The following is a 56577-nucleotide window of genomic DNA, read 5'->3' on the forward strand; positions in this document are numbered from 1 at the left end:
ACGCTGACAGGGCCGACCTCAACGGCATCAACACTGAGTGGGTGCAGGGGCGGAGCGCCGATGATGGGAAGGTTACTTTTCCCAAGGATGGGCTTGATGTTCGTCAGGGGAGTGGGGCGTGGGGGACTGTGCACGCTGACAAGGCCGACCTCAACGGCATCAACACTGAGTGGGTGCAGGGGCGGAGCGCCGACGACGGATGGATCAGCTTCCCCAAGGAAGGCCTGAACGTGCGCAAGGGGGCCGGACAAACCTGGGGAACCGTGTTCGCTGACAAAGCCGACGTGAACAGCGTGACCACCAGCCAAGTCAACGGAGCAGGCGAGGGCAGGGGATACATCCAGTTCTTGGAACAGGACAAGGGCGTGCGGATATTCGGTGGCGTGTCCGCCGGCTGGATACGGGGACTTAATGATGACGAGGCATGGATTCGCTTCAACAACAAGGGCATATGGGTGCTCAAGAACCAGAACGGCGAGCGCGCGAGCGCGAACGTGGATTGCGCCACGGTCAATGAGCGGCCTACATGATCACGGTGTGATCAGCACTGTCGACGGGTGACAGGCACTCGCCGACGTCGAAGACCACAGCGCGGATCATGATACGAGCCTATTGGAGTTCCAGGTGTGTCGGTCGGTTCACCATTGGTCACGACGGATCGACCGGCCGGTAAGGAGCCTGGACAATTGCCTGACATGATGGGGATTTCCGGCTTCGAGCCGACCTTTCTCGTCGGACTCGAAGCCGTCCGTGAGCGACACGGGCCAGGTCTGGCCGCGCTTGGTGGCCGACGTCTGACGGGATTCGCGCTCGTGCGTTTTGTCGAGGACGGGGACTGGTACGCCGATTGCCCGATCGTCCTGGACTTCGACGGTGTCCAGGTCGAGATCTGCCACTCGAAGTTCGATGAGCTGTCGATCGGCTGGAACACCATCGACACGACGGTCGCCATCAGTGGCTGGGAGTGGGACGAGCTCACCCCGGTGTGGTCCAGCGCCGACGAGCGGCTTGAGCCGTTCGTCGGCCTGGAACTGCGCGAAGTCGCTCTGCTCGAGTGGCGGCCGTCATCATGTCATGACCTGGCGGACGGCACCCTCGCTGTGGAGTTCGCCTTCGATGCCGGTCGTTTCCACATCGCCAACGCTCTTGATGAGAACAGCATCGATGTCGGCGATGCCCATCCAGAATTCGTGCGGCACCGATTGGTATCTGACGCGTAGCCCTCCCAAGAGAGGTGCCCGGACCAAGGGGTAGGACCCTGCAGGCTGCGTGGCGGGAATGATCACTCTTGAGAGTGAGGGCAGCGGGCGGACGGATCCGGATAATGGGCGGATGTTTGCGGCGGGCCGGACCGACAGGATGGTTGACGGGGCGCTCGCGGTGGGCGTGGTCCTGGCCACGGTGATGCCGCTTGTTCTGCCCGATCCCGATCCGTGGTGGATCATCGGGCTGGGGCTGCTGGCGTCGGTGCCGGTGGTGTGGCGCAGGCGGGCGCCGATGGTGGTGGCTGTGGTGGTCGGGGCGGCGATGTCGGTGTTGGTGACATGGGAGAAGCCGTTGCTGCCCTTCGGGCCGCTGCTGGCCGTCTACACGATCGCCGACCTGAGTCCCACGTGGAAGAGGCTGGCGGCGATTCCGGCGATCGTGGCGACGGTGGGGACCTCGTTGGTGCTGCCGGGGGAGAACGACGAGACCTTTCGGCTGGTGGGGACCGCCTTCGTGGCCGCCTACGCGCTGGGCACCAGTGTCAGGGCGAGCCGCTCGCGAGCCGCCGAGCTGACCGAGCGGGCGCGGCGGCTGGAGCAGGAGCACATCGCGGCGGCGGCCGAGGAACGCACTCGGATCGCGCGCGACATGCATGACATCATCACCCATTCCGTTGGGCTGATGGTGGTCCAGGCCGAAGCCGGGCCGGTGGTGGTGCGCGGCGACCCGGACAGGGCCGAAGCGGTTTTCGACGCGATCGCCGACATGGGAAGAGGTGCGCTGGCCGAGCTCCGGGGGGTGCTCACCACGCTGCGGACCCCTGGCGAAGGCGGCGGACCGGTGTGCGGCCATGACGGCGACGGCGGACCGGTGTGCGGCCATGCCGACGATGGCGGACCGGTGTGCGGCCATGCCGAAGAGCGCCTGAGCGAGTCACTGTTCCAGCCGCGTCTGGCCAACCTCCCCGCGCTGCTCGACCGCAGCGGTCTCGATGTGGTGAGTACGACCGCCGGTATCCCGCGCCCGGTCGCCGAAAGCGTTGAGGCGGCCGTCTACCGGATCGTTCAGGAGGCGCTCACCAACGTGCGCAAGCACGCCGGGACGCGTGCCGTACGCCTCGCTCTGACCTGGGGGGAGCGCCTGACGGTGGAGATCACCGACGACGGGCGAGGGCCGGGCGAGCGCGGCGGGTACGGGCTGGCCGGGATGCGAGAGCGGGCGGCGGCATGCGGCGGGACGCTCAGGGCCGAGGCTGGGCGGGACGGGGGGTTCACGGTGAGAGCCGAATTTCCGCTTGAATAGCCCGCATGTTGCGGGTGCTCATCGCCGACGACCAGGACCTCTTCCGTGCGGCGTTCGGGCTGATCCTGGGGGCGCAGCCGGACATGGAGGTGGTCGGCGAGGCCGCCGACGGCGAGGAGGCGATCGCCGCGGCCCGGCGGCTCCGGCCGGACGTGGTCCTGATGGACGTGCGCATGCCGGGCAGGAACGGCATCGAGGCGACCAGGGAGATTTGCGCCACCACCACTGCCAAGGTGCTCGTGTTGACCATGTTCGATCTCGACGAGTACGTCTACGACGCGGTCCGGGCGGGGGCGAGCGGTTTCCTGCTGAAGGACATCCGGCGCGACGAGCTGGCCCACGCCGTCCGTACCGTCGCCTCGGGTGAGGCCCTGCTGGCTCCGGCGGCGACCAGGAGGCTGCTTGAGGACCTGGTGCGCAGACCCGCCCACGGCGTCGCCCCCCGGCTGACGGCCAGGCTGGACGCGCTGACCGAACGCGAGCGCGAAACGCTGAGGCTGGTCGCGCACGGCCTGTCGAACGCGGAGATCGCCGCCGCGCTCGTGGTCACCGAGCACACGGTCAAGACACACGTCAGCCGCATGCTCACCAAGCTGGACCTGCGGGACCGGGTCCAGGCCGTGGTGCTCGCCTACGAGTCCGGGCTGGTGGTCGCCGGCAGGAGTGACAACGGAGATCACACCCGCGAGTGACGCGCCCGCGGGGTGGGGGAAAGCACGATCATCGGCATGGAACGCATCCTGCTCACCCTCGCCTCCGCCGTTCTGACGCACTTCGGCACCGGTCTCCACCCTGTCTGGTGGCTCACCTGGCTCGCGCCGCTCCCTGTCCTGTTCCTGGCGCGCCGGGCGGGCGGGGGTACGGCTTTCGTCGCGGGGACGCTGGTCTGGCTCGTCGGCCAGGCGCGGATGTGGCCGTACTTCACCGGACCCCTTGAAATGCCACCCGCTCTGGCCGCCGCCTTCATCGTCGGCCCCGCGCTCTGTTACGGCTTGGGCGTGCTGCTCTTCCGCACCCTGATCGTGCGCGGCAGACCGCTCCTGGCGGCGTCGGCCGTACCGGCCGTCTGGGTCACCGCCGAGTACGGCATGAGCCTCGCCGCGCCGCACGGGGCCTGGTGGAGCCTGGCGTACACGCAGGCCGACGTCCTGCCCGTGCTGCAGACCGCCTCGGTCACCGGGGTCTGGGGCATCACCTTCCTCCTGCTGTTCGTGCCCGCCTCCGTCGCGGTCCTGCGGCCACGCGCGGCGATGGTCTCGGGTGTGCTGGTCGCGCTCACGCTCGGCCACGGTCTCGTACGGCTCGCGACGCCCGCCGACACCGGGGGGCGGAAGGTCGCGCTGGTCGCGACGGACGACTCCGAGCAGCTCGTCCGCCGGTACGGCGAGGCCGTGGACGCCGCGGTGGCCCGCGGGGCGGAGATCGTGGTGCTGCCCGAGAAGGTTTTCAAGACCGTCGACCTGCCGTTCGCCCGTCCGGGCGTGGAGGTGGTCGCGGGGATCGCCATGGAGACCAACAGCGCGGTGAGCTATCCCTCCGGCGTGCGCTACGACAAGCACCACCTGATCCCCGGGGTGGAGCGCCGATTCCGGCCCGGCACCGGCCTGGCCTTCCTCGACGGCAATCGGCTCGGCCTCATCATCTGTAAGGATTTGGACTTCCCCGGCCTGGTCAGGGAGTACAGCAAGGCCGGTGCCGCCGCCCTGCTCGCGCCGGCCTGGGACTTCGGCGAGGACGCGTGGCTGCACAGCCGCATGGCGGTGGTGCGCGGCGTGGAGAACGGCCTGGCGGTGGCCCGCGCCGCACGCGGGGGATGGCTCACGGTCAGCGACGACCGCGGCCGGATCCTGACCGAGCGGCACACCGACATGACGGGCATGACCACGGTCATGGCCACCCTGCCTCAGGAGGGTTCGGCCACCCTCTACACCGTCCTGGGAGACTGGGCCGCATGGGCCTCGGCAGGATTGCTGCTGCTCGCGCTCGGTGCGTCGGCCCGGACGAATCCGTGAAGTCGGAACGCCCTCTTTCGTGCCTCCGTTCTAGTGATCGTCGCAACACGCCGGCTTGAAGGGGGTGCGATCTTGCTCTGGCAGGTAGGGGCTGAAATGGTCGGCGACGATCCCCGCGATCGTGGCGGCGTCGCGGGAACCGTCGACTTCGATCACGCGGATGCCGAGCCGGTGGGCGGTGCGGACGGCGTCCTCCGCGACGAGGCGGTCCCGGGTGAGGCGGTTGGCCTGTGCGCGGGCCGGATCGCTGACGCGGTGCCCGAGTGAGGCGGCGCGCGGTAGTTCCTGGGACTGGTGCCGGCGGAACTCCGGTGTGGGCACCATGACGACCATCCGGCGCGGTGAGTCGATGACGGGGGCGACGAGTTCGGGGCGGAGTCCCCAGCCTTCGGCGATGATCGGGTGGCCTGAGACGAGCGCGCGCAGGTCGTCCAGGGCCCATTCGAACCGGTCGGGGAAACCGGCCAGGGTCGTGGCGGCCATCTCCTCCGGGGTGGTGTGGACCCACATCTTGTCCGGGTCGGGCTCGGTGGCGGGCTCGCCGAGGGCGACGCGACGGGCGATCCGGCGATCGTTGTGACCGCGGGCGTCGTGGTGGTCGTAGTGGTAGACGGTGATGCGATATCGGACGGCCAGGAGCCGGGCCACGGTCGACTTTCCGGCCCATTGGCCACCGCCGATCCACAGTGCGCGGCGCAACGTGCCGAAGGGATCCCGGACTTCGCTGTCCGCAGGGGAGTCATGGCTGGTCATCCGGTGTCCTCCTATGGTGAGGTCGGCGTCGACAACCTCATGTCACTCGCCCACGCGGACATGTTCCTGCCGATTGCCGGGTCGGGGAGGTCGTCGGGTATAGGTAAAGTCATGATCTACCTGAGACGTGCAGCGCACACCGCCGTACTCACCTTCGTGCTCGTTCCGATCACCGCCGTCCTCACCACCCCGCAGGCGGCGGCCGAACCGCGTAAACGATCACAGGCGGAGTCCGCGGCCCTCGCCCGGCGCATGCTGGCTCAGCTCAAGGTCGCCAGGCCGCTGTCCATCCGGGGCTACGGCCGCGAGCGGTTCCAGTCCCGATCGGCGCACCGCAAGAGCAGGTGCAACACGCGGGAGCTGGTCCTGGCCCGCGACGGGCGGAACGTGCGCCGCAACGCGGCCTGCCATCCGGTCAAGGGGCGCTGGTACAGCCCGTACGACGGCAAGTGGCTGAAGAGCGAGAAGTACGTGGACGTCGACCACCTGGTGCCGCTCGCCTACGCCTGGCGTTCGGGCGCCAAGCGATGGAGCCAGGCCAAGCGGCGCGCGTTCGCCAACGACCTGGTCCGCCCCGAACTGCTCACCGTCAGCCACTCCGCCAACATCGCCAAGGGCGGCAAAGGTCCGCAGAGCTGGCGCCCGCAACGTCGCGCCCACTGGTGTCAGTACGCGACCTCGTGGATCACGGTGAAGCGCCACTACCGGCTCTTCGTGACCCGCAAGGAGAAGGTGGCCCTGCTCAACATGCTCCGCACCTGCTGAGGTTGGCGTTCGCCGGGGCCACCTTCACGTCAAGACGATCGTCAGACGGCCGTGCGCGACCACTGCTGGTTGGTGCCGCTGTTGCACGGATACTGCTTGAGGATCACGCCGTCCGCGGTCGATGCGGCGGGCACGTCCACGCATTTGTTGCTGTGTCGTGCCCGGAGCTGGAAGTAGGTGCCGTTGCTGACCATCTGGAAGTGCTGGTTGTTGCCGAGGCCGCAGGTGTACTGGACGAGCTCGGCGCCGTCGGCGGTCGAGGCGCCCACCACGTCAAGACACTTTCCGCTGTGGCGGCTGACGATGCGCCAGTAGCCGCTGCCGACGTCCTGGAACTGCCACTGCTGCCACGCGTTGCCGTTGTAGGTGTACTGGCCGACGCGCGCACTGTCGTTGGTGCTCGCTCCTTGGACGTCCATGGCCTTGCCGCTGTGGCGCGCGTTGATCCTGTAGGTCACCGTCGGCGGAGGGGTGACGTCGCCGACGGCGTCGCCCCAGGCGTACCGGACCCGGTTGGCGCCGTGGCCGTTGCGGACGGTCACGCTGAGGTTGGTGCCGCTGCCGCCCATGACGTACATCGAGTACCAGTCGTAGCCGATGGTGCCCGGCTTGCCGCCGAGGGCGGGCCAGTAGGTGCCGCCCATCTGGTTGTCCCGCATGACCTGGGCCATGGCGCGGAGGTAGCGTACGAAGTTGTCGGTGCTGGTCGGGTCGGCGTAGTTGAGGCCGGTGGACATCGGCGCGCCGAACTCGGTCGCGACCGCGCGGTGGGCGCAGTTGCCCAGACGTGTCTGGATGTGGTTCCGGAACTCGTCGTAGGTCATCGGGCCGTAGAAGAAGGCGTAGTAGTGGAAGGACAGCAGCGTCGAGTTGAAGCGGCTGTCGTTGCAGATGTCCCGCAGGTCCTGGCTGAAGCCGGTGCCGCCGATGAGCACCCGGCCGGGCACCGCCGAGGTGTGATAGCCGAGCCAGTTCGCCGCGACGTTGCGCCACTCCGTCGACGAGTAGCCGTGCGGCTCGTTCATCGGCTCGAAGTAGACGTTGCTGTTCGAGCCGTACGTGTTGATCACGCTGGACCACATCGTGTTCCAGGCGGCGAGGTTCGTGATCCTGCCACCTGAGGCGGCGCCGTCCTCCCAGTAGGCGAGGATGACCTTGAATCCGCGTTCGGCGGCGGCGTCGATGGCGCCGCGGTAGGAGTTCCACCAGGTCGTGTTGGCCACGGTGTGAGTGTTGATGGGCAACCGGATGGTGTTGATGCCCATGATGTATTCCATGTGGTCGTAGAGCGAGTTGGCCTTCGCGCGAACCGTCGCGTTGCTGTCGGACTGGCTCAGTCCCTGCACGACGAGCGTGCCGGTGCTGAAGTTGTCACCCAGTACGGCCCAGTTCATGCCTCGGAACTGGCTGGTCTCGGCATTGGCCGACGGTGCGGAGACGACGAGGCTGGTCGCCGCGGTGAGCGCGGTCACCACGAGGGTGATCAGTAATCGGCGCAACGACCGAATGCGCCGCGAGGATCCTGACGAGTAACCATCAGACGCCATGATCAGTGCCATGAATGTCCAATCACTGGAGGGGGAGGGACGCCGCGGGTGTCCTTCCCGGGAATCAGTAAGGAGACGGAGAGGGGCGACATCACAGCTGCGCGCTCACGGCTGGGCTCAGAGGTAAGGGGGCGTATCGGCGGACGCACGGAGAATTGTTAGCGATAACATCTCTTCGTGCATCTCGTCCCTGTGGGCTTGGCGGTGGGGGGATTGGTCCTTGATGAAGGCCCGACGATCGGGTCGCATTCGTGTTTCTATTGTATTTCCGCAAAGTGTCAGGGTTCGCAAGGTGGGATGTCAATATCTCGTTATCAGAAATTCGTCCCCATGCGGTCGACATTCCGCGGCGGCGACGATGCCGGTCTCCGGGTCGGAGACGGCTGTATCGCCTGTTCAGCCCTCTTCGGTGCTTGGCGGCCGGAATCTCCGTGGCCACTCACGACGAGGGCGCCCTCGTCGTCCGGACGGCCACCACGCGACCGGCGAAGCTCGGGCACCACCGCCTGGGAACGCGCCGCGGAGTCCGGCGGGGCACCCGAGCGGCCGTTACGGCCTCAAGATCACCGGAGCCTGCCTGCGAGGTGGGACGGGCATACTGTCGGCCATGGCTTCTCTTGTGCACCACGTGAGCATCGACTGTGCGGACACCTACCGGCTCGGAACCTTCTGGGCCGAGGTGCTGAACACCAAGATCGGCGAAGACGACCACCCCGGTGACCCCGAGGCACTGGTCGAGACGGAGGGCGTCTCGCTCCTGTTCATCGCCGTCCCCGAGGGCAAGACGGTCAAGAACCGGATCCACTTCGACATCCAGCCCACAGACCGCACTCGCGACGAGGAGGTCGAGCGCCTGCTCTCCCTCGGTGCCACCCTGGTCGCCGACCGCCGCCGTCCCGACGGCACCGGCTGGGTCACCCTCGCCGACATCGAGGGCAACGAGTTCTGCGTCGAGCGCAGCGCCGCCGAGCGCGCCGCCACCGCGTCCTGACTCGGGGACAGCCCGTCACTCCCGGGTGGTGATCTCCTTCGCGGTGGCGAGGAGGCGTTTGGCGGTGTGTTCGACGTCCAGGTCGACCATCGACACGATGCCGAGGCTCGCCTCGAGTGAGCGTCCCTCGCCGTCGTAGAGCGGCACGGCGATGCCGACCGCGCCCGGTGTCAGGTTTCCGCGCGACACCGCGTATCCGCACTTCCGCGCCTCGACGACCGCGGCCGGGTCGTCGGCCCTGGGCGGCCGGGCGAGCATGATGGCGAGGCCGCTCGCCCCCTGGTCGAGCGGATGCCGGGCACCGCTGCGCTGGGACAGATGGAAGATCGCGTCGGACGGCTCGACGACCGCCAGCACCACGGCGTCGGCCCCCTCCGACATGACGCACTGCGTGGTGACGCCGAGCTCTTCGGCCAGCGTGCGCAGGTAGGGGATGACCGCGCGCTGGAGCTGCGGGTTGGCCTGCCGGGCGAGCTGGATCACGCCCAGCCCGAGCCGGTAGCGCCCCGAACTGCCCTCGGCGGCGAGGCGGTGACTGCGGAGCGTGGTGAGCAGCCGATAGACGGCCTGCCGGTGCATGCCCAGCGCCGTGGCCAGCTCCGCGACGGTCATGTCGCGGTCTTCCGCGGCGAGCAACTCCAAGAGCCTCAGGCCGCGATCCAAGGTCTGGGATCCGTTGCCCTGACCGGCGCCGTCTCCGGCGCGATCTCCAGCGCTCACGCCGAGCCACCTCCACCGCTGTCGGTTTTCCTAATGCGCACTGTATCTATATTGAACAAAGCCGATGTCACTTGTCGCATGAGAGTCAACTTATGACGGTCCGATCGGCTGCGGCATTACGTCCGGCTATCCGGCCGAACGCGAGACATTCGGCGATACTGCCGCCACCTGTCGGATAAAGCAGGCCATGTATTGATCCTAGCTCACCGGCGGAGTAGAGATTGTCTATCGAACCTCCGCGAATCGCGGCCACGCGTGCTTTCGTGTCGCGGCGCGGACCGCCGACCGTATGCGAGCCGCCCGGCCATAGCGGAACCGCGAAATAGCGGTCGCCGCCGAGCGGGGTCAGCGTGACGGGGTCGCGGCCGAAGTCGGCGTCGACGCCCGCCGCGCAGTGCTGGTTGTAGCGGGAGACCGTCTGCTCAAGCACGACCGGATCAAGTCCGCAGGATCGGGCCAGATCAGGGATTGACCTGGCCGAATGGATCCAGCCACGCCGCAGTTCCGCCTCGTTGTCCGCACTCCAGGCGTAGTCTCGCACCGGTCCGGCGGGGCCCGAGTAGGTCGGGACCAGCGTCGCCCGCTCGAAACGGGCTTGATCGAATATCCACCACGTCGGAATCCTCGGGTAAGTGAGCTGATCGGCATCCATCGCCAAAAGCGCCAGATGGGCGGCGTGCTGCTTTCCCGGTTCGCGGATGAATCGCCGGCCCGACCCGTCGACGAAGATCGAACCCGGTGCGGGCTCGCCCTCGGCCGGCCCGAACCGGCCTGATCCCCACAGATCGACGGCCGTTCCCCCGGTGTATCCGTCGCCGGGGAATCTCGCTACGAAATGCCCTGGCCAAACATTCATGTGCCACAGTTCGGCGCCGATTTCCGTCGCCATGACGATGCCGTCCCCGGTGTTGTGCTCGGTGCCGTAGAAATGCACCGGAGTGACCGGAAGGTAGTGCGTTTTGAGCCGTTCATCGGCCTCGTAGCCGCCGACCGCGAGCACGACGCCGCGGCGTACGCCGATCCGTCGGACCCCGTCGGCGCCGTCGGTCTCCACCCCGACGACCGCGCCTCGCGCGTCGGTGAGCAGCCACCTGGCCGCCGTCGCGTACCGGACCTCGATCCCACGCTCGGTGACCAGGCTCCGCAGGAAGCCGTGCATCGGGCAGCCGGTGTAGCCGTCGGGCCCGCTCGTGGGCTGCGCCTTGTAGACGCGGATCGACTCGTGGCCGGGCAGGGTGGGGTGCTCGCCGCGGATGTCCAGTTTGAGGTACTTGCCGCCGTGCCGGTCGAGCCAGGCCGGGGTGGCCGCCGTCTCCTCCGCCCAGGTGCGGATCAGGTCGGGGTCGATCGTGGCCAGCTCGCCGTTGACCGCGTACAGCGCGGACAGGTACTCGACCGCGCCGTCGACGTCCTCGGGCACGAGGAAGAAACCGGCGGCGTAGCGGCTGTTGGGCCGGTGGTCGTCGGCGGGTTGCTTCTCGATGACGAGCACTTCCGCGCCCTCGTCGTGAGCGGTCACCGCGGCGACCGCGCCGGCGTCGCCCAGACCGAGTACGACGACGTCGACGGTTCGATCAAAGGGACCGGTGTGGTGCATCGCGACCTCCTTGGCCGGGGGCTGTCGTCACGACTGTCCGGTGAGTCCGAACAGCTTGGCCGCGTTCTCCTTGAGGATCTTCGGGCGGATCTCGTCCCGGATGTCGATCTTGGCGAAGTCGGCCAGCCAGCGCTCCGGAGTGATCATCGGGAAGTCCGACCCGAAGAGCACCTTGTCCTTGAGCAGCGTGTTCGCGTACTGCACCAGCTGGGGCGGGAAGTATTTCGGCGACCACCCTGACAGGTCGATGTACACCTTCGGCTTGTGCATGGCGACCGAGAGCGCCTCGTCCTGCCAGGGGAACGACGGGTGCGCGAGGATGATCTGCAGGTCGGGGAAGTCGGCGGCCACGTCGTCGACGTGCATCGGGTTGGAGTACTTCAGCCGCAGCCCGCCGCCGCCCGGGGTGCCCGCACCGGCGCCGGTCTGGCCGGTGTGGAACAGCGCGGTGAGCCGGTGCTCGGCGATGACCTCGTAGAGCGGGTAGGCCATCCGGTCGTTCGGGAAGAAGCCCTGCGTGGTGGGATGGAACTTGAAGCCGCGGACGCCGTGCTCCTCGATCAGCCGCCTGGCGGCCCGCACGCCCGCCGCGCCCCGATGCGGATCGACGCTCGCGAACGGGATGAGCACGTCGCCGTGCAGTGCCGCCTGTTCCGCGATCTCCTCGTTGGTGGGCGTCTGCTCCCGGCCGCTGACGTGCATCGAGTCGACGCCGAAGACGATCGCCGCCATGTTCCGCTCGCGGTAGTACTCGGCGATCATGGGGACGGTGAACCTCTTGACCGCACCGGCCTTGAAGTAGTCGGCCATCGCCGCGAAGTTGTCGTTTCCCGGCTTCGGCGCCTCGTGGACGGAGAGCTGCACGTGGGTGTGCACGTCGATCGCGTCGAGCGCGGCGATGTCCATCATGTCGCCTCGCCTTCGTCGGAGCTGATCGCGATGGTGGTGCCTGACATGTCCGTCACGTCGCCTCGCCTTCATCGGAGCTGATCGCGGTGGCGGTGTCTGACATGTTCGTCACGTCGCCTCGCCCTCGTCGGTGACGATCGCGGTGGCGGTGCCGGACAGCACCTCCACGCCCGCCGCGTTCACCGCCGAGACGGTGAGCTCGGCGCGTCGTTGCCCGTCGACCGTGTCCACCGAGGTCACGGTCGCCGTCGCGGTGATCGTGTCGCCGGGCCAGACGGGCGCCTTGAACCGGGCCCGGTAGCGCCGGATGTTCTCGTGCCCGAACCAGTCGGTCAGCACGCGGCCGGCCAGGCCCATGGTGAGCATCCCGTGCGCCATGACGGTCGGGTTGCCGGCGATCTGGGTGGCGAACGGCTCGTCGGTGTGCAGCGGGTTGAAGTCGCCACCGGCACCGGCGTACATCACGATCTGCGTCCGCTTGAGGTCCGTCACGACGACCCGGCGCACTTCCTGGTCGGTGGTCACGGTCATCGGCCCGCCTCCGGGGTGTCGTCGCTCTTGGGGGTGACCGTAACGGAGACCGTGGTCGAACGGGCGACCAGCTCTTCCTCGGCGTCGAAGAAGTCGACGTGCCGTTCGGCGAAGTTGAGCACGCCCTTCCCACCGGTCTTCTGCCACGTCTTTCCCTCCCGCTTGCGGGCCGTCAGTGTCTCGCCGATCCGGAGCGGGCGGAAGTACTCGAACTCCTGCTCGGCGTGCAGGCCGCCGCCTCCGCCGGACGACACGCCGGGTCCGGACCCGGAGCCGTTCCAGGGCCGGTCGGGGCGCATCCGCAGCCCCCAGTCCGGGTCGAACTGGGCGAAGGCGATCGGGAAGGTCGGCGGGACCACGTCGGCGTCCTCGCCCAGGGCGCGGGCGAAGGCCCGCACATGGCCCTGTTCGATCGGGAACGGTATGCCGGTCACGAGGCTGTCTCCTCTGCTTGCAGGTGGCGGGTCGCCACGTCACGGGCCGACGCGCGGTTGATCTTTCCGGCCGGGCTCCGAGGGAGCGAGTCCACCCTGACGATCCGGCGCGGGCGCTTGTAACCGGCGAGCCGCTCGGCCACGTGCCTGCTCAGTGTCTCGTCCTCGATGTCGCCGAGCGCGCTCGCCGGGGCGACGACGGCGGTCACGATCTGGCCCCAGCGGGGGTCGGGAACGCCGACGACGACGGCGTCGGTGATCTTCGGGTGGGTGAGCAGCGCCTCTTCGACCTCCTCGGGGAAGACCTTCTCTCCCCCGGTGTTGATCACGCCGTCGCCCCGGCCGAGCAGGATCAGCCTGCCGTCGGCGTCCAGCGAGGCGAGGTCACCGGGCGCCGAGTAGCGGACGCCGTCGATGACCCGCCAGACCCGCGCCGTCCGGTCCGGGTCCTTGAGGTACCCGACCGGCTGGGGTCCGGCGCTGGCCAGGATGCCGATCTGCCCGGTGCCCGGGGTGATGTCCTCGTCGTTCTCGTCGAGCACCCGGGCGACGGGGGCGAGCGTGAACCGCCCGTCCACCAGGTCGGCCTCCGAGCGAGCCAGGGCCATCCCGAAGGGGCCGCCCTCCGAAGCCGAGATGTTGTCGATCAGGGTGAGGTCGCCGCCGTGCCGCAGCAGTTCCCGCTTGACGCCGACGCTCCACACGACGCCGGAGCTGGTCATCTTGCGCAGGCTGCCGATGTCGTACGGCTTGCCCGCGCTCTGGGCGGCGGCGAGGGAGTCCACCAGCGGGCGGCCGAACGCGTCGCCGACGATGACCATCTCGGTGACCGCGTTCTGCTGCACGGTCCGCCACACCTCGTCCGCGTCGAGGGATTTGGAGGTGCAGAAGCAGATCGTGCCGCCGCCGTACAGGGAGCGCAGCGTCTGCAGCAGGCCGGTGCCGTGGATGAGCGGCGACATCGGCAGCACGACGGGGGCGGTGAACCTCTCGTGCAGTTCGCGTACCCGCGCCCGCACGTCGTCCGGTGTCTTCGGCGCGTCCATACCGTGCTGGCGGAAGACCGACGCGATGATGCCCAGCAGCCCGTCACGGTCCCAGACGACACCCTTCGGCCGGCCGGTCGTGCCGCCGGTGAGCAGGATGATGCCGTGCGGAGAGTCGGTGTCCGTCTCCCGGTGGACCGGGCCGTGCTCGGCCGCCCACTCGAAGGACAGCGCCGGTGCGGGCGGCTCGCCTGCCGATCCGACCTCCATGAGCAGGTTCAGGCCGGGAAGGTCGTCCATCCGCCGAACCTGGTCGGCCAGGCCGGTGTCGTAGACGAAGGCGACCGCGTCGGTGTAGTCGAGCACGTAGTGCAGCTCTGGGGCGAGATAGCGATAGTTGATGTTGACCGGCTGCGCGCCCAGCTTGAACGCGGCGAGGATGGTCTCCAGGTACGCGAACGAGTTGTACAGGGAGATGGCGACGGTCGAGCCGACGCCGACCCCGTGTTCCGACAGCACCCCGGCCAGGCGGGCGGCGCGGGCCTCCAGCTCGGTGTAGCCGATAGACCGGTCGCCCTGGATCATCGCGGGCCGATCCCCCGCGGCCTCCGCCGCGGCGCGCAGGGCCGTGGCGATGCTCATCTTCCGCTCGGTGAAGGAGCCGGTGAGGGAGTCGGCGGGGGAGGAGGTGGGGATGGGATCAGGCAAGGTGGCCTCCGATTCGGGTGTGACCGCGTAGCAGATCGCGCGAGATGATGAGCCGCTGCACCTCGTCGGTGCCTTCGAAGATGCGCATCGCCCGGACGGCGCGATACCAGCCTTCGAGGGGAAGCTCCTTGGTGTAGCCCATTCCGCCGTGGATCTGCAGTGCCCGGTCCACGACGCGGCCGACCATCGCGGTGCAGAAGAGCTTCGCCATCGCCGACGCGTGTCTGGCGTCGGCCCCCCGGTCGACGTCCCAGGCGGCCCGGAGGGCGAGCCATCGGGCCGCTTCGAGCTCGGTCTCCGAGTCGGCGATCATCCACTGGATCGCCTGGTTCCTGCCGATCTTGCGGCCGAAGGTCTCGCGCAGGCCGGCGTAGTCCACCGCCATCGTCAGGCAGCGCTCGGCGATGCCGACGCAGTGCGCGGAGATCACGTAACGTCCCTTGCCGACCCAGCGCATGGCGAGCTGGAAGCCGCCGCCGACCTCGCCGAGGACCTTGCCGGCCGGCACCCGTACGTCGTCGAAGGAGAGCGAGGCGGGCTGGTGCCAGCTGCCCATCGTGCTGATGGGCGAGGAGGTCCATCCCGCCTCCCGGTCGACGAGGAACGCGGTCGCCCCGTGGTGGGCACCCTTGTCCCGGTCGGTGAGCGCGATGACGATCGCGTAGTCGGCGTCGTGGCCGTTGCTGATGAAGGTCTTCTCGCCGCTGATCAGCCAGTCGTCGCCGTCCCGCCGCGCGTACGTGCTGATCGCCCCGGCGTCCGATCCCGCGCCCGGCTCGGTCAGCGCGAAGCAGCCGAGGCGCTCGCCCTCGATCGTCGGCTTCAGGTACTCCTCCTGCTGGGCGGCGTCCGCGCCGTACAGGATGTTGTCGGCCTCCCCGCCGAAGCGGAAGGGCACGCAGGTCTTCGCGAGCTCGATGTGGATCAGCGACTGGGTGACCGCGGGGAGCGCCATCCCGCCGTACTCCTCGGGTGTGCTGAGTCCCCAGAAGCCGAACTCGCGTGCCTTGGCCCGCAGCCGGCGCTCCTCGTCCCTCGGCAGCCTGGCGCCGCCCTCGCGCACCAGCCTGAGGAAGTCCTCCTCAAGCGGGAGGAGTTCCTTGGCGACGAAGGCGCGCACGGTGTCGCGGATGTCCCGCTGTTCGTCACTCAGCTCGAAGTCCATCGGGTCTCCTTCGGTACGCCGGTCATCGGGCCCGAGGCGGCAGGTCGTGGGCGCGTACGTTGGAGATCATCGCGGCGTCCATCATCCAGGTGTGGGCCCGCAGCGGGTCCGCCACGATCTCCGACATCTGGAGCTGGAACCTGCGCCGCTCGGACTCGTCCTGCTCGGCCATCGCGGTGGTCGTGCGGTGGGTGATCTCCTGCACCGCCTCGACCGCGGCCTTGCGCCTGCGGTGCGCCCAGGCGTCCAGCACGTCCGGGGCGGCCTCGCCGCGGAGCACCGCGCTGAGCTGGACGGACAGGTCGAACGCGTCGTGGATGCCGCCGTTGAGCCCCATGCCGCCCATGGGGCTGTTGACGTGCGCCGCGTCGCCGAGCAGCAGCACCCGGCCCCGGCGGAAGGTGTCGGCGACCCGCTGGTGCACGGAGTAGACCTTCCGTTCGCGCAGCGGCAGCTCGGGGTGGTCGCCGAAGACGCCGCGCAGCCGGTCGGCGACGTACCGGTCGGAGACGGCCTCCTCGCCGGTGACGTGGGGCGGCACCGAGACGACGAGCCGCCAGACGTCCGGCACCCGGAGGATCAGCAGGTGCTCCACCGGGTCGGCGATGTAGTTGACGTCACAGATCCCCGGCAGCAGCGTCTCCACCGGATAGTCGATGCTCAGCACGAGATAGCGATGCTCGTAGGTGAGCCCCTCGAACGAGCTGCCGAGCGCCTTGCGGACGGTGCTGCGCGCACCGTCGGCGGCGAGCACCCAGCGGGCCGCGACCTGCTCCCCCGACGCGGTGGTCAGCAGCGCGTCGTCCTCGCCCTGACGCACGTCCGTCACGCCCGTGGCCAGCCGCAGGTCGACCGGGGCGGGACACTCGCTGATCGCGTCCTTGAGGATCTGGGTGTACTTGTACTGTTCGAGCTGCAGTCTGAAGGGATAGTCGGTCTCGTCGGCGAGTGTGCCGAAGTCGAACTCCGCGATCAGCCCGTCGCGGCGGTCGTGCACCTGGTACTTCCGCGCGACGATGCCGGCCTCCAGCATCGTCGTGACGACGCCGAGGTCGCGGGCGATCTCGATCGTCGGCGGGTGGAAGGTCGAGGCCCGCCACTCGGTGCTGAGCCGGTCGCTCTCCTCGAAGACGGTGACGGACGCGCCGCGCCTGGCCAGCGCGAGGGCCGCGGTGAGCCCGACCGGGCCGGCGCCGACCACGGCCACGTCGAGGGTGCCCATCAGTTGCTCCACTCGGCGATGTGGTCGCACATGACCCTGGCCAGGTCGGGACGGCCCTGGAAGTAGTGGTCCGCCTCCTTGATCTCGACCAGCTCGCGCCTGTCGTGCGCGACGGCCTCGTACATGGTGCGGGCGTGGCTGGGGAAGGCGGCGCAGTCGGCCGATCCGTACACGACCATGACGGGCGCCTGCACCTGGGGAAGGGCGACGTAGGCGTTGGCCCGGCTGTGGTCGTAGCTCCACTGGCTCAGCCAGGAGCGCAGGCTGGTGAGGTGACCCAGCGACGCCGGCTGGAAGTTGGCCGCCCAGGGGCTGCCCCACAGGGTGCCGGTCCGCCGGTCGGAGGGGTCGAGGGCGAGGTCGAGGAAGCGCGGGTCGGCCGCCGTGCCGTGCACGACGAAGGGCAGGTCGTCGGGTGCGACCTTCTCCCCGTCCGCCGACTCGCGGATGTGTCCGCGCAGCGCTTCGAGCTGTTCGGTGACCCAGCCGGAGATCCGGCGGTTGCGGTCGATCTGGGCGCGGCGGTAGCGCTCGACGAACTCCTCGCCGTAGGCCGGCCCGTTCGCGGGGTTGAACATGTCGAGCGAGTCGTCCCGGTCGAAGGGCCGCTGCTCGTCGGTGACGGCCGGGTCGAGTCCTTCGGTGTAGACGACCGCCCGGCCGGGGTGCGCCATGGCCATGACGACCTTGTCGGCCGGGATGAGCCCGGCGCCGGCGAGGTCGACGGGGTCGCCGGCCGGGGTGTGGGTGATGGTCGGGTTCTCCGCCTGCGCCTGGTAGAGCGCGGCGAGGCCGCCGCCGCCGGAGTTTCCGACCAGGACGATCCGCTGGTAGCCCAGCTCGCGAAGGTGCCGGATCGCCGCGCCGATGTCCAGGAGGCAGTTCTCCATGATGAGCGCGGAGTCGTTGCCGACGTAGCGGGTGGCGAGCCCGACCGCGGCCACCCCGCGGTGGGCGAGCTCTTCCAGGGCGTAGTGACCGATGAAGTTGGACGCCGGATGCACGATCAGCACGGCGGTCGTGGGGGGCCGCAGATCGTTTTTCCAGAGGGTGGCCCAGATCTTCCCGCTCATCCGGGCGACACCGGAGTTGATGTCCAGGCGTCCGCCGGGCGTCATCGGTATGGGGAGTAGTTCGCGGGACAGCACGAGGCGGCTCCTGATCAGCGCGGATGGGGCGGGGATGGGGTCGGTGGCCGTGCGCTATCCGCGCGCGGTCCACTTCCGCAGCGTCTCGACGCCCGCGCGCGCGTCGGCGTCGTCGAGGGGGCGGGTCTGCAGTGTCAGCTCGATCCGGACCCCGTTCGGGTCGAAGAGGTAGAGGGACTCCCAGACCCCGTCGTGGTCGACGATGCCCACCGTCTCCACGCCCTTGGCCGCGAAGTGCGCCTGCCACTCGTGGAGCTCCTCCATGGAGTCGACGTTGAGTGCGATGTGCCGGACCCAGGAGGGCACCGAGTCGGGGCCGGGGTTGGGCATGTCGTCGACCTCGAAGAAGGCGATGGCGCTGCCGTCGCCGAGCCCGAAGAAGGTGTGCAGGTAGGGGGTGCGGGCTCCGCTGGAAGGCACCTCGTTCAGCTGGATCGCGGTGAGCAGCTCGCACTTGAGGACCTCGGTGTAGAAGTCGTGCGTCGCCTGGGAGTCCCACGTCGGATAGGCGATGTGGTTGAGCGAGCGGGGTGCGCGGAGATCGGCTGTCGCCATCATCTGATCCTCAGTGTGTCAATTATCGGACAAGTAGTCCGGAATTTGAATTGATTGTCTGTTCGTGCATGTCAACTTGTCAACTGCGCTCCGAAGGGATCACCACGCCGCGCAGCGCCTCTCCGGCCAGCAACCGGTCGTAACCCTCCTGCGCGTCGGCGAGGCCGAACGTGCCCGAGACGTACTCGTCCAGTGGCAACCGGCCGTCCAGATAGAGGCCCGCGAGCAGGGGCAGGTCCCGTGAGGCCACGCAGTCTCCCCAGATCGAGACCCGGATCGACCCGCCGGTGAGGAACAGCCGTCTCAGCTGCACCTCGGCCAGGTCCCCCTGCTTCGGGGCGCCGACGATCACCAGCCGTGAGCCGGGAGCCCGCAGGCCGTCCGCCGTCGCGAAGGTGGCGGGCCCGCCCACCGCGTCCAGGACGACGTCCGCGCCCATGCCGTCGGTGAGTTCGCGTACGCGTTCTCCGGGCTCCTGTCGGGACGCGTCGATCAGGTGGGTGGCGCCGAACCGCTCGGCGACGGCGAGTTTGCCGGGATTGGTGTCGATCGCGATGATCCGCCGCGCCCGCGCGTACGCGGCCCCGGCGACGGCCGCGATCCCCACGCCGCCGCATCCGATCACCACCACGTCGTCGGCCGGCCCGGTCTCGGCGGTGTTGACCGCCGCGCCGAAGCCGCTGGGCACGCCACAGCCGAGCAGCGCGGCTATCCGAGGCGGCACCCTCGGGTCGATCGCGATCGCCTGCCGGGCGGGTACGACGACCCGTTCGGCCAGGCCGCCGATGCCGAGCACCGGGGTCGCGGCGGCGCCGTCGCCGAGGCCGACCTTCGGCCGGCGGGGCAGCCGCGACGCGCACGCCGAGAGCCGTCCCGCGTGGCAGTGCTTGCAGGTCCCGCAGGCCACCATCGGCGCGACGACGACACTGGCACCCGCCACGACGCCCGTCGCGTCCGGCCCCAGGGCCTCGACGACGCCGGCCACCTCATGGCCGACCAGGTAGGGGAAGTCGGTCCCCGACGTGCCGTGCATGAAGTGCACGTCGCTGTGGCACAGCCCGCAGGCGGTCACCCTGATCAGCACCTCGTCGCCGGTCGGCTCCCGTAGCGGGATGTCCTCGACGTTCAACGGCCCGTGCGCCTCTCGGACGACGGCGCCTCGGTAGTGAGCGGGCATGGATCACTCCTCGGATCGGGGTGGCTGAAGGTCAGTACCAGCGGGGCGCGTCGGCCGCGGCGGTGTCCACGATCACCGTCTTGAGCTCCGTGTAGGCCTCGTGCCCCACCCGGCCGAGTTCTCGGCCGACGCCTGACAGGCCGACGCCGCCGATCGGGGCGTCCAGCGCCAGCGCCCCGTAGGAGTTGATCCAGAAATAGCCCGACCGCACGGCTCTGGCGGTCGTGAGCGCCCGGTCCAGGTCACGGGTCCAGCAGCCGCCCACCAGGCCGAACGGGGAGTCGTTGGCGAGCGCGACCGCCTGCTCCGCGCCGCTGAACCGCTGGACGGTGAGGACCGGTCCGAAGACCTCGTCGTACACGATGTCGGGCACCCGCGGCAGTCCCGAGGGGATCTCCAGCACGGTGGGCGCGACGAACGCGCCGTCGGGATGGACGTCGGCCGGCCGGCCACCGCCCGCCAGCACGCGCGCGCCCTGCTCCACGGCCGTGTCGATCATCGCGCGGACCCTCGCCGCCTCCCCCTCCGAGATCAGCGCGCCCAGCTGGGTGTCCGGCGCGAACGGGTCGCCGACCCTGATCGAGCGCGCCACGTCGGCGACCCGTTCGACGAACGCGTCCGCGACCGGGTCCTCGACCAGGAGCCGGGAGCCGGAGAAACATCGCTGACCGGCGTTGCGGAAGATGCCGCCGACCGTGGCGTGCAGGGCGGCGTCCAGGTCCGCGTCGGCGTAGACGATGTTCGCGGACTTCCCGCCGAGCTCCAGCAGCACCCGTTTCACCCCGTCCGCCGCCGAGGCCATCACCTGCCGGCCGACCGAGGTGCTGCCGGTGAACGACACCATGCTCACCCCGGGATGCTCGACCAGCCGGCGGCCCACCTCTCCCGCGCCCTGGACCACCTGGACGAGACCGTCGGGGAGTCCGGCGGCGGTGAGGATCCTGGCGAACACCGGCGCCGCGAGCGGGCTGAGCTCGGGCGCCTTGATCACGATCGCGTTGCCCGCCGCGAGGGCCGGGCCGGCCTTCTGCGCCGCGAACATGAGGGTGGTGTTGAAGGGGATGATCGCCGCCACCACCCCCACCGGCTCCCGGAAGGTCATCCGCAGCGTGGACCCGTCCGCCGGCAGGGTGATGCCTTCGAGGCCGGACGCCCAGCCCGCCGCACCGCGCAGGTGGGCCGCCGCCACGAAGACGTCGCCGCGCGCCTCCGCCAGCGTCTTGCCGTTGTCCAGCGCGACCAGGTGGGCGAGTCGCGGGGCCCGCGACTCGATCAGGTCGGCGGCCATCCGCAGGATCCGCGCGCGTTCGTGCGGGGAGGTGCGCGCCCAGGCGGGCTGGGCCGCGACCGCGCCGGCCACGGCCTCGTCGACGAAGTCGGCCGTCGCCGCCTCGACCTCGGCGATCGGCGAGCCGTCGCCCGGATGACAGGTCGTGAAGACCGGCCCGCCGCCACCGCGCAGAGCCCCGCCGACGAAGCTGTGCGCCGCCGGTAACTCCGCGACGGCGAGGTGCTCGGACAGGTTTGTGCTCATCGAGGAGACTCCTTGGGCGGATCCGTGGCGTGGCCCAGGTGCATGTGCGGTCAGAAGCGCGACTACCTGCCGGACCAGTGCTCTTTACCTCATCTGCTCACGAACGCTACCATCAAAATTCAAATATAGGACTCGTCGTCCGATAAATGGAATCAGGAGATCTCGTGGAGTTCACCAACCTCGGTCGCAGCGGTCTGACGGTCAGCCGGCTGGTGCTCGGCACCGACAACTTCGGCACCCAGACGACCGAGGAGGACGCGTCCAAGATCATGGATCACGCCCACGAGCTGGGGATCAACCTGATCGACACGTCCGACGTGTACGGCTGGCGGTTCGGCGAAGGACTGACCGAGCAGATCATCGGCCGATGGCTGTCCACCGGCGGGGGCCGCCGTGAGCGCACCGTGCTCAGCACCAAGCTGTACGGCCGGATGTCCGAGTGGCCGAACCACGCCGGCCTGTCCGCCCTGCACATCCGGCGCGCCTGCGAGGCGTCGCTCCGGCGGCTGCGCACCGACTACATCGACATCTACCAGATGCACCACATCGACCGATCGACTCCGTGGGACGAGATCTGGGAGGCGATGGACGTGCTCAAAACCCAAGGCAAGATCGTCTACGTGGGGTCGTCCAACCAGCCCGGCTGGCACCTCGCCGCCGGGCAGGAAGCCGCCGCCCGGCGCGGCCGCCCCGGTCTGGTGAGCGAACAGACCATCTACAACCTGCTCGAACGCACCGCCGAGCTGGAGGTCCTGCCCGCCTGCGCGCACTACGGCGTCGGCATGATGCCGTGGTCGCCGCTCGACGCCGGCCTGCTCGGCGGGATCCTCCGCAAGGAGCGGGAGAACCAGATGGGCACACCGCTCCCCGGAGCCAAGGTGGCGACCCACCGGGGCAAGCGACTGATCAAGCTGGACCGGCACCGCGCCGCCATCCAGGCGTTCGAGGACCTGTGCGACGAACTCGGCGAGAGCCCCGCCGACGTGGCGATGGCCTGGCTGCTGGGGCGGCCCGGCGTGACCGCGCCGATCATCGGGCCGCGTACCCTCGCCCAGCTCGACGCCGCCACCCGCGCCTTCGAGGTGTCCCTGGACGACAAGACGCTCGAGCGCCTCGACACCATCTTCCCCGGTCCCGGACCCGCGCCGGAGGCCTACTCCTGGTAGGCCCCCGGGCGGGCGCCCGGTTCAGCGGAACGTCTGCTGGAGACCCAGGAGGCGCCGGGCGCCCAGCTTGTCCAGATACTCCTGGTGGTCGTCGACCGAGAACACGTACTTCTCCAGATACTCCTTGGTCCGGTCCTGGGCGGCGAGGTCCCGGTACTCCACCAGCTGCTCACGGTCGTAGGCGTAGTGCCCCGGCGAGGACAGCGGGTGCGAGCCGTAGGGCGCGTGCGCGACGCTGTCGACGATCGCGCCGGGGATGGACACCAGGCGCGGATCTGGGGCCGGGGCGTACTCGTCCAGAATCTCGTCCGAGCTGATGACGACGTGGTCGCACGCCTTCGCCATCACGTCCTCGAACCGCCGCTGGCCGAAGACCTGCGCGTTGCCCTTACGGTCGGTGACCTGCGCGTGGAACAGCCCGTAGTCGGCGCGCAGGGCGGGGATGGTGGTCACCGTCTTTCCGGTGTACGGGTCGGTCGTGGACCGGATGTCCTTGTTGACCTTGGGCAGGTCGGTCCCCTCGTAGAGCGCGGGCAGCGGCAGGAACGGCAGCCGGCTGGCTCCGGCCCGGAACCCGTAGACGATGTAGGCCTCGTCCGCCTCGACGATCTCGATCGACCGGCTCTCCGCGGCGCGGCGGTAGTTCGGCGCCATGCCGAGGAACTCCAGCCCCACGTAGGAGACGTGCAGCCGCCGGACGCAACCGGCGGCGATCAGCATGTCCACCGGCGGGCCGCCGCTCGGCGTCGGGATCAGCTCCAGATCCTTGACCCCGCGCCGGATCAGCGCGTTCACCAGCGCCATCGGGCTGTTGTGGGAGTGCACGCCGCCCAGCGCGATCGTGGCTCCGTCGGGGATGCCGGCGACCGCCTCCTCGGGGGTCGTCACCTTGTTCGCGCTCATCGCCTGAACTCCTTAACCGGACCGGCGTCGCCGCCGGTCGTCACCTCGCCGAGCAGGCGCACCTCGGTGACGCGCTTCAGCTCGGCTCTCCTGATCTTGCCGCCCTCGTCGACCGGCAGGTCGGTCACGAACTCCACCTCGCGGGGCCGCTTGTAGCCGGCGAGCCGTTCCGCGCAGTAGTCGAGGACCTGCTGCTCCGTCAGTTCCTCACCCGGCGCCCGCTGCACCAGCGCCTTGACCGACTCGCCGAACCGCTCGTGCGGCACCCCGATCACCGCGGCGCGGGCGACGCCGGGGCAGGCCTGCAGCACCGCCTCGACCTCGCCGGCGTACACGTTCTGCGCCCCCGACCGGATCACGCCCTGCGCCCGGTCGGCGAGATAGATGTAGCCGCGCTCGTCCCGCCAGGCCATGTCGCCGAGCCGGAGCCAGCCGTCCTTGAGCACCGCGCGGGTCACCTCCGGCTGGCTCCAGTAGCCGGAGAACACGCTGGTCGCGCGGATCCGCATCTCGCCGGTCTCCCGTACGGCCACCTCGCGGTCCTCCGCGTCGAAGATCTTGACGTCGGCGAACGCGGCCGGTCTGCCCACCGGGACGATGGAGGCGGCCTCGGTGCGCAGGAAGTTGCGGTGGTCGTCCGGGGTGAGCAACGCCACGAAACCACCCGCCTCCGTCGCCCCGAACGCGTGGTAGAACTCCAGGTCCAGCGCCTGGGCCAGGGACCGGATCAGGCTCCAGGACACCGACGCGCCGCCGTACCCCACCAGCTTGAGCGCGCCCGCGCGGCGCAGGTCGAGGTCGGGCAGCGCCCGGACCAGGTCGACCAGCATGGTCGGTACCAGGAAGGCGTGCTCGACCCCGAACCTGTCGACGTCGTCGACGAACGCGGCCGGGTCGAAGCGCCGGCGCAGCAGCAGCGGGACGCCGAGGTAGGCGGTGGTCGTCACGAAGGACGCGCCGACCCCCAACGTCAGCGGCACCGAGATCCAGGTCGGGCCGCCGCGTGGCACGTTCACCTCGCACAGGTAGTTGGCCGTGCTGGCGAGCTGCTGGTCGTGCGTGGCCATGCAGCCCTTGGACGCGCCGGTGGTGCCGCTGGTGTAGCGCAGCGAGCGCAGGTCGCCGCCGGTGCCGGTTTCGGGCACGTCGCCCGGGTCACCGGAGGCGACGAGGCTCACGAACGACCCTTGGTCGTCGTCGCCCAGGCCGATGGTGTAGACGCCGCGGATGCCCGGCACCCCTCTCGCGGCCTCGACCGCGGCAGGGGTGTCGCAGATGACGAGGGACGCGCCCGAGTGGGTGAGGATCCTGGCGATCTCGGGCGCGGTGAACCGGGTGTTGATCCCCACGGTGATCAGGTTCGCCTTCCACGAGCCGTGGAAGGCCGTCACGATGTGGTGGCAGTTGGACATCACCAGCGCGACCCGCTCCTGCGCGCGGTATCCGAGCCCGATCAGCGCGTTGGCCAGCCGGTTGGTCTCGATGTCCAGCTCGGCCCAGGACAGCTGGGCCTGGTCACAGATGACTGCGGGCAGCGGGCCGCGTCGTACCGCGTTCTGCCGCAGAAGGTTCTCGATTCGCATGGGTGTCCGTTCGTCAGCGGCCGAGTGCCCGCTCGACCAGGTCGGCGATGAGGTCGGGGCGCTCGATGTGGACGTTGTGCCCCGCGCCGGGCAGCACGGTGACCTGATGGCCGAGCACCTCGGCCATGTCCGCCGGGTCGATGCCGGGGTCGTGGTCGCCGCAGGCGAGTTCGACCGGGCAGGTCACTGTGAGCATGCGCGCGGCGAGTTCGGGGCCGGTGGCCGGGGCGGCCCTGGTGATACCGGGGTCGGCGGAGAGCGCGTAGCCGCCGTCGCGGGCCGTGACCCCGCCGGCGCGGTCCTCGTCGGTGAACGCGGGGCCGCGCAGACCCGCTATCCGCCCGAACAGCTCGCGAGCCTCTTTCTCCTCGGGAAAGATCCGGACCGGCCGGTCGGCCGTCGCGGACCGCCGGGCCAGCTCCTCCTCGGTCCAGGCGACCTTCATCGCGATCACCGTCAGGGACTCGACCGTGACGCCGTGGGTCCCGTCCGCGACGGTCATCCCGACCAGCCCGCCGAGCGAGTGACCGACGACGTTCAGCGACGCGTTCTCGCCCAGGACGCCGGCGAGCGCGGCGGACACCGCGTCGGCGTACCCCTCGGGCGAGTAGTCGTCGCGATGGCCCGAGCGGCCGTGTCCCGGCAGGTCGGCGACGAGCCATCGGTATCGGGTCCCGCGCTCGCGCAGCCGCTCCAGCACCGGTTTCCAGACGGCTCCCGACGCGCCGGAGCCGTGCAGGAAGAGCACCGCAGGGCCGTCGTCGCCGCCGGACTCGAGGTGGAGGTCGCTCATCGTGCCTCCGCCTTCGTCCGCGCGAGAAATCCGAGCGCCACCTCGACGAACTCCGCCGAGCGCTCGATCTGCGGATAGTGGCCGCTGCCGTCGATCGTCTCGGTCCGCGCGTCCGGGATCTGCGCCGCGAGCTCCTGCCAGGTCGGCGCCGGCACCAGCCGGTCGTGCCGCCCCCGGACGAGACAGGTGGGCACGGTGATGCCCCCGTAGTCGCGGGCGGGCGGGCGAACATGCGGCCGTCGCTCGCCGCCGTCACGTCCCGGCGCGCGCAGATTGCCCGCCGCGGCGGTCTCCCACGCCCCGGGGACCATGCAGTACTCGTGGCGGCGGCGCAGGTAGTCTTCGCTGTCCTTCCAGCGCGGGTCGTGGAAGAGGACGTCCATCGACGGACGCAGGCCGTCGAGCGTGCCGTCGAAGTCCTCGAGCACGGCGCGGGCCTCGGCCGCGGGGGCGGCCAGACCGGTGCCCACCACGACCATCGACCGGATCGGCCACTCGGGTGACGGCCGGTTGGCGATGTCGAGCAGCAGCCGTCCGCTGAGGGACGTACCGATGAAGTCCGCGGAGTCGATCCGCAGGGTGCGCAGCACGCCGGCGACCTGCCGTCGCATGAGCCGGCGCTGGCCGCCGAAGTCGCGAAGTTTGTCGCTGTGACCGAAGCCGACGAAGTCGAGCGCCAGCACGCGACGGTGCTCGGCGAGCGCCGGGATGCAGTTCTCCCAGGCGAGCTGTGCGGAGGCGCCGTACTCGCCGCCGTGCAGGAGGATCAGCGCGGGACCGTCCCCGGCCTCCAGATAGTGGGTCGTGCAGCCGTCGGCGACGACGTGGCGATCGTGGAAGCTCATGGGGGCTCAGGCCACGGACGGGTAGCGGCGCAGCACACCGTCGCGGTCGACCTGGGTCCGGAGCAGGGTGAGCTCCTCGTCGCTGGGCGCGCCGACGGTCTGCACGTCGTCGGCGATCAGCAGCTCGAATCCGGTCGCGGCCTGGATCTTCTCGATGCTGCTCCACGGGTGCACCTTGATCAGGCGCATCCGCTTGCTCTCCGGCTCGAAGTCGAACACGCCCAGGGGGGTGAACACCCGCCGGGGCCCGTCGGACTCCGGGCGGAAGACCTTGGAGCGGGCGTCGCCGCCGTCGAGCCAGCCCGCGCCGCTGACGAAGTCGACCTTGTCGACGAAGATCTTCGGCGTGTGGTGCTGGGTGTAGATGTAGCTGGTCTTGAAGCCGCCGAGGAAGATCAGGCCGATGGTGCCAGGTCCGCGCACCTTCGGCTTGTCCCAGTCGCCGATCATGGCCATGTTCAGGTTTCCGTGCTTGTCGATCTGCATTCCGCCGAGGAACGCGAAGTCGAAGCGCATCGCCGTCTCGAAGTCCACGACGTCGTCGAGGCTGAAGTGGTATTCGCTGGTCACGAGGTTGCGGTAGTCGGCCGACGACTCGGTCAGCCGCTGGATCTTCGGGTTCATCGCGCCGCTGCCGCCGCAGAAGAAGGACAGGTTGGGCGCGTGCGTGAGCTGCGCCAGGCGCAGCCCGGCGGCGGGAATGTGCGATGCGGCGCCCACGGAGCCGAAGGCACCGTCGGCCATCTCGTGCGAAATGGAGATCGCCATCATCTCCGCCCAGGTATAGGTCGCCTCCGGCACGTGGCCCCCAATCGGGTTTGAGCGACAGCGCAGGTCGTCGCGCTGGAACATCTCGCCGGGACAAGTGCTTGTCAGAACAGCGAGTCGCATTTATCGTACAGTAAGTCCGTAATTTGTAACAATGCTATCGTGGTGGTGTTTCTGTCAAGGGTCGCCATGCCCTCGTCGGTGGCTACCGCGCAGGAGGGACAACGATGACCCGACCCGCGATCGAGCGAGTCCTGCACGGCCTCGTCGACCTGCACTGCCACTCCGGCCCCAACCCGCTGCCGCGCAGGTTCGACCACGTCCAGGCCGCCGAGGACGGTGCGCGGCTGGGCATGCGCGCCTTCCTGGCGAAGTCCCACCACCACAACACGGTGATGGACCTCCTCGCGATGGGCGACCGGCTGAAAGGCGTGAGCACCGCCGTCTACGGCGGCATCGCGCTGAACAACCAGGTCGGCGGCATCAACCCGCACGCGGTGGAGATGTGCCTGCGGATGGGCGGGCGGTGCGTCTGGTTTCCCACCATCTCCTCCGCCGCGCACGTCGACCACCACAACTCCGGCGGCGGCTTCCCCAAACCGACGATCCCCCTCACCACCACCCAGGTCGACGTACGCGGCCCGGACGGCGAGCTCATCCCCGAGGTCGGCCAGGTCATCTCGGTCGTCGCCGAGACCGGCGCGCTGCTCTCCGCCGGGCACATGGCACCCGACGACATCAGGGAGGTCTTCACCGCCGCGCGCGACGCCGGAGTCCGGCGGTTGGTGGTCAGCCATCCGAATTTCGTGATCGGCTCCGACCCGGCGCAGTGCCGGGAGTTCGTCATGCTCGGCGCCTACATCGAGCATGAGACCAGCATGTACGACCCCGAGGTGGCGAACGTGCGGTGGGGTCCGGAAGTGCTGATGGACTGGATCGAGCGGGTCGGGCCCGAACACACCGTGCTCGCCTCCGACCTCGGCCAGGTCGGCCGCCCGATGCCCGTCGACTCCTTCATCCGGGTCGGGTCCGCGCTGCTCGACCTCGGACTGCCGGAGAAGGACCTGCGGCAGATAGTCCGCGTCAACCCCTCGTACCTGCTCGGCCTGGACGACTGACGGTCCGCACCCCTCGTACCTGCTCGGCCTGGACGACTGACGGTCCGCACCCCTCGTACCCGCCCGGCCCGGACGACTGACTGTAAGGACGAACCACATGTACGGCCCCAACGACCCTCGCGCCGCGCTCAACACGGCGCCGGCCACGACGAACCCGAACGACCCCATCGCCGCGCTCGCCACCTACGAGTTCCTCGCGCTGCCGCCCGACGAGGTCACCGAGCTCGGCAGCAAGACCTGGTACGTCCGCGGCCAGAACTTCGTGCTCGCCTTCACCCGCCTGGTCCCCGGCGACGCGCTCCGCCGCGACGCGGCCGCGCAGCGGGAGGAGTACGTCGTCGTCCTCCCCCACGACGACATCACGATCGACGTGACGGCCGGCGCGGAAAGCCGGACGGTGACCGGGAGCGGCGTGGTCATCGTGCCCCCCGGCGACAGCGAGCTCACCGCGCACGGCGACGCCGACCTGGTCCGCCTGTTCGACGTCCGCACCGCCGACCTCCTCGCACGCTGCGGCAACGCCTCGGAGTACGCCGAGCCACACCCACGCGTCGCCCTGCTGGAGCCGTGGCCGGATCCGCCCGCCGGCCACCGCCTGCGCGTCTACCGCAACGCCGACTTCCCGCTGCGACCCGGCCGGTTCGGCCGCATCTTCCGGTCCAGCGCCTTCATGGTCAACTTCGGGGATCCCAAGGACGGCCCGCGCGACCCCGACCGGCTCTCCCCCCACCACCACGACGACTTCGAGCAGTGCTCGCTCACCGTCGCCGGTGACTACATCCACCATGTCCGGACGCCCTGGACGTCGAAGCGCTCCCAGTGGCGCGCCGACGAGCACGCGGCCGTCGGCAGCCCCGCCGTCGCGATCATCCCGCCGCCCACCGTGCACACCAGCCAGGCGGTCGGCGACGGCGTGCACATGCTCATCGACATCTTCAGCCCGCCGCGCGCCGACTTCTCCGCCAAGGCCGGATGGGTGCTCAACGCCGACGAGTACCCGGCCCCCGACCACATCACGACCGCATGACGTTCTTCGCGACAGCCTCCGCGCGGACGCCGAGGCTGGGCACCTGGATCAAGCTGGCGACCGTCGAGAGCGTCGACATCATGGCCGACGCCGGATTCGACTTCGTGGTGATCGACCTCGAACACTCGCCCATCGACCTCACCCTCGCCGCCCGGATGATCAGCGCCGCCTCGGCGTACGGCGTCGACCCCCTGGTACGCGTGCCCGACCACCAGGCCGGCACCATCCAGCGGGTCCTCGACGCCGGTGCCCGGGGCATCCTCGCCCCCCGCGTCGACTCGGTCACCGACGCCGAACGGGTGGTGGCGGCCACCCGCTTCCCGCCCCTCGGCCAACGAGGAGCGGGCGGCACCAGCCGCGCGGGCAGGTGGGGGCTGATGTCCCGAGACGAGTACGTCCGGGTCGGCAACGAGGACGTCGTCTGCGTCCCCCAACTGGAGAGCCCCGCGGCGATCGACGCCGCCGCCGGCATTCTCGCCGTGCCGGGGGTCGACGCGGTGTTCCTGGGCGCCGGTGACCTCTCCCTCGCGCTCGGGGTCCGCATGAACGATCCCGTGGTCAAGGAGTCGCTCGACCGGGCGCGGGCCGCGGCCGCCGCGGCGGGCAAGCCCTGCGGCGCGGCGTGTGTGGACGCGTCGTCGGCCGTCGGGACCGCCGCCCTCGGCCACCAGTTCCTCATCATGGGCAACGACGCCACCATGCTCGCCCGCACGGCCCACTCCATGACGCGGGCGTTCCGGGAGCAGATGGGCGCGACCTCATGATCGTCGGAACCTGGCGGCTGGTCGACTACGTCATGGAAGGCGAGCCCGACGACGGCGCGCGCTCCCTCGGGGACAAGCCGCTCGGCCTGCTCATCTACGGCCCCGACGGCTACATGTCGGTGCAGTACATGGCCGGAGACCGCCCGCTCCTGCGGACGGAGAACTGGCGGTGGACCACCGACGAGGAGAAGCTCGCCGCCGTACGGACCTTCGGCGCGTACGCCGGACGCTACGAATGGTCCGGCGACCGCGTCGTCCACCAGGTCGAGACCGCCGTCTACCCCAACTGGATCGGCGCCACCCTGGTCCGCCTCGCCGTGGTGGACGGTGACCGGCTCACCCTGCGCGCCGAGCGAACCCCCGGCAGGCCGCCCACCCCCATCCTCACCTGGGAGCGCATCCGATGACCCCCGCCCTGATCGACGCACACGCGCACCTGGTGACCAACGACCCGGCCTACCCGTTCAACCCGCCCGGCGGCTCGGTCAGCGACGCCGTACGCGACGATCCGATGACCGCGGAACGGCTGCTCGCCGCGATGCGCGACCACGAGCTGTCGGGCGCGGTCGCCGTCCAGCGCGCCCACGTGTTCGGCTACGACAACAGCTACGTGGTGGACTCGGCGGCCCGGCACCCCGACCGGCTCGCCGCCATGTGCGTCCTCGACGCGCAGGCCCCGGACGCGGCGCGGACCGTACGCCACTGGGCGGAGCGCGGCGCCGCGGCCGTCCGCCTCACCTCGCCGGGCGGAAACCAGCACGGCGGCACCCCTGGAACCGAGTGGTTCGCCGGAGAGCGGGCCCGCGAGGTGTGGCGGCAGGCGAGCGAACTCGGCCTGTCGATGTGCCTGCACATCTACCGCTGGAACCGCGACGAGAGCCTGCGCGCGCTCGCCGCGGTGACCCGCGAGTTCCCGGACACACCGGTCGTGCTCGATCACATCGCGAGCGTCGAGACGGATCGCCCCGCGCCCTACCCGGGGGCCGGCGAGTTGCTCGCGCTCGCCGACCTGCCGCAGGTCCACGTCAAGGTGACGACGCTCAACTTCGCCAGGATCATCGCCGCGGGCGGTGCGCCGTCGGTCGTGGTCGAATGGCTCGTCTCCCGGTTCGGCGCGGAGCGGGTGCTGTGGGGTTCGGACGTCACCCAGACCGCCGGCGCCTACGCGGACATGGTCGGGATCGCGCGCGAGTCGGTCTCCGGCCTGTCAGCGAGGGACGCCGCCCTGGTCCTCGGCGGGACGGCGGCCTCGCTCTACCGGATCGCGACGCCGTGACGGGTGACGGCTTGTCCGAGAGCGGGGTGCCTCGTCATGACGCCGTGGCGGATGACGGCCTGCCCGAGGGTGGGGTGCCTCGTCGTGGCGCCGTGACGGGTGACGGTCTGCCTGAGAGCGGGGTGTCTCGTCGCGACGCCCCGCCGGAGAGTGGGGTGCCTCTCGTGGACACCCATGTCCACCTGTTCACCCGCGCGCTGCCTCTCGCGGCGCGGGCCTGGACCCGGCCCGAGGGGGAGCTGACGGCGGACACGTTCGTGTCGATGATGGACGAGCACGGCGTCGGCTACGGTGTGCTGTCGGCGATGAGCCTGCTCGGCGACCTGAACGACTACACGATCGAGGCGTTGCGGGCGCACGAGCGGCTGCGCGGGACCGTCATCGTCGAGCCCACCGTCGATCGGTACGTCCTGGACCGGATGAAGTCCGACGGTGTGGTGGGCGTCAGGTTCCAGTGGCGACGGCTCGCCGACCTGCCGGACCTCACCGAACCGGCGTACCGGCTGCTGTTCCGGGTCGCGGACCTCGACTGGCACATCGAGCTGAACATCGAGGGCGACCGGTTGCCGCCGGTGCTGGAGCGGCTGACCGCCTCGGGGGTGAAGGTCGTCGTGGACCACTTCGGCGACCCGGACCGGGTCGCCGGCTACACGGGCGCCGGTGGCGCGGCGCTCCTGCGCGCCCTCGACACCGGCAGGGTGTGGGTGAAGCTGTCCGCGGGCTACCGCTTCGGCGTCGGCGAGGACACGCTGGCCGGTCACGCGGCGACCCTGATCGGGGCCGCCGGGCCGGAGCACGTCTTCTGGGGGAGCGACGCCCCGTTCGTCGGCGCCCGGCATCCGGTCACCTATCGTGACGCCGTCGACTCCTTCGCGCGGCTCGTCCCCGATCCCGAGATCCGCAGGCGGATCTCACTCGCCTCGCACGCGTTCTACTTCGGCTGAGCACGAGGTCTCTTTCGGTCGAGTATGTGTACTTCTTCAACCGAGCACGCGCGCTCCTGCGACCGAGGAGGCGTACTTCTTCGGCCGAGCGCGGCCGGCATGCGCCGACCGTCGCGACCGGACCGCACGGTCGAGCCGCGCAACTGAGCCGCACGACCGAACCGCACAACAGAGCCGCACGACCGAACCGCACAACAGAGCCGTCCCAGCCAGGCTGGGACGGCTCTCGCCGGTCACTTCGGGGGCGGCAGGTGGCTCTGCAGGTGCTCGGAGAACCCGGCGAAGTCGGCGGCGAGTTGCTCCGCGCTCCACCCGCCGTCGCGGTGCGTGACGAACGACTCCTTCGGGTGCGCCCAGATCGCGAACCTGTCGCCGCCGAAGCCGATGTACTGCCCGGTGACGCTGGCCGACTCGTCCGAGGCGAGGTAGACGACGAGCGGCGCCACGTCCTCGACCTTGCCGATGCCGCGCCGGCGCAGGTCGGCCGGGACCGGGCCGCCCGCCTCGACCGCGGCGACGACCTCGGTCAGCGACGGGATGGTCGCGGCCATCCTGGTCAGCGCGGTGGGCACGATCGCGTTCACGGTCACGCCCAGCTTCGCCGTCTCGGTCGACCACACCCGCACCATGGCGATGATGGCCGCCTTGGACGCGGCGTACGCCGTCTGCCCGAAGCCGCCGTACTGGCCGGCGGGTGAGCCGACCAGGATCAGCCGGCCACCGCCGCCCTGCTCGCGGAATCGGCGCACCGCGGCGCGACCGCAGGTGAAGGTGCCGCGGACGTGGCTGTCCACCACGAGGTCGAACTCCTCGTCCGTGACCTTGGCCAGCGTACGGTCGCGCAGCGCGCCGGCGTTGGTGCACATCACGTCCAGGCGGCCGAACTCCGAGACGGCCCGCTGGACCAGGGCGTCGGCCGACTCCGCGGTGCCGACGGCGCACACCTCGGCGACGGCACGCCCACCGGCGGCGGTGATCGCCTCGACGGTCTCCTTGGCGACGTCGGCGTCGATGTCGTTGACCACCACGGCGGCACCGGCCGCGCCCAGCGCCTCGGCGTACGCGCGGCCGAGGCCACGCCCTGATCCGGTGACGACGGCCACCTTGTCGTTGAGCCGCATGGGCTTCCTCTCTCTATTGCTTGCTGATCTTCACTGAGCTGTAGTGGTAGTCACCGACCACCGGTACGTCGAGGCCGGTCACCCCCTTGCGGAAGGCCGCCACGTAGGTCACGCCGCACACCGGGATCACCGGGGGTCCGGCCGCCGCGACCTCCTTGATGATCTGGTGCATCGGTGCCGCCCGCTCCGTGACGTCGTCGCTGGCCCGTGCCTTCGCCAGCAGTTCGCCGATCCCGTCCTGGGAGAAGCCGCCGGGGTTGTACGCGCCGCCCTTCGTGTAGAAGTCCGCGACGAACTGGCTCGGGTCGGGCCGACCGGCCTGTACCAGCGCCACCGTGGCGGTGAACTGGCCGGTCCGGCGAGCGGTGATCATCTGCTGGAATTCCAGGACCTTGATCGTGGCCTTGATCCCCACCTTCTGCAGCTGTGCCTGCAGTGCCTGGGCGAGGATCTGGTACGACGTGTTGGGGCCGACCTCCAGCGTTATGTCCATGCCGTTCGGCAGGCCGGCCTCGGCGAGGAGTTTCTTGGCCTTCTCCGGGTCGTAGTAGGAGGACACGTCGCTCAGTTCGGGCACGTGGGCCCAGAAGCCCTCCTGGTACGGCTGCACCGCGGAGACGCAGGCGCCCTCGTACAGGTTCTTGCTGATCGCGTCGCGGTCGATGGCGTACATCAACGCCTGCCGCACCTTGGGGTTGTCGAGCCCCTTGACGGAGGTGTTCAGCAGGATTCCGTTGAAGGTGGTGTTGGGGCCCCTGACCACGGTCAGGCCGTCCGCCTCGGCCTCCTTGATCTGGCCGGGCGTGATCGAGGTGCCGTCGGCCTGGCCCGACTTCACCGCGCGCAGGCGGGTCGTCTCGTCGGAGTAGACCGTCATCTCCAGGCCGCCGATGGTCGTCTCGGCGGCGTTCCAGTAGCCCTCGAACTTCTTGAAGGTGACCTTGCCCACCTGCAGCGTGTCGATCTCGAAGGGGCCGGTGCCGACCGGCTTGGTCGGCAGGTCCTCGGCGTCGAGCGCACCGGGCGCGACCACGATGCCGGCCTCACCGGCGAGCACGTTGATCATGTAGCCGGCCGGCTCGGAGAAGGTGAGCTTCACCTCGGACGGGCCGGTGACCTCGACCTTGTCGAGCACCGACAGCGTCGTCACGAGCGCGCCGCTCTTCTTGTACGCCTCCAGCGACGCCTTGACGGCCTTGGCGTCGAACTCCTCGCCGTTGTGGAACTTCACCCCTTCGCGCAGCTTGAGGGTGATCACCTTGTTCTCGTCGGAGAACGTCCACTCGGTCGCGAGCCCCGGCCCGATCTCACCGGCCGCACTCCGGCGGATCAGGTGCTCGTAGACCACGTCGAGGAACACCGGGTCAAGCGGCGCGGCCTTGCGGGGATCGAAGGAGGTCGGGTTGCCCGGCACGGCCCACCGCAGGATGGCCGCGTTGTCGAAGGCACCGGAGTCACCGGAGGCGCCGGAGGTGTTCGACGTCGGCCGGTCGGTCGTCCCGGCGCCACAGCCGGAGAGGGCGAGACCGGTGGCGAGAAATGCGCCGGCCGTTTTTACTGCTGCTCGTTTCACGGCTTATGCCTCCATATTTCAGAAGCGAGCTTGACTGGTATGACTGGCGACCCGCGGCGCTCTCCGGCTCCGTCGTCGACGTGCCGGCCCGCGTCCGCGTGTGCCGTGGTTCTCGGTGCCCCGTCTTCAGCCGTGACGCTGAATCACGCCCCCACCAGGTCCTGGACTTGTGCTGTGGACCGGCCTACAACCGGCTACCGGCGATCGCGGCGCCCTCCGCGAGCGCGGCGAGCTTCGCCCACACGATCTCCTCGTGGCCCACGCGCGATCCGATCCCGCAGTCGGTCCCCGCCTGCAGGTTCTCCTTGCCCACCACGCCGGCGAAGTTCGTCAGCCGTTCGGCGACGAGGAGGGGGTGTTCGACCAGGTCGGTGGCGTGGCTGACCACTCCGGGGGCGAGGATCTTGCCCTCGGGCAGTTTCACGTCCTCCCACACCCGCCACTCGTGCGCGTGCCGGACGTTGCCGGACTCGATGGCGTAGGCCTGGGTGTTGACCTTGATCAGCAGGTCCGCGATGTGTTCGAGGCCGATGTCCTGGGTGTGCGGCCGGTGACCGCTGCCCCAGCAGGTGTGCATCCGGATCTGCTCGGAGGGCAACCCGTCGATGCTGTGGTTGATCACCTCTACCGCGAACTCGAGGTAACGACGCAGGTCCTCGACCGTCCAGGTGGGGTGGAACTGCCAGGTGGTCGCGAACTCGGGCTCGTCGATCTGCAGCACCAGGCCGGCGTCGGTGACCGCCCGGTACTCCTCGCGGAGCGCCTCGGCGACCGCGAACATGTACTCCTCCTCGCTCGCGTAGTGCTCGTTCCTCGCACCCGCGCCCAGGCTGAGCGGTCCCAGCGCGGCGATGAAACCGTCCACCTCCTTGCCTTCGACCGCCGTCTTCATCGCGGCGATGTCGGCCGCGATGGCGTCCTGGCCGATGTAGGTGATCGGGGAGGTGCACACCCGGCCCGACGTCGGCGGCTTCGGCGCGGCGCCCGGGGTCGAGAAGCCGGGCCGCACCGGCCCTCCGGATCCGGCCAGCCAGAGGCCGGAGGCGTAGGTGCCGGGGAAGTCCGCCTTGTCGCGCGCGGCGACGTACTCGCGCTTGGGCGGGACGTTCGGGTCGATGGGCAGGGTCTCCCAGCCGGTCACCCGGGCGTGGATGTAGCCGCTGTAGGCGGACAGGTTCGCGGCCTTGACGTACTCGCCGTCGTTGACGACGTCGAGGCCGCACTCCATCTGACGGGCGACGACCTCGGCCACCGCGCTCGGCAGCCGCGCGTCGACGGCCTCCTGATCGCCCTGGGCGATCAGCTCGTCCAGGTCCTTGGGACGCGGCAGGTTGCCGCCGTGCGTGGTGAGAATCCGACCGTTTTCGCGCCTCATGCGTGTCTCCTAGCCAAGGTGTCTTCTCCCGCGCCGACGCGCAGGAACTTCTGCAGTTGGTGCCGTCCGCTCGACGGCGCGACCCAGCCGGGTCTGATGGCGAAGCTGTACGTCACCTCCGCGACGTACAGGTCTCCGTGGGAGTCCAGCGCGACCCCGTGCGGCGCGATGAAGTTGCCGGCCGCGGTGCGGTCCGTCGTGGAGTCGCCCCACCGCTCGACCACGGCGCCGTGCCGGTCCAGCACGGTGAGCCGGGCGGGCTGGTCCTCCAGCGCCTCGCCGTGCACGAACGACCTCTTGCCTTCCGGCCGCCACAGCTCGACGACGAACACCGAGCCGTCCGGGGCGATGGTGAGGTCGCACGGGCGCCGGATGTCGGTCCACTCCTCGATGAACTCCCCGTCCGGGGTGAAGATCTGGATCCGGTCGTTCTCGCGGTCGCCGACGAACACCCGCCCGTCCGCCGCGACGTCCAGGCAGTGCGGTAGGTGGAACCGGCCGGGACCGGTGCCGGGCTCGCCCCAGGAGCCGATCAGCTCACCGGACGCGGTGAACCGGTGCACTCGGCTGTTTCCGTACCCGTCGGTCACGTAGAGGTCGCCGTTCGGGGCGACGGCGAGGTTGGTGGGCCGGTTGAACGGCCCGCCCGCGTACCGAACGCCCTCGACGCTGTGCACGTGCACCGGCCGACCGGAGACGAACCCGGTGTCCGACGCCGTCCCGGCGGTGCCCAGCGTCATGAGCAACTCGCCCTCGGGGGTGAACTTGCGGACCGTGTGGTCGCCCGCGTCGACGCAGTAGACGCCGCCGTCCGGTCCGACGGTCAGCCCGTGCGGCGTGGTGAACAGGCCCTTTCCCCAGCTGCGGACGAAGGTGCCGTCCCGCTCGTACACGATGACCTGGCCGTCGAAGCGGGTGAACAGGTAGACGCGGTCGGCCGCGTCCACGTCGACCGCGGCCACGTCGGCGTGCCGCAGGTCGTCGGGCAGCCGCTCCCAGTCGGCGTCGACCTCGATCCTCCGCCCGCCCGTCATGACGCCGCCCCGGAGGTGGAACGCGGCGCCGGCAGCCAACCCCATGGGTGGGTGCCCCAACTCGGCGCGATCAGCTCGCCGGCCCGTACGGTCTGCACCGGCCGCAGGCCGAAGCCGCCGTGGAAGACCTCCTGTTTGGTGTCGACGAACTCGAAGTCGCCTTCGACCAGGTCGAGCACCGTGAGGTCGGCCTCCCTGCCGGCCGCGATCGCGCCGAGCTCGTGCTCCGCGCCGATCGCCCGCGCCGCGTTCGCCGTGGTCATCCGGACCACCTCGGACAGGCTGTAGCCCACGGCCATGAACTTGGCCATGCACTCCAGCAGCGAGTGGAAGGTCTCTCCGGCCGCGGTCAGGTCGCTGCTGATGGTGTCGGGGAGCAGCCCGAGCGCGCGCTGCTCGCTCGCGACCCGGTAGCCGAAGTTGCCCCTGCCCAGCGCGGAGTCGAGGGTGATCCCGCGCTCGCGGGCGGCGAGCAGGGCGGGCATCATCCGATCCGCCGCGTCCATCACGCCGCCGTGGTTCGGCGTGCACAGATGGGTGAGAATGTCTCCCGCGTCGAGCTGCTCGATGGCGAACCGGGTGGCCGGTTCGAGCAGGTGCGGATCGGGGCGCCGCCGCGCGGACAGGTCGCCGATGTGCACCATGAGCGGGAGCCCGTGCTCCCTCGCCACCGCCTTGGTCGCGGACACGATGTCCTTGCCGTGCGTGGCGACGAGCGGCCCGACGAGCCGCAGCTTGATGCCCTGGACCAGCCCGGGATTGGCGGCGACGCACTTCGCGATGGCGACCGGGTCGATCTCTGCCAGGTCGTTGACGTCGATCATCGTGGGCATGGTGTGCGCGTAGCTGCCGATGTTCAGGTACGGGACGACCCGTGTCCTGGCGTTCGGCTGGATGTAGGCGGAGAAGACACCGATGTTGGCGACGCCGACGGATCCGGCGTCGACCAGTGTGGTGACTCCGGAACGCACGCCGATGGCGTCGGGGTCGCAGCCCTCCATGCCCACACCCGGGGTGATCGCGCCGTGCGCGACGTGCGTGTGGATGTCGATCAGCCCGGGGACGACGTAGCGTCCGGGGCCGCTCGCGTCGATCACCCGGCGGGCCGAGTCGGCGGGGATGTTCCCGCCGACCTTGGTGATCCGGCCGCCGGTGACGGCGATGTCCATGACGCCGTCGAGTTCCTGCCCGGGGTCCAGAACCCGGCCGCCCTTGATCAACAGGTCGTACCGGGTGACCGGGTCGTCGCTCATCAGAGTCCTCCTGTCGGTGCCGCGATCGCGGCACGTCCCGCTCAGCGGGCCTGGATGTGCTGTTCGGTTTGCCGGTCGGCGGTCAGAAGTGGTCCCAGCCAGGGGGCAGCGCGGTCATCTGCACGGCCCAGCCCGCCGCGAGTGCCTCGGCCGAGTCGGCGAGCCCGATCCGGTCCAGCACCTCGCGCGCGTCGGCGCCCGGCCGGCGTACCGGGTGGCCCAGGCGCGGCGGGTTGCCGTGCACCCGGATGGCGATGCCGGGCATCACCACCTCGCCGACCTCCTCGGAGATCTGGCTGACGGTGAGCCCTCTCGATCGGGCCCACGGGTCGGTCATCAGCTCCGCGAGGGTCGTGACCGGGTGCGCGCCCAGCCCTGCCGCGGTGAGGCGGTCGGTCCACTCGCGGGCGGTGCCGACCTGGAAGGCGGTCTCCAGGGCCGCCGCCACCGCGTCGTCGTCGGACCCGTCCAGGCCGGACAGGGCCTCCTCCAGGCCGGGGACCTCGCGGAGCGTCGGCAGGCTCTCCCGGGTCGCCCCGAGGAAGAACCATCGGTCGGCCGCCCGGTGGAACCGGTGCCACGGGTCGACCCCCAGAGCGGACGGCCCGCACGGCTCGGCCGCGCGGCGGTGCCGGTCGTGCGCCGCGGCCGGGAGCCCGGGTGCGGGGCGCACCGCGAACCTCGCCTGCTGGTAGCCGCCGGTCTGGGTGAGGGAGGTGCGCACCTGCTGGCCTTCTCCGGTCAGCTCGCGATGGTAGAGACCCACCGCGCTCGCGAAGGCGGCCATCGCGCCGGTGCCGTAGTCCAGGAGGTTGTACGGGCCCAGCACGGCCGGTCGGCCGTCGCCGCCCGTCCTGGTCATGATCCCGGTCGCGGCCTGGCCCTGGGTCTCGTACCCCCGGCGGCCGGTCCAGGGTCCGCCGTGGCCGTAGCAGCTGACGGAGACGTAGACGATGTCGGGGCGGCGGGCCCGGACGTGCTCGTAGCCGAGGCCGTAGCGTTCGGCGGTCCGCTCGGGGAAGTTGTGGGTCAGCACGTCCGCGTCGTCGATGAGGTGCCAGAGGATCTGCTGTCCCTGGCTCGACTTCACGTCCACGAGGACCGTCCGCTTGCCACGGTTGACGAACCCGTGCGCGCCGACACGCCGCTGCGGTGAGTTGATCTTGACGACGTCGGCCCCGAACTCGACGAGGATCCGTCCCGCGCTCGGCCCGGCCAGGATCTGGGTGAGGTCGACGACCCGCAGTCCCTCGTAGGGCAGACGGACCGGCTCGCCCTCGCTCCCCACCGGCTCGTCGCGCGTCGGCTCGTTTCCTGCCGACTCGTTCCCCGCCGCCTGGTTCGCCGTCGGCTCGTCGCGCGGCGAGCCGACGGGCGGCGACGTGAGTTCGGCGATGATCTCCGCGCGGTCCGCGTCGGGCAGGTGCCGTGGCCTGCCGGGCAGCGCGGGGGTGGCGGACAGCCATACCGCCGAGCCGGGCATCACCGTCGCGCCGAGTTCCGGATCGTCGACCACGACGGCCTGCCCGGAGGCGAGCGCGTGGTCGCTCTCCAACCATTCGCCCAGCGTCCTGACCGCGGCGAGCGGCACGCCCGCCGCATTGGCGAGCTCCTCCCACTCGCCCGCCGGGCGGGTCCGGAACAGTGCGGTGAGCCGGTCGTGCAGTAGCCGGCGCAGTGAGGGGTCGCGGTCCATCCGGGTGCGGTCGGTCAGGCCCTCGCCCGTCCAGGCCGTCACCCCGGCCGCGTCGAGGAACCAGGTGAGGAAGCGAGGTGTCGCGCCGATCGGGTTGAACTGCACATACCTGTCGTCCGCGCAGCGGTAGGTGCCACTGCCGTTGGAACTGATCGCCCGATCCGGCGGCAGCCCCTGCGCGACCGGGTAGGCGCCGCTCCCCCCGATGGCCTCGAACATCGCGTCGAACAGCGGCACCTCGACGCGGTCACCCCGTCCGGTGCGGTGCCGGGCGGTGAGGCTCGCCACGATCGCGAAGGCGCCGCAGAACGCCGCGAAGTTGGACGCGACGGGTACCGCCGTGTAGGTCGGCCGGGTGTCGTCCCAGCCGTCCGGCGCGTGACCGGCCCGGATCCGGCAGTTGCCGGTGGCGGCCGCGACGACCCCCTCCCAGCCGGGGACACCGGCGCGCGGATCGTCGGCCGCGAAGCCGGGCATCGAGCAGTAGACGAGCCGCGGGTTGCCCGCGCGTGACTCCTCCCAGCCGAGACCGAGCCGGTCCATCACCCCCGGCCGGAAGTTCTCGACGAGAACGTCGGCCCGCCGGACGAGGTCGCGGGCGACGCCCAGGTCCGCCGCGTTCTTCAGGTCGAGGCTGATCCGCCGCTTGCCCCGGTTGAAGAACGCGTCTTCGGCACCGGGAGTGACACCAGGACGGTCGACGTGCACAACGTCGGCCCCCTGGTCGGCGAGCATGAGCGCGGCCAGCGGTCCTGCGACGTGGTGACCGAAGTCGACGACGCGGATCCCGTGCAGCGCTCCTGGGGCTCCTGGGGCTCCTGGGGCTCCTGGGGCTCGGGAGGCTTCTGAGGTTTGGAAGGCTCGGGAGGCGCTCATCGCGAGGTCTCCTGGGTCTCGCCGATCAGCGCGTCGTTCGGCGGCGGCCGGTGCAGCACGCACGCGACCCGGTGCTCGGCGCCGATCTGCAACAGCGGCGGGTCCAGGTGAGCGCACTCGTCCTGGACGACCGGGCAGCGGGTGCGAAAGCGGCAACCGGAAGGAGGGTTCGCCGGATCGGGAAGCTCGCCGCGCAGCACGGTGCGGCGCCGCGAGCGCTGCACGTCGGGATCGGGCACCGGCACCGCCGACAGCAGCGCCTTGGTGTACGGGTGCCGCGGGTCGGTGGCGATCTGCTCCGCGGACCCCTCCTCGACGATCCGGCCCAGGTACATCACCGCGATCCGGTGCGACAGGTGCCTGACCGTGGCGAAGTCGTGGGACACGAGGACCACCGCCTGCCCGGTGTCCTCCTGGATGGACAACAGCAGGTTGAGGATCTCCGAACGGGTGGACAGGTCCAGCGCGGAGGTCGGCTCGTCGGCGACGAGAACGCTCGGTGAGAGCGCCAGCGCGCGGGCGATGCAGACCCGCTGCCGCTGCCCACCGGACAGCTCGTCCGGATACCTGTCGACGAACGCCGGATCGAGGGTGACCCGGCCGAGCAGCTGGGCGGCGTGCTCACGCATCTGGTCCCGGCCGATCCGGCCGTGGACCAGGAGCGGTTCGGCGACGGCGTGGCCGATCGTCTTGGTCGGGTCGAGCGCGCCGTACGGATCCTGGAAGATGACCTGGAGCTTGCCGCGCATCTCCTTGAGCTCGCTGCCGCGCGCCCTGCTGACATCCTTGCCCTCCACCTCGACCGTGCCCCGGTCCGGCTTGAGCAGCCGGGCCATCAGCCGGCCCACCGTCGTCTTGCCCGATCCGGACTCGCCCACGATGCCGACCGTGGTGCCGGCCCGTACCTCCAGGTCGACTCCGTCGACGGCCTGGACGCTCTCCAGCGTCCGGCCCAGCAGGCCGCGGCGCAGCGGGAACGACTTGCTCAGGCCGCGTACGCGCAGAACCACACGATCCTCAGCCACGGACGGCCCCCTTCAGAATCAGGTCGCCGGAGGCGACGCGTCCGCATCGCGTGTGGCGTTCGTCGTCGATGACCGCGTCGGCCTGTGGTCGCCGGCAGAAGTCCTCGACGCTGTGCGCGCAGCGAGGCTCGAACCGGCAGCCCTCGGGGAACTGCCCTGCGGAAGGGACCCGGCCCGGGATGACCGTCAAACTGCTCCGGGCCCGGCCCGCCTGCGGCACGGCGGCGAGCAGCGCGCCGGAGTACGGGTGCCGAGGATCGTAGAAGAGCCGGTCGACGGGGGTTCGCTCGGCGACGTGACCGGCGTACATGACGACCACGTCGTCACAGAAGTCCGCGACCACGCCGAGGTCGTGCGTGACCAGCAGGACGGCCAGATCGAGGTCGCGTCGCAGGTCGCGCAGCAGCTCCAGGATCTCGGCCTGGATCGTGACGTCGAGGGCGGTGGTCGGTTCGTCGGCGATCAGCAGCTTCGGGTCGCAGGCGATGGCGGCCGCGATCATGACGCGTTGCTGCATGCCGCCGCTCATCTCGTGCGGGTAGGACCTGAGCCTGCGCTCGGCGTTCGGGATGCCGACCCGGCTCAGCAGCTGTCCGGCCTGCTTGAGCGCGACCGACCGCCGCTCGCCCAGGTGCAGCCGTCGTACCTCGGCGATCTGGTCGCCGACGGTCATCGTGGGGTTGAGGCTGCTCATCGGTTCCTGGAAGACCATGCCGACCGGTCCGCCGCGGATCCGGCGAAGCTGCCGCCGGTCGCAGGTGAGCAGGTCCACCCCGTCGAAGCGGATCGCGCCCGCCGAGACCCGGACGGCCGCGGGCAACAGGCCCAGGATCGCCATGGAGGTGAGCGACTTGCCGCAGCCGGACTCGCCGATCAACGCGACCGCCTGCCCCTTGCGCACCTCGAAGGTGACGTCCTCGACCAGGCCGGGCTGTCTGGAGCCGCCGGGCAGGTCGATGGTGAGGCCCTCGACGGAGAGCAGCGGCTCGGTGGCGTCGCTTCGCTGCGCCGGTCCTGCTGTCATGTACGCCTCCTGAGTCCGACGGCGTCACGGATCGAGTCACCGATCGTGTTGAACGCGAGCACGGTCAGCACCATCGCGATTCCGGGCGGCACCACCGAGAAGGGGGAGTGGAACTGGTTGGTGTACGCGGCCTTGAGCATCGAGCCCCAACTCGCGTCGGGTGGCTGTACTCCGAGACCGATGAAGCTCAGGCTCGCCTCGACGAGGAGCGCGACGCCCATCAGGATCGTGACCTGGACCAGCAGCGGGGCGGCGATGTTGGGCAGGATGTGCACCCAGAGGGTTCGCCGGGTGGACGAGCCGATCGCCACCGCCGAGTCCACGAAGGTCTCCTCCGCCACGGCCATCGTCGCCCCGCGTACGACCCGGAACAGGCCGGGGGAGAAGATGATGCCGATCGCGAGCATCGCGTTGACCAGCCCCGGGCCGAGCACGGCGACGATGGCCAGCGCCCCGACGAGGGCGGGAAGGCTGAGGACGGTGTCGGCGAGCCGGCCCGCGACGCTGTCGACGACGCCGCGCCGCACACCGGCCCACAGCCCGAGCGGCAGGCCGATGAGCAACGCGACGCCCACCGAGATGAGCGGGGCGACGACGGCGATGCGCGACGCCTGGATGATCCGGCTCGCGACGTCACGGCCGAACTCGTCGGTGCCGAGCAGATGCGTGAGGCTGACGTCGGCGAACCTGTTGCCGAGATCCTGGGCCTCCGGGTCGTGCGGGTAGACGAGCGGCCCGGCGATCGCGAAGAAGACGAGGACGACGACGAATCCGACGGCGACCGCGCTGGACGGCCGGCGCAGGATCGAGCGGAGGACATGGCGCGGACGGGCGCTCCGGGTGGCCATGGTCATGCCGTACGCACCTTCGGGTTGATCCAGCCGTAGGCCAGGTCCACGATGAGGTTGATCGCCACCACGATGACGGCGCTGAACAGGACGTAGCCCTGGATCATCGGATAGTTCCGTTGCAGCACCGAGTTGATGGCGAGGGAGCCGAGTCCGGAGATGCCGAACACGGCCTCCACCACGATGACTCCGCCGAGGAGCCGCCCGGCCTGCAGGCCGAGCACGGTCACCACCGGGATGGCCGCGTTACGCAGGATGTGCCGCCGGACCAGCCACATGCCCGAGGCGCCTCTGGCCCGTGCCGTGCGCACGTACGGGCGAGTGAGCACGTCGGCCACGCAGCCCCGGGTGTGCCTGGCGAGCTCCGCCGCCGTGGCCACCCCGAGCGCCGTGGACGGGAGGATCACGTAGGAGAGCCACTCCCCGAACCCCTCCCTGAAGTCGACGTATCCGGTCGCGGGTAACCAGGGATTGGCCAGCGCGAACACGGACACGAGCACCATCGCGAGCCAGAAGCTCGGCATCGCGATGCCGAGGGTGGCGAGGGCGGAGACGGCCCGGTCGATCCAGCTTCCCTGGGTGAGGCCCGCGACGATGCCGGCCGTCACACCGAGCACGACGGCGATCATGATCGCCACCAGGGTGATGACCACGGTCGGCGGCGCCGCCTCGATGATCGTGTCCGCGACGGACCTGTTGGTGAACAACGAGTTGCCGAGGTCTCCCTGCAGAACGCTGGAGAACCAGGCGAAGTACCGCTCCAGGACGGGTTTGTCCAAGCCGAGTTCGGTGCGGATCCTGACCACTTCGGCCACGGTGGCGTTCTCACCGGCGATCACTTCCGCCGGGTCGCCGGGAATCAGCTGTACCAGCAGGAAGGTGAGAATCGAAACAAGCCACAAGACCAGCAGACCGCCGCCGAGCCGGCGAATTACCATGCCCGCGCTCACCGCCACCTCCGTCCAGCGCTACGTGGAACGAAGGGTGCGCGGAGCCGGGCGAGACACCCGCAGGCTCCGTTCGTGCAACATCGATCCACTGCGCTGTTGTCCGATAATGGGACAAAATGTGCAATAGTTGTAAACGCCATGCTGCCCTGCGGTTACCTGGGCGTCAAGAGGGAGCCGTTGCGTAAATGGGCGGTTTCTGCATCGTTACCGGGCGCCCGTCGCAAGGCGGTGACCACCGGAAACGCCGTCACGGTCAGAGGGCCGCGGGCGCGGGCCGGTTACCACGTATAGCCGACGGGACGAGGGAGCACTGTGGGCTGCAGCACAGGATGACGACGTACTCTTTGTGCTCACACACATGGCACCCCCGGCGTTCGACCTTAGGATTCGCACATGGCCGCAGAGTCGTCGTTCACCGGCCTCACCAGTGTCACCAGCGGGTCCACCGAGATCAGCCAGGAGAACCGCACCCTGCGTGACCTGGTGGAGATCTACCGCCAGTTGTCCGGCCTGGTTCTCCAGGACGCCGACATCGGCACGGTCGCCCACCTCGTCGCGCACCGGACCGACGTGACGGTGGCCATCATCAGCCAGAAGCTGGGCATCCTCGCCGCGGCCTCACCCGGCCAGAGCGACGACAGCGCCATCCAGTACGTCCACGACCACCTGATCCACCCCCGGCTGGCGCACATGCTCGCCAACGCCGGCAAGTCCCGCCACCCGCTCCGGCTGCCCGATCCGGCGCGCGGCCGAGCCCGCGTCGTGGCCCCGATCTTCGTCGGCGACACCGTGCCCGCCTATCTCGTCTCGCTCGTCGAGGCCGCCCCCGACCAGGGCGAGGACATCGACCTGCTGGTCGCCGAGCACGCCGCGACGATCTGCGGGGTCATCCTGGCCCGCGAGCGCGTCATCGTCTCGGCGGCCAGCCAGGTGCGTGACGACCTCGTCGAAGGGCTGCTGTCCGGGTCGGGCCGCGACAACGACGAGGTCGTGCGCTGGGCGCAGCACCTCGGCTACGACACCGAGCGTGACCACCGCGTCCTGTCGGTCATCCTCGAACCGCCCACGGGCGACCCCCAGCGCAGCGTCCTCATCGCCGACCGCGCCGCGGGTGCGACCGCCCGCCTGTTCGTCGCCCAGTCCCCGGGCGCGATCACCTCGGTACGCACGGACGAGGTGGTCGTGGTGCTGACCGAGAGCGCCACGCCGGGCTCGACCACCCGGGCGGAGCAACTCGGCACCCTGTGCGTGCAACGACTCGGAGCGCTGTTTCCCGACGTCGGCGTCTCCATCGGCGTCGGTGGAGCGTTCCGCGAACCGGCGCACATCGCCCGCTCGTACGAGGAGGCGCGGCGGACCAACGAGGTGATCCGGCGGCTCGGCCGACGCGGCGCCGTGGTCGCCTTCGACAAGCTCGGCATCAGCCGCCTGCTGCTCCAGGTGCCCGACATCGAGACGCTGCACGAGTTCGCCGCGGACATCCTCGGCGAGGTGCTGCGCCACGAGAAGAAGCACCACTCGGAGCTCATCTCCACGCTGACGTGCTACTTCCGGGAGAACAACAGCCCGCAACGCGCGTCGAAACTGCTGCACGTGCATCCCAACACGGTCACCTACCGGATCCACCGGATCGAGGAGATCACCGGCCTGGACCTGAACACCTATCGCGACCGTCTCGCCGCGCAGGTGGCTCTGGAGATCATCGACGCCCTCGGCGGAGAGATCATGTGAGGTCCGTGCCGGGCCTTCGGGTCCTCGGTGGGGAGGTCATGTGAGGTCCGTGCCGGACTCCCGGCGCCCGGCCTCCGGGGACGGATCGGCCGCCGTCACGGCGGCGGCGGCCGAATAGACGATGCCGGCGCCGGTCGACGAGTCGATGTAACGCGGGATCCAGCTCTCCTCGTCGTCGACCTGGGTCGCCCCCCACCCGTAACAGAGGTTGAAGCCGGTGGAGGTGCGCACGCGGAACAGGAACATGTTGTCCGACAGCCGACGTCCGGGGCTGACGAAGGCGTCCATCTCGCTCCTGGCCAGGTCCCAGGCGATCTCCACCTCCTCCAGCGTGGTCGCCTCGATCATCAGGTGCTCCAGGCCGAGGGTCTCGCCCCCGTTGAGCAGGGCGATGCTGTGGTGGCGAGGATTGCACCGCAGGAACCACATCTCGCCGAGGTGCGCGCCGAGGTTGATCGCGTCGGACACCTTCATGCCCATCACGTCGGCGTAGAAGTCGAGCCCCCGCTGCAGGTCCGGCAACCGCAGCACGACGAAGCCCAGGCCGAGCGCTCCGGTGACCGTCCGTGACGTCGGCCGGTGCCCCCGGTAGGAGCCCGCCGTCCCCTCCTGGCCGACGAAGAACTCGTGCCGCAGGCCGAACGGGTCCTCGAAGGAGACGAGCCGCTCGACCGAGCGCGCCGCCGCCAGTTGTGCCGAGCCCGCCGTCACCTCGAACCCGGCGGCGGTCAGGTGTGCCGCGACGTCCTCCAGCGACTCCTCGGCGCCGATCTCCCAGCCGAGGTAGAGCAGCCGGTCGGAGTCACCCGGGTGGATCGCGAGGCGGTGCGAGCGGTCGCACCAGCGCACCCGGACCGTGCCGTCGGGAAGCCGGTAGGTCTCGAAGCCGAAGACGCGCGGGCCGAAGTCCAGCCAGTCCGCCGCCGACGCGGACCGCACGCCGACGTACCCGATGCTTCGCATGCCGCATCTCCTCGCACTTCGTGGCGCACAGGGTGCGCCACGACAAGACTACGCGGCGGGGAGGACGCGGCACCGCCTCAGGTCAGGGCGGCACGCAGCACCGGTTCGATGTCCGCCGCCGCCTCCTCACCGTAGGCTTCGCGCAGGCGGGCCACGTCGGTGTCGGCGTCGATCGTCCACTCCTGGGCGCCGTTCGTCTCCAGTACCAGCGTGGCGACGAGCGCCCCGAGCTGAGCGGCCCGCTCCGGACCCAGCCCGCCGTTCCCACCGGCGAGGAAACCGGCACGGAACCCGTCGCCGACGCCGGTCGGGTCGGCGATCGTCCTGGCCGGCACCACCCCGACGTGCAGCGCGGTGCCGTCGCGCCCGGCGATCTCCACACCTCGGTCGGACAGGGTGGTCACCCGCAGGCCGACCCGGCCGGTGATCTCGTCGGCGTCCCAGCCGGTCTTGCGGATCAGCAGTTCCAGCTCGTACTCGTTGGTGAACAGGTAGCGGGCGCCGTCGACCAGGGCCCGGCACTGGTCACCGTCGAGGCGGGGAAGCTGCTGCGACGGGTCGGCGGCGAACGGCACGCCCAGCGCCCTCGCCTCCTCGGTCTGCGCGACCATCGCGTCCGGATCGCTCGCACCCACCAGCACCAGCCCGACGCCGTACCGTTCCACGATCGGGGCGAGTGAGATGTTCTTCGTCTCCGTCATCGCCCCCGGATAGAACGACGCGAGCTGGCACTGGTCGTCGTCGGTCGTGCAGGTGAAGCGCGGAGTGTGGGCCGTCTCGACGGTGAGGACCCCGCCGCAGTCGACGCCGTGCCGTTCGAGGATCGCCCGGTAGTCGGCGAAGTCGGCGCCCACCGCTCCCACCAGCACCGGCCGTTGCCCCAGGACCCCCATCCCGAAGGCGATGTTCGCGCCGACCCCGCCACGGCGGACGACGAGATCGTCGACCAGGAAGCTCAGCGACACCCGGTCGAGCCGGTCGGCCACGAGATGGTCCGCGAAGCGGCCGGGAAAGTGCATCAGATGATCGGTGGCGATCGATCCGACCACGGCGGTCGTCCCTGGGGGCACGGTTACTCCTCGATGTGGATTCTGTTGCGGGCCGACGGGGTCAGAAGACGATCGTGGTGCGGCCGTTCACCAGGACACGGTCCTCGCAGTGCCAGGTCACGGCCCTGGCCAGCACGGTCCGCTCGATGTCGGCGCCGCGCCGCGTCAGCTCACGCGCGCTCTCGCGGTGCGAGACCCGGACGACGTCCTGCTCGATGATCGGCCCCTCGTCGAGCTCCTCGGTGGCGTAGTGCGCGGTCGCTCCGATGATCTTCACGCCGCGCTCCTTCGCCTGCTCGTACGGCCCGGCGCCGGCGAAGGCGGGCAGGAAGGAATGGTGGATGTTGATCACCGGTACGCCGATCCGGTCCAGGAAGTCACCCGAGAGGATCTGCATGTAGCGGGCGAGGACCACCAGATCGACATTGCCCTTCAGGAGGTCGAGCTGGCGCCGTTCGGCCTCCGGTTTGGTCGCCCTGGTCACCGGGATGTGCTCGAACGCCACCCCGAACGAGGACACCTCCTCGGCGAGGTCCGGGTGGTTGGAGACCACCTGGCACACCTCGATGGGCAACTCGCCCCGGCGGGCCCGCCACAGCAGGTCGAGCAGGCAGTGGTCGTAGCGCGAGACGAAGAGCGCCACCCGGGTCGGCACGGAGGCGGCGCGGAACCGGAAGTCCGCGTCGAGCCGCGCCGCGACCTCCTGCCGGAACTCGCGCTCCAGCCGGGGCAGTTCCTTGTCCAGTCCCGGCAGGTGGAACACGATGCGCAGGAAGAACCGGCCGCCCGCGGGCCCGGTGGAGTCCTGGTCGGACTGCACGATGTTGGCTCCGCGCCGGTACAGGAACGACGAGACGCAGGCGACGACGCCCGGCCGGTCGGTGCAGGACACGACGAGCCGGCCGACGTCGGGGTCCGTCCCGTTCACAGCGTCGCGGGGACGGCGTCGGCGGACAGCGCGGCGGCCCGGCGGAGCGCGTCGGCCCGATCGGTCCGCTCCCACGGCAGGTCGAGGTCCGTACGCCCGAAGTGTCCGTAGGCGGCGGTCTGGCGGTAGATGGGACTGTGCAGTCCGAGGTATTCACGGAAGGCGGCGGGCCGCAGGTCGAAGTGCTCGGCCACCAGCGTCCGGATCAGCGAACGGCTCACCCGCTCGGTGCCGAACGTCTCGATGAGCACCGACACCGGCCGGGCCACCCCGATGGCGTACGCCACCTGCACCTCCGCCCGGCGGGCGAGCCCGGCGGCGACCACGTTCTTGGCGACGTGACGCGCCGCGTAGGCGGCGGACCGGTCCACCTTCGAGGGGTCCTTGCCGGAGAAGGCGCCGCCGCCGTGCCGGGCGAATCCCCCGTAGGTATCGACGATGATCTTGCGTCCGGTGAGTCCCGCGTCACCCACCGGGCCGCCGATCACGAACCTGCCGGTGGGGTTGACCAGCAGGCTCCGGTGGAGCGCGTCGGCGTCGTACAGCTCGGCCGGCAGCTCAGGAGTGACGACGTGCCGCCAGAGATCCTCGCGGATCCGCTCCAGGGAGACCTCCTCGGCATGCTGGGTCGAGATCAGCACCTGCTCCACGCCGACCGGGACGTCGCCCTGATAGCGCACCGACACCTGCGTCTTGCCGTCCGGGCGCAGGTAGCCGAGGGTCCCGTCCTTGCGGACCGCGGCGAGCCTGCGGGACAGCCGGTGCGCCAGCGCGATCGGCATCGGCATGAACTCGGAGGTCTCGTCGGTGGCGTAGCCGAACATCATTCCCTGGTCACCGGCGCCGGCCCGGTCGAACTCGTCGCCGGAGCGGTCCCGGCGATGCTCGTGCGCCAGGTCGACGCCCTGCGCGATGTCGGGTGACTGCTTGTCCAGCGCCACGAGAACGGCGCACGAGTGGCCGTCGAAGCCGTAGGCCCCGTCGTCGTACCCGATCCCGTTCACGGTGTCCCGGACGATCTGCGTGTAGTCGAGCGACCGCGGGGCGGTGATCTCTCCCGCCAGGACGACCATGCCGGTGGTGATCAGGGTCTCGCAGGCGACCCGGGAGTAGGGGTCAAGGGTCAGTGCCGCGTCCAGCACGGCGTCCGACACCGCGTCGGCGATCTTGTCGGGGTGTCCCTCGGTCACCGACTCGGAGGTGAACACGTAGTCGTCGTCGATTCCCAATTGGGTCATTGCTCAGGCTCCTCGGGCGATGGTTCGAGCGGGTTCAGGTGGTGGGCGGCGCCGGCCGGTTCGGGCCGTGCTGTGGCGGCACCGGTCAGTTCGGTCCGCACCATGGCGGCGCCGGCGACCATGGCCGCGAGCTTGGCCCTGGCGACGGGCGCGGAGACGTTCCGCAGCCCGCAGTCGGGGTTGACGACCAGCCGGTCGGCGGGAACGAGGTCGAGCGCGCTCCGGATCCTGGACGCGACCGCCTGCGGGGTCTCCACGTCGGAGGACTTGACGTCGATGACGCCCAGCCCGATGGTGCGGTCCCAGCCGAACTTGTCGATCACCGGCAGGTCCGCGTACCCCTTGCGCGCGAACTCCAGGACGAGCTGGTCCACGGCGGCGTCGAGCACGGCGGGGAACAGGAAGTCGTAGTGACCCTCCCACGAGGGGCGCGCGTAGCGGTTGCCGTAACAGACGTGCAGGGCCCAGGTGACGTCGACGCCCTCGGTGACGACGTTGACGGCCTTGATCGCCGTCTCCACCTCGCCGGGGTAGCCGGCCAGAAAGGGTTCGTCGATCTGCAGCAGCCGGGCGCCGCGCTCGGCCAGGGCACGCGCCTCGGCGTTGAGCACGCGCGCGATCGCCATCACGAGCTCGCCGGGATCGTCGTACGCCTCGTTCCGTACCCGCCGCGAGAGCGAGAACGGCCCGGTGAAGGAGAACTTGACCGGATCGGAGGTCTGCTCGGTGGTGAAGGAGAAGTCGTCGGCCAGCATCAGCGGTGCCGTGGCCGAGGGGGGCAGCCGCTCGACGACCCTGGCCTCGTAGTAGTCGAAGTAGAAGTCCTTCGACGTCCGGGGGATGTCGATGCCCGGCATCCTGGCGAGGAAGTAGTCGATGTCGTTGTCGCGGCGCAGCTCGCCGTCGGACACGATGTCGATGCCGGCGATCTCCTGGTCCCGGAGCGCCGCCTTGATCGCCATGTCGTGCAGGTCCTGGAGCTGCGCGTAACTCATCCGGCCGCGGTAGTAGTCGGTCTTCAACCGCTCCATCCACTCGGGAACCGGGTAGGAGCCCACGACGCTGGTGGGGAGCAGGGGCAGGCGGCCCATGAGGTCGGCCTGGTGGAGCGCGGACATCAGTCCCTCACCTGCGCCGTCATCGTGACGATGTTCCCGCCCGCCCGATGGGCGAAGGGCGCGTAGTGCACGTCGAAGCCGTTACGCCGGCCCACATGCGCCAGCAGCGGCCCGTTCACCCAGTTGACGACGGACCCCTCGTACTTCCCCGGGCCACGGAAGTTGGTCCGATAGGCGTGTACGTCGGTGACGAACAGGTCGTGGCAGACGAGCCTGCCGAACGGATGCAGGAGCCGCAGGCTGTCGGCGAAGCTCGCCACCGCCCCGTTGCTGACGTGCATGCGGATGTCGGCGCCGGATTCGAGCAGGGGCCGCAGCAGCTCCCCGCTCATGGACGGCGCGAGGGAGTAGAGGTCGAGGCCGGCCAGCGGGACGTACCGCTCCTCCAGCCTGACCGTGCCCCACACCGTCCGCCAGAAGGAGACGGCGGCGTCCACGTCGGCGAAGCGGGTGGGGTCGGTCTCGGCCAGCAGCCCCGGCCCCAGCCGCAGCAGCCTGTGCACCAGGGCCGGCAGTTCGCCCACCGAGGCCCCCACCGACTCGGCGAGCTCGGCCACGGTGGCGTCGTCGAGGTAGGCGCGGGTCTCCACCCGGTAGGTTCGGCCGCCCAGCTGGGCGACCTCGTCGGTCGGCAGGTTGTCGTAGACGTTGGAGATGTAAACGAGGAAGACCTTGTACTTCAGGAAACCGAGCGAGGTGCACGGCGTCGTCGCGTCGAGCACGAACGAGCTGATCCGCGCCCGATGCTCATCGACCGCCTCGCGGGCCAGATCGAGCACATGCTGGGAGTAGTCGCACATCATGTAGTGCAGGCGCCGGTAGTAGCCGCGCCCGTGCCCGGCGTCGAGGGCGCGAAACTCGTCCAGGAAGACCTTCGCCTGGCTGCCGTTGCCCACCCCGAGCTCGACGACGTACAGCTCCTCGGGCAGGGCGTCGCCGTCGGCCAGCGCATCCCAGACCTCGAAGAGGTCACCGATCACGTCGCGCGCGGCGTCGCGGTTGTGCGCGTCACTCTCACCGCCCGGCAGCGCCTGCTCGTACCCTCGCCCGGTGGACTTCTCCCACAGGTCCAGGTCCTTCCAGTAGCGGGCGTTGAAGTCCCAGACGCAGCTGCGGCTGCCGGGACCCCAGTCCTCCAGCAGGACGCGGCCGTTCGCGCTCCCCCGCCGCAGCGCCGCGGTGACCTCCTCAAGGGAGATGACGGCACTGCGCCGTACGTCGACGGCGATCTCCACGGCGTCGTCCCTGGTGCCCAGGGGCACGATGGCGGGGCCGGGCCTCGCGCTCGGCTGCGGGCACTGCAGGATCGGCCGGACGTCGACCACCTCGCGGAAGTTCGACTTGTACTGGACCCAGTCGCACACGAACCGGACCTTGTCGAGGTCCGTGGAGCCCTCCCGCAACGCCTCGACGACGGGCGCGAGCGAGGTCATCAGGTCCAGGGAACTCGTGCCGCTGAGTTTGGAGTGAGGCCGGAAGTCAACGAGCATGACCGATGCCCTCCATGGAGTGGTGGCGGTTGTGATCGGAAAGCGCGGTCGGCGGCCGGGGGACACCGGCCCGCCGCAGGATGTCGGGCACGCCGTGCTCGTAGCCGAGCGCCATGAGATGGACACCCGCGACATCGGGGATCGTGGCGAGCCGCTGCACGGTCTCCACGCACATCTGGATCCCCTCCTCGGCGACCCGGTCGGCGGGTACCCCGCGCAGCCTCCGGTCGACCTGGTCGGGAACATGCACGCCGGGGACGGAGGTGCGCATGTACTCCAGGGCGCGCAGCGAGCGGATGGGGCCGACACCGGCGATGATCTTGCAGCGTTCGGTGACGCCGAGATCCCGCAGGTCGGCCATCCACCGCTCGAATATGTCGAAGTCGAACACGTACTGCGTCTGGACGAACTCCGCACCTGCGGCCACCTTCTTGGCCAGCCTGCGGGCCCGGAACCCCAGCGGAGGCGCGAACGGGTTCTCGACCGTGCCGATCAACCAGGCCGGACGGGGGGAGACGGCCCTGCCGGAGATGAGCACGCCGTCGTCCCGCAGGGTTCGCGCGGTCCAGACGAGTTGCACACCGTCGAGGTCGAAGACCGGCTTGGCCTCGGGATGGTCACCGAACCGGGGGTGGTCGCCGGTGAGCAGCAACACGTTCGGGATGCCGAGGGCACCGGCCGCGAGGAGGTCCGACTGCAGGGCGAGACGATTGCGGTCGCGGCAGGTCAGCTGCATCACCGGCTCGACCCCGGCGCGCTGGGCGAGCAGGCTGCCCGCCAGGCTCGACATCCGGGCGTTCGCCCCCTGGTTGTCGGTGACGTTCGCGGCGTCGACCCAGCCCCGCAGGAGCTCCGCCTTACGGGTGACCGCCTCCGCGTCGGCCCCTCTGGGCGGGCCGATCTCGGCGGTGACGGCGAACCTGCCGGCGGCGAACGCGGCGCGCAGCCCACCTCCCGCTGGCTCGGCGCTCATCGCGGACTCAACCCCAGCTCGCGCCGCAGCAGCGGGCGGGGGTCATCCGGGCCGGGCGCCACCCCCAGCCCGTCGTCGCGGCCCTGCCAGTAGTTCACCCACGAGCTGCGGTCCCACGCGCGGTGATCGACCGGACGCTGCAGCAGGTCGAGGTCGGCGCCGTGCCCGCCGCCCTGCGCCCGCTCGATCGCGGTCACCCAGACGCAGACCAGATCGGGATGGACCTCACAGCGGCCGGAGGCGGACACCCCGCCACATGGGCCGTTGCGCAGTTGCTTCGGGCAGGTCATCGGGCAGGTGTAGCCGGTGTCGGGCAACGCGCACTGACCGCACATGCGGCATCCGTACAGCTGTTCCTTCGCCACCCGCTCCGCGCGGGTGAACCAGCGATAGGCCCGCTGCCTGCGTTCGAGCCAGGCACCGACCCTCCGGTACACGGGATTCGCGGCGAGGAAAGGGTGGAGGGCGTAACTGAGCCGAGCCCCGATTCGGGGGATCACGGGGCGAGGCCATCCGCCGCCGGGTGCGTTCCGCTCGTCGAAGCCCACGATCTCCTCCTTCTGGATATGCAGCCGGAAATCACCGTTGACCTGGCCGGAAAAGACGCGGCCGGATCGTTCGGCGAATTTCGTTCAACCGCTGAGATCGAGGCTGCCAGAGCGTGCGACGGGTGTCTTAGGCCCGCACACCAACACTGGGAGGACGTTCGTTGTGATGGCCCACAACCCGCTCGGCGCCGTCACGACACCTTCCGCGGTGGGGCACGCTTCTCGTCGGGCTCGTCGGGCTCGTCGGGCTCGTCGGGCTCGTCGGGCTCGTCGGGCTCGTCGGGGTCAGGGGCGACCGCCGGGTGTCGCGCGGACTCATCCGCCCCTACGGCGGGGTCGCGTCCACAGAGGTGGTGGACAGGTGCGCGACACCATGACCTCGATCGCGCAGAGGCCGACGATACGTATAGGGAAAGTCGGCTGATTGAGCGATTCGCGGTTTTTGTAGAGCTATGAGCGCATCACGATTTCAGCGCTTGTGGGTGAGCTTGTCGCTACATACTGCCTTTAGAGGGATTCGGCGTTATTATCTGCAAAGTCCTCCGCGATCAAGCGGACCCCGATCGAAGCGAAGGTGGCGAGGTGTCCGAACGCGGCGAAGACGGGAACGAGACGACGCTGAACAAGGGGCAGCTGCCTGCGGAGATCGACACGACGAAGCCCAGCATCGCGAGGGTCTACGACTGGTTCCTGGGCGGCAAGGACAACTTCGCCATCGACCGGCAGGTCGCCGAGGCGGCGATGAAGATCTCCCCGGGAGCCCAGCAGGCAGGGCAGGACAACCGGGCCTTCCTGCGGCGGGTCGTGCACCACATGGTGGCCGAGGGGGGGATCAGGCAGTTCATCGACATCGGCTCCGGCCTGCCCACCCAGGGCAACGTGCACCAGGTGGCGCAGGAGGTCGATCCGGCGGCCCGGGTGGTCTACGTGGACAACGACCCCATGGTGCTGGTCCACGGGCGAGCGCTGCTCGCCGCCGACGACAGCACGACGGTCATCCAGGCGGACGCCCGCGACCCACGGTCGATCCTGGAGAACGATCAGGTCAAGCAGTTCATCGACTTCAGCGAGCCGGTGGGGCTGTTGATGCTGAGCATCCTGCACCACCTGCACGACGACGACGATCCCGCGGGAGTGGCGGCCACGCTGCGCGCCCCGCTGGTGTCCGGCAGCTTCGTGGCGATCTCGCACTTCTGTAATCCCGGTGAGGCGCACCCGGCGGCGTCCCAGCAGGCCACGACGGTCGAGAAGCTCTTCAACGAGAACCTCGGCACCGGCCGCTGGCGCACCCCGGACGAGATCACGGAGTACTTCG

Annotated in this window: 53 protein-coding genes (1 of these 53 running past the window's edge); 16 read left to right on the plus strand and 37 right to left on the minus strand. The window is 70.0% G+C overall.

Annotated features, from left to right (window positions below):
- The 5 genes from AB0B96_RS28270 to AB0B96_RS28290 all read left to right on the plus strand — a co-directional run.
- A partial coding sequence (locus tag AB0B96_RS28270; protein WP_362903377.1) for a hypothetical protein occupies window positions 1–530 on the plus strand: 530 nt, incomplete at its 5' end.
- A 156-nt stretch (window positions 531–686) separates the two neighbouring features.
- Complete coding sequence (locus AB0B96_RS28275) at window positions 687–1220, plus strand: hypothetical protein (RefSeq protein ID WP_362903379.1); 534 nt, start codon at window positions 687–689, stop codon at window positions 1218–1220.
- A gap of 112 nt (window positions 1221–1332) precedes the next feature.
- Complete coding sequence (locus tag AB0B96_RS28280) at window positions 1333–2508, plus strand: sensor histidine kinase (RefSeq protein ID WP_362903381.1); 1176 nt, start codon at window positions 1333–1335, stop codon at window positions 2506–2508.
- Between the two features lie 5 nt (window positions 2509–2513).
- Complete coding sequence (locus AB0B96_RS28285; RefSeq protein WP_362903383.1) at window positions 2514–3200, plus strand: response regulator transcription factor; 687 nt, start codon at window positions 2514–2516, stop codon at window positions 3198–3200.
- 36 nt (window positions 3201–3236) lie between these two features.
- Window positions 3237–4520, plus strand: coding sequence for a nitrilase-related carbon-nitrogen hydrolase (locus AB0B96_RS28290; protein ID WP_362903385.1), 1284 nt, complete (start codon window positions 3237–3239; stop codon window positions 4518–4520).
- Window positions 4521–4550: 30 nt separating this feature from the next.
- On the opposite strand, the gene AB0B96_RS28295 is transcribed toward AB0B96_RS28290, so the two are convergent.
- Window positions 4551–5273: a hypothetical protein gene (locus AB0B96_RS28295; RefSeq protein ID WP_362903387.1), complete on the minus strand. Its 723-nt coding sequence runs from the start codon at window positions 5271–5273 to the stop codon at window positions 4551–4553.
- Here AB0B96_RS28295 and AB0B96_RS28300 point away from each other — a divergent pair.
- The gene (locus AB0B96_RS28300; RefSeq protein WP_362903389.1) at window positions 5262–6038 is read left to right on the plus strand and encodes an HNH endonuclease family protein; all 777 of its coding nucleotides are present in this window, start codon (window positions 5262–5264) and stop codon (window positions 6036–6038) included. The genes AB0B96_RS28295 and AB0B96_RS28300 overlap by 12 nt on opposite strands.
- A 41-nt stretch (window positions 6039–6079) precedes the next feature.
- On the opposite strand, the gene AB0B96_RS28305 is transcribed toward AB0B96_RS28300, so the two are convergent.
- Window positions 6080–7537: an RICIN domain-containing protein gene (locus tag AB0B96_RS28305; protein ID WP_362903391.1), complete on the minus strand. Its 1458-nt coding sequence runs from the start codon at window positions 7535–7537 to the stop codon at window positions 6080–6082.
- 655 nt (window positions 7538–8192) lie between these two features.
- Between AB0B96_RS28305 and AB0B96_RS28310 the strand changes: the two genes are divergently transcribed.
- Window positions 8193–8576, plus strand: a complete 384-nt coding sequence (locus AB0B96_RS28310; RefSeq protein WP_362903393.1) for a VOC family protein — start codon at window positions 8193–8195, stop codon at window positions 8574–8576.
- 15 nt (window positions 8577–8591) lie between these two features.
- Here AB0B96_RS28310 and AB0B96_RS28315 read toward each other — a convergent pair whose 3' ends face one another.
- The 12 genes from AB0B96_RS28315 to AB0B96_RS28370 all read right to left on the minus strand — a co-directional run bounded on the left by AB0B96_RS28315 (window position 8592) and on the right by AB0B96_RS28370 (window position 21262).
- A complete protein-coding gene (locus AB0B96_RS28315; protein ID WP_362903395.1) occupies window positions 8592–9296 on the minus strand; it encodes a helix-turn-helix domain-containing protein in 705 nt (234 codons plus the stop codon).
- Between the two features lie 85 nt (window positions 9297–9381).
- On the minus strand, window positions 9382–10893 hold the full coding sequence (locus tag AB0B96_RS28320) for an FAD-binding protein (protein ID WP_362903397.1): 1512 nt from the start codon (window positions 10891–10893) through the stop codon (window positions 9382–9384).
- A gap of 27 nt (window positions 10894–10920) precedes the next feature.
- Window positions 10921–11802 (minus strand): amidohydrolase family protein, encoded by an 882-nt coding sequence (locus tag AB0B96_RS28325; protein WP_362903398.1) that lies wholly within the window; start codon window positions 11800–11802, stop codon window positions 10921–10923.
- Between the two features lie 108 nt (window positions 11803–11910).
- Window positions 11911–12333 (minus strand): MaoC/PaaZ C-terminal domain-containing protein, encoded by a 423-nt coding sequence (locus AB0B96_RS28330; protein WP_362903399.1) that lies wholly within the window; start codon window positions 12331–12333, stop codon window positions 11911–11913.
- Window positions 12330–12767, minus strand: coding sequence for a MaoC family dehydratase N-terminal domain-containing protein (locus AB0B96_RS28335; protein WP_362903401.1), 438 nt, complete (start codon window positions 12765–12767; stop codon window positions 12330–12332). The genes AB0B96_RS28330 and AB0B96_RS28335 overlap by 4 nt, the downstream gene beginning before the upstream one ends.
- The gene (locus AB0B96_RS28340) at window positions 12764–14461 is read right to left on the minus strand and encodes an AMP-binding protein (protein ID WP_362903403.1); all 1698 of its coding nucleotides are present in this window, start codon (window positions 14459–14461) and stop codon (window positions 12764–12766) included. Before AB0B96_RS28340 ends, AB0B96_RS28335 begins: the two co-directional genes overlap by 4 nt.
- The gene (locus AB0B96_RS28345) at window positions 14454–15626 is read right to left on the minus strand and encodes an acyl-CoA dehydrogenase family protein (RefSeq protein WP_350942197.1); all 1173 of its coding nucleotides are present in this window, start codon (window positions 15624–15626) and stop codon (window positions 14454–14456) included. The genes AB0B96_RS28340 and AB0B96_RS28345 overlap by 8 nt, the downstream gene beginning before the upstream one ends.
- A 22-nt stretch (window positions 15627–15648) precedes the next feature.
- The gene (locus AB0B96_RS28350) at window positions 15649–16848 is read right to left on the minus strand and encodes an FAD-dependent oxidoreductase (protein ID WP_362903406.1); all 1200 of its coding nucleotides are present in this window, start codon (window positions 16846–16848) and stop codon (window positions 15649–15651) included.
- Window positions 16848–17996 (minus strand): alpha/beta hydrolase, encoded by a 1149-nt coding sequence (locus AB0B96_RS28355; RefSeq protein WP_350942200.1) that lies wholly within the window; start codon window positions 17994–17996, stop codon window positions 16848–16850. The genes AB0B96_RS28350 and AB0B96_RS28355 overlap by 1 nt, the downstream gene beginning before the upstream one ends.
- 54 nt (window positions 17997–18050) lie before the next feature.
- On the minus strand, window positions 18051–18551 hold the full coding sequence (locus tag AB0B96_RS28360; RefSeq protein WP_362903408.1) for a VOC family protein: 501 nt from the start codon (window positions 18549–18551) through the stop codon (window positions 18051–18053).
- A 79-nt stretch (window positions 18552–18630) separates the two neighbouring features.
- The gene (locus AB0B96_RS28365; RefSeq protein ID WP_362903410.1) at window positions 18631–19728 is read right to left on the minus strand and encodes a zinc-binding dehydrogenase; all 1098 of its coding nucleotides are present in this window, start codon (window positions 19726–19728) and stop codon (window positions 18631–18633) included.
- Window positions 19729–19759: 31 nt separating this feature from the next.
- A complete protein-coding gene (locus AB0B96_RS28370) occupies window positions 19760–21262 on the minus strand; it encodes an aldehyde dehydrogenase family protein (RefSeq protein WP_362903412.1) in 1503 nt (500 codons plus the stop codon).
- Between the two features lie 164 nt (window positions 21263–21426).
- On the opposite strand from AB0B96_RS28370, the gene AB0B96_RS28375 reads away from it, so the two are divergent.
- Window positions 21427–22428, plus strand: a complete 1002-nt coding sequence (locus AB0B96_RS28375) for an aldo/keto reductase (RefSeq protein WP_362903414.1) — start codon at window positions 21427–21429, stop codon at window positions 22426–22428.
- A gap of 21 nt (window positions 22429–22449) precedes the next feature.
- On the opposite strand, the gene AB0B96_RS28380 is transcribed toward AB0B96_RS28375, so the two are convergent.
- Genes AB0B96_RS28380 through AB0B96_RS28400 form a run of 5 tightly spaced genes read right to left on the minus strand, consistent with a single transcriptional unit; the run spans window position 22450 to window position 27320 of the window.
- Window positions 22450–23331: a CoA-transferase gene (locus tag AB0B96_RS28380; protein WP_350942209.1), complete on the minus strand. Its 882-nt coding sequence runs from the start codon at window positions 23329–23331 to the stop codon at window positions 22450–22452.
- Window positions 23328–24914, minus strand: a complete 1587-nt coding sequence (locus AB0B96_RS28385) for an AMP-binding protein (RefSeq protein WP_362903416.1) — start codon at window positions 24912–24914, stop codon at window positions 23328–23330. The genes AB0B96_RS28380 and AB0B96_RS28385 overlap by 4 nt, the downstream gene beginning before the upstream one ends.
- A gap of 13 nt (window positions 24915–24927) precedes the next feature.
- A complete protein-coding gene (locus AB0B96_RS28390; RefSeq protein ID WP_362903418.1) occupies window positions 24928–25707 on the minus strand; it encodes an alpha/beta hydrolase in 780 nt (259 codons plus the stop codon).
- Complete coding sequence (locus tag AB0B96_RS28395; protein WP_362903420.1) at window positions 25704–26552, minus strand: alpha/beta hydrolase; 849 nt, start codon at window positions 26550–26552, stop codon at window positions 25704–25706. The genes AB0B96_RS28390 and AB0B96_RS28395 overlap by 4 nt, the downstream gene beginning before the upstream one ends.
- A gap of 6 nt (window positions 26553–26558) precedes the next feature.
- Complete coding sequence (locus AB0B96_RS28400; RefSeq protein ID WP_362903422.1) at window positions 26559–27320, minus strand: CoA-transferase; 762 nt, start codon at window positions 27318–27320, stop codon at window positions 26559–26561.
- Between the two features lie 227 nt (window positions 27321–27547).
- On the opposite strand from AB0B96_RS28400, the gene AB0B96_RS28405 reads away from it, so the two are divergent.
- The 6 genes from AB0B96_RS28405 (at window position 27548) to AB0B96_RS28430 (ending at window position 32449) form a co-directional block, all read left to right on the plus strand.
- Window positions 27548–28438 carry a DUF6282 family protein gene (locus tag AB0B96_RS28405; RefSeq protein ID WP_362903424.1) on the plus strand — a complete coding sequence of 297 codons (891 nt, stop codon included), beginning with the start codon at window positions 27548–27550 and terminating at the stop codon, window positions 28436–28438.
- A gap of 97 nt (window positions 28439–28535) precedes the next feature.
- Complete coding sequence (locus AB0B96_RS28410; protein ID WP_362903426.1) at window positions 28536–29465, plus strand: hypothetical protein; 930 nt, start codon at window positions 28536–28538, stop codon at window positions 29463–29465.
- Complete coding sequence (locus tag AB0B96_RS28415; protein ID WP_362903428.1) at window positions 29462–30229, plus strand: aldolase/citrate lyase family protein; 768 nt, start codon at window positions 29462–29464, stop codon at window positions 30227–30229. The genes AB0B96_RS28410 and AB0B96_RS28415 overlap by 4 nt, the downstream gene beginning before the upstream one ends.
- Window positions 30226–30636: a lipocalin-like domain-containing protein gene (locus AB0B96_RS28420; RefSeq protein WP_362903430.1), complete on the plus strand. Its 411-nt coding sequence runs from the start codon at window positions 30226–30228 to the stop codon at window positions 30634–30636. Before AB0B96_RS28415 ends, AB0B96_RS28420 begins: the two co-directional genes overlap by 4 nt.
- Window positions 30633–31505 carry an amidohydrolase family protein gene (locus tag AB0B96_RS28425; RefSeq protein ID WP_362903432.1) on the plus strand — a complete coding sequence of 291 codons (873 nt, stop codon included), beginning with the start codon at window positions 30633–30635 and terminating at the stop codon, window positions 31503–31505. The genes AB0B96_RS28420 and AB0B96_RS28425 overlap by 4 nt, the downstream gene beginning before the upstream one ends.
- Before the next feature lie 164 nt (window positions 31506–31669).
- Window positions 31670–32449 (plus strand): amidohydrolase family protein, encoded by a 780-nt coding sequence (locus AB0B96_RS28430; RefSeq protein ID WP_362903434.1) that lies wholly within the window; start codon window positions 31670–31672, stop codon window positions 32447–32449.
- Window positions 32450–32682: 233 nt separating this feature from the next.
- Here the strand turns inward: AB0B96_RS28430 and AB0B96_RS28435 are convergent, their stop codons facing one another.
- The 10 genes from AB0B96_RS28435 to AB0B96_RS28480 form a co-directional block, all read right to left on the minus strand.
- A complete protein-coding gene (locus AB0B96_RS28435) occupies window positions 32683–33570 on the minus strand; it encodes an SDR family oxidoreductase (protein ID WP_362903436.1) in 888 nt (295 codons plus the stop codon).
- A 13-nt stretch (window positions 33571–33583) separates the two neighbouring features.
- Entirely contained in the window at window positions 33584–35143 is a 1560-nt protein-coding gene (locus AB0B96_RS28440) for an ABC transporter substrate-binding protein (RefSeq protein WP_362903438.1), read from the minus strand.
- 184 nt (window positions 35144–35327) lie between these two features.
- Complete coding sequence (locus AB0B96_RS28445) at window positions 35328–36518, minus strand: epoxyalkane--coenzyme M transferase (protein ID WP_362903440.1); 1191 nt, start codon at window positions 36516–36518, stop codon at window positions 35328–35330.
- Window positions 36515–37552: a peptidyl-alpha-hydroxyglycine alpha-amidating lyase family protein gene (locus AB0B96_RS28450; RefSeq protein ID WP_362903442.1), complete on the minus strand. Its 1038-nt coding sequence runs from the start codon at window positions 37550–37552 to the stop codon at window positions 36515–36517. Before AB0B96_RS28450 ends, AB0B96_RS28445 begins: the two co-directional genes overlap by 4 nt.
- A complete protein-coding gene (locus AB0B96_RS28455; protein WP_362903444.1) occupies window positions 37549–38805 on the minus strand; it encodes an amidohydrolase family protein in 1257 nt (418 codons plus the stop codon). The genes AB0B96_RS28450 and AB0B96_RS28455 overlap by 4 nt, the downstream gene beginning before the upstream one ends.
- 82 nt (window positions 38806–38887) lie before the next feature.
- Complete coding sequence (locus AB0B96_RS28460; protein ID WP_362903446.1) at window positions 38888–41377, minus strand: CoA transferase; 2490 nt, start codon at window positions 41375–41377, stop codon at window positions 38888–38890.
- Window positions 41374–42402 carry an ABC transporter ATP-binding protein gene (locus tag AB0B96_RS28465; protein WP_362903448.1) on the minus strand — a complete coding sequence of 343 codons (1029 nt, stop codon included), beginning with the start codon at window positions 42400–42402 and terminating at the stop codon, window positions 41374–41376. The genes AB0B96_RS28460 and AB0B96_RS28465 overlap by 4 nt, the downstream gene beginning before the upstream one ends.
- Window positions 42395–43426: an ABC transporter ATP-binding protein gene (locus tag AB0B96_RS28470; protein WP_362903450.1), complete on the minus strand. Its 1032-nt coding sequence runs from the start codon at window positions 43424–43426 to the stop codon at window positions 42395–42397. The genes AB0B96_RS28465 and AB0B96_RS28470 overlap by 8 nt, the downstream gene beginning before the upstream one ends.
- Window positions 43423–44280 carry an ABC transporter permease gene (locus tag AB0B96_RS28475; protein ID WP_362903452.1) on the minus strand — a complete coding sequence of 286 codons (858 nt, stop codon included), beginning with the start codon at window positions 44278–44280 and terminating at the stop codon, window positions 43423–43425. The genes AB0B96_RS28470 and AB0B96_RS28475 overlap by 4 nt, the downstream gene beginning before the upstream one ends.
- Window positions 44277–45212 carry an ABC transporter permease gene (locus AB0B96_RS28480; protein WP_362903454.1) on the minus strand — a complete coding sequence of 312 codons (936 nt, stop codon included), beginning with the start codon at window positions 45210–45212 and terminating at the stop codon, window positions 44277–44279. Before AB0B96_RS28480 ends, AB0B96_RS28475 begins: the two co-directional genes overlap by 4 nt.
- Window positions 45213–45617: 405 nt before the next feature.
- Here AB0B96_RS28480 and AB0B96_RS28485 point away from each other — a divergent pair, with 405 nt between their 5' ends.
- The gene (locus AB0B96_RS28485; protein WP_350942242.1) at window positions 45618–46955 is read left to right on the plus strand and encodes a helix-turn-helix domain-containing protein; all 1338 of its coding nucleotides are present in this window, start codon (window positions 45618–45620) and stop codon (window positions 46953–46955) included.
- Between the two features lie 36 nt (window positions 46956–46991).
- On the opposite strand, the gene AB0B96_RS28490 is transcribed toward AB0B96_RS28485, so the two are convergent.
- The 8 genes from AB0B96_RS28490 to AB0B96_RS28525 form a co-directional block, all read right to left on the minus strand.
- Window positions 46992–47918: a VOC family protein gene (locus tag AB0B96_RS28490; RefSeq protein ID WP_362903456.1), complete on the minus strand. Its 927-nt coding sequence runs from the start codon at window positions 47916–47918 to the stop codon at window positions 46992–46994.
- A gap of 77 nt (window positions 47919–47995) precedes the next feature.
- Window positions 47996–48937: a carbohydrate kinase family protein gene (locus AB0B96_RS28495; RefSeq protein ID WP_362903528.1), complete on the minus strand. Its 942-nt coding sequence runs from the start codon at window positions 48935–48937 to the stop codon at window positions 47996–47998.
- 91 nt (window positions 48938–49028) lie between these two features.
- Window positions 49029–49895, minus strand: coding sequence for a formyltetrahydrofolate deformylase (gene purU / locus AB0B96_RS28500; protein ID WP_362903458.1), 867 nt, complete (start codon window positions 49893–49895; stop codon window positions 49029–49031).
- Window positions 49892–51133: a methionine adenosyltransferase gene (gene metK / locus AB0B96_RS28505; protein WP_362903460.1), complete on the minus strand. Its 1242-nt coding sequence runs from the start codon at window positions 51131–51133 to the stop codon at window positions 49892–49894. The genes purU and metK overlap by 4 nt, the downstream gene beginning before the upstream one ends.
- Window positions 51130–52251, minus strand: a complete 1122-nt coding sequence (locus AB0B96_RS28510; protein ID WP_362903462.1) for a hypothetical protein — start codon at window positions 52249–52251, stop codon at window positions 51130–51132. Before AB0B96_RS28510 ends, metK begins: the two co-directional genes overlap by 4 nt.
- On the minus strand, window positions 52251–53741 hold the full coding sequence (locus tag AB0B96_RS28515) for a hypothetical protein (protein WP_362903464.1): 1491 nt from the start codon (window positions 53739–53741) through the stop codon (window positions 52251–52253). The genes AB0B96_RS28510 and AB0B96_RS28515 overlap by 1 nt, the downstream gene beginning before the upstream one ends.
- A complete protein-coding gene (locus tag AB0B96_RS28520) occupies window positions 53731–54714 on the minus strand; it encodes a methylenetetrahydrofolate reductase (RefSeq protein WP_362903467.1) in 984 nt (327 codons plus the stop codon). Before AB0B96_RS28520 ends, AB0B96_RS28515 begins: the two co-directional genes overlap by 11 nt.
- The gene (locus tag AB0B96_RS28525) at window positions 54711–55262 is read right to left on the minus strand and encodes a methylenetetrahydrofolate reductase C-terminal domain-containing protein (protein WP_362903469.1); all 552 of its coding nucleotides are present in this window, start codon (window positions 55260–55262) and stop codon (window positions 54711–54713) included. The genes AB0B96_RS28520 and AB0B96_RS28525 overlap by 4 nt, the downstream gene beginning before the upstream one ends.
- A gap of 582 nt (window positions 55263–55844) precedes the next feature.
- On the opposite strand from AB0B96_RS28525, the gene AB0B96_RS28530 reads away from it, so the two are divergent.
- Window positions 55845–56577 carry the 5' portion of an SAM-dependent methyltransferase gene (locus tag AB0B96_RS28530; protein WP_362903471.1) on the plus strand. It continues 125 nt past the right edge of the window, so 733 of the gene's 858 nt are visible here — the first part of the coding sequence; the start codon lies at window positions 55845–55847; its stop codon lies beyond the right edge, outside the window.

The sequence above is a fragment of the Streptosporangium sp. NPDC049046 genome, from assembly GCF_040649155.1.
GTDB lineage: Bacteria > Actinomycetota > Actinomycetes > Streptosporangiales > Streptosporangiaceae > Streptosporangium.

Excerpts from the sequence above, each read along its gene's own strand:
- AB0B96_RS28280 (WP_362903381.1), top strand. The coding sequence starts at position 1,333 with ATGTTTGCGGCGGGCCGGACCGACAGGATGGTTGACGGGGCGCTCGCG.
- AB0B96_RS28285 (WP_362903383.1), top strand. The coding sequence starts at position 2,514 with ATGTTGCGGGTGCTCATCGCCGACGACCAGGACCTCTTCCGTGCGGCG.
- AB0B96_RS28290 (WP_362903385.1), top strand. The coding sequence starts at position 3,237 with ATGGAACGCATCCTGCTCACCCTCGCCTCCGCCGTTCTGACGCACTTC.
- AB0B96_RS28300 (WP_362903389.1), top strand. The coding sequence starts at position 5,262 with ATGGCTGGTCATCCGGTGTCCTCCTATGGTGAGGTCGGCGTCGACAAC.
- AB0B96_RS28295 (WP_362903387.1), bottom strand. The coding sequence starts at position 5,273 with ATGACCAGCCATGACTCCCCTGCGGACAGCGAAGTCCGGGATCCCTTC.
- AB0B96_RS28310 (WP_362903393.1), top strand. The coding sequence starts at position 8,193 with ATGGCTTCTCTTGTGCACCACGTGAGCATCGACTGTGCGGACACCTAC.
- AB0B96_RS28320 (WP_362903397.1), bottom strand. The coding sequence starts at position 10,893 with ATGCACCACACCGGTCCCTTTGATCGAACCGTCGACGTCGTCGTACTC.
- AB0B96_RS28325 (WP_362903398.1), bottom strand. The coding sequence starts at position 11,802 with ATGATGGACATCGCCGCGCTCGACGCGATCGACGTGCACACCCACGTG.
- AB0B96_RS28330 (WP_362903399.1), bottom strand. The coding sequence starts at position 12,333 with ATGACCGTGACCACCGACCAGGAAGTGCGCCGGGTCGTCGTGACGGAC.
- AB0B96_RS28345 (WP_350942197.1), bottom strand. The coding sequence starts at position 15,626 with ATGGACTTCGAGCTGAGTGACGAACAGCGGGACATCCGCGACACCGTG.
- AB0B96_RS28350 (WP_362903406.1), bottom strand. The coding sequence starts at position 16,848 with ATGGGCACCCTCGACGTGGCCGTGGTCGGCGCCGGCCCGGTCGGGCTC.
- AB0B96_RS28360 (WP_362903408.1), bottom strand. The coding sequence starts at position 18,551 with ATGGCGACAGCCGATCTCCGCGCACCCCGCTCGCTCAACCACATCGCC.
- AB0B96_RS28365 (WP_362903410.1), bottom strand. The coding sequence starts at position 19,728 with ATGCCCGCTCACTACCGAGGCGCCGTCGTCCGAGAGGCGCACGGGCCG.
- AB0B96_RS28370 (WP_362903412.1), bottom strand. The coding sequence starts at position 21,262 with ATGAGCACAAACCTGTCCGAGCACCTCGCCGTCGCGGAGTTACCGGCG.
- AB0B96_RS28380 (WP_350942209.1), bottom strand. The coding sequence starts at position 23,331 with ATGAGCGCGAACAAGGTGACGACCCCCGAGGAGGCGGTCGCCGGCATC.
- AB0B96_RS28385 (WP_362903416.1), bottom strand. The coding sequence starts at position 24,914 with ATGCGAATCGAGAACCTTCTGCGGCAGAACGCGGTACGACGCGGCCCG.
- AB0B96_RS28390 (WP_362903418.1), bottom strand. The coding sequence starts at position 25,707 with ATGAGCGACCTCCACCTCGAGTCCGGCGGCGACGACGGCCCTGCGGTG.
- AB0B96_RS28395 (WP_362903420.1), bottom strand. The coding sequence starts at position 26,552 with ATGAGCTTCCACGATCGCCACGTCGTCGCCGACGGCTGCACGACCCAC.
- AB0B96_RS28400 (WP_362903422.1), bottom strand. The coding sequence starts at position 27,320 with ATGGCGATCTCCATTTCGCACGAGATGGCCGACGGTGCCTTCGGCTCC.
- AB0B96_RS28405 (WP_362903424.1), top strand. The coding sequence starts at position 27,548 with ATGACCCGACCCGCGATCGAGCGAGTCCTGCACGGCCTCGTCGACCTG.
- AB0B96_RS28410 (WP_362903426.1), top strand. The coding sequence starts at position 28,536 with ATGTACGGCCCCAACGACCCTCGCGCCGCGCTCAACACGGCGCCGGCC.
- AB0B96_RS28415 (WP_362903428.1), top strand. The coding sequence starts at position 29,462 with ATGACGTTCTTCGCGACAGCCTCCGCGCGGACGCCGAGGCTGGGCACC.
- AB0B96_RS28420 (WP_362903430.1), top strand. The coding sequence starts at position 30,226 with ATGATCGTCGGAACCTGGCGGCTGGTCGACTACGTCATGGAAGGCGAG.
- AB0B96_RS28425 (WP_362903432.1), top strand. The coding sequence starts at position 30,633 with ATGACCCCCGCCCTGATCGACGCACACGCGCACCTGGTGACCAACGAC.
- AB0B96_RS28435 (WP_362903436.1), bottom strand. The coding sequence starts at position 33,570 with ATGCGGCTCAACGACAAGGTGGCCGTCGTCACCGGATCAGGGCGTGGC.
- AB0B96_RS28445 (WP_362903440.1), bottom strand. The coding sequence starts at position 36,518 with ATGAGGCGCGAAAACGGTCGGATTCTCACCACGCACGGCGGCAACCTG.
- AB0B96_RS28450 (WP_362903442.1), bottom strand. The coding sequence starts at position 37,552 with ATGACGGGCGGGCGGAGGATCGAGGTCGACGCCGACTGGGAGCGGCTG.
- AB0B96_RS28455 (WP_362903444.1), bottom strand. The coding sequence starts at position 38,805 with ATGAGCGACGACCCGGTCACCCGGTACGACCTGTTGATCAAGGGCGGC.
- AB0B96_RS28460 (WP_362903446.1), bottom strand. The coding sequence starts at position 41,377 with ATGAGCGCCTCCCGAGCCTTCCAAACCTCAGAAGCCTCCCGAGCCCCA.
- AB0B96_RS28470 (WP_362903450.1), bottom strand. The coding sequence starts at position 43,426 with ATGACAGCAGGACCGGCGCAGCGAAGCGACGCCACCGAGCCGCTGCTC.
- AB0B96_RS28475 (WP_362903452.1), bottom strand. The coding sequence starts at position 44,280 with ATGACCATGGCCACCCGGAGCGCCCGTCCGCGCCATGTCCTCCGCTCG.
- AB0B96_RS28480 (WP_362903454.1), bottom strand. The coding sequence starts at position 45,212 with ATGGTAATTCGCCGGCTCGGCGGCGGTCTGCTGGTCTTGTGGCTTGTT.
- AB0B96_RS28485 (WP_350942242.1), top strand. The coding sequence starts at position 45,618 with ATGGCCGCAGAGTCGTCGTTCACCGGCCTCACCAGTGTCACCAGCGGG.
- AB0B96_RS28490 (WP_362903456.1), bottom strand. The coding sequence starts at position 47,918 with ATGCGAAGCATCGGGTACGTCGGCGTGCGGTCCGCGTCGGCGGCGGAC.
- AB0B96_RS28495 (WP_362903528.1), bottom strand. The coding sequence starts at position 48,937 with ATGCACTTTCCCGGCCGCTTCGCGGACCATCTCGTGGCCGACCGGCTC.
- metK (WP_362903460.1), bottom strand. The coding sequence starts at position 51,133 with ATGACCCAATTGGGAATCGACGACGACTACGTGTTCACCTCCGAGTCG.
- AB0B96_RS28510 (WP_362903462.1), bottom strand. The coding sequence starts at position 52,251 with ATGTCCGCGCTCCACCAGGCCGACCTCATGGGCCGCCTGCCCCTGCTC.
- AB0B96_RS28515 (WP_362903464.1), bottom strand. The coding sequence starts at position 53,741 with ATGCTCGTTGACTTCCGGCCTCACTCCAAACTCAGCGGCACGAGTTCC.
- AB0B96_RS28520 (WP_362903467.1), bottom strand. The coding sequence starts at position 54,714 with ATGAGCGCCGAGCCAGCGGGAGGTGGGCTGCGCGCCGCGTTCGCCGCC.